General features: G+C 47.7%; 37 protein-coding genes and 8 pseudogenes. 27 read left to right on the top strand and 18 right to left on the bottom strand.

What is annotated here, in order from left to right; translation table 11 throughout:
• The 3 genes from AC6R1O_RS15880 to AC6R1O_RS15890 all read left to right on the top strand — a co-directional run.
• Positions 1-447, top strand: a 447-nt coding sequence (locus AC6R1O_RS15880; RefSeq protein ID WP_500657366.1) for a hypothetical protein, incomplete at its 5' end; no start/stop codon positions are given.
• Positions 448-500: 53 nt separating this feature from the next.
• Positions 501-2,321, top strand: a complete 1,821-nt coding sequence (locus AC6R1O_RS15885; RefSeq protein WP_500657367.1) for a heparinase II/III domain-containing protein — start codon at positions 501-503, stop codon at positions 2,319-2,321.
• A complete protein-coding gene (locus tag AC6R1O_RS15890) occupies positions 2,315-4,141 on the top strand; it encodes a DUF2264 domain-containing protein (RefSeq protein ID WP_500657368.1) in 1,827 nt (608 codons plus the stop codon). The genes AC6R1O_RS15885 and AC6R1O_RS15890 overlap by 7 nt, the downstream gene beginning before the upstream one ends.
• Here AC6R1O_RS15890 and AC6R1O_RS15895 read toward each other — a convergent pair.
• Both AC6R1O_RS15895 and AC6R1O_RS15900 read right to left on the bottom strand, forming a co-directional pair.
• Positions 4,142-4,246, bottom strand: a pseudogene (locus AC6R1O_RS15895) (zinc ribbon domain-containing protein); the annotation flags it as partial.
• Between the two features lie 170 nt (positions 4,247-4,416).
• Positions 4,417-4,761 (bottom strand): hypothetical protein, encoded by a 345-nt coding sequence (locus AC6R1O_RS15900; protein WP_500657369.1) that lies wholly within the window; start codon positions 4,759-4,761, stop codon positions 4,417-4,419.
• Between the two features lie 2 nt (positions 4,762-4,763).
• Here AC6R1O_RS15900 and AC6R1O_RS15905 point away from each other — a divergent pair.
• The 7 genes and pseudogenes from AC6R1O_RS15905 to AC6R1O_RS15935 all read left to right on the top strand — a co-directional run.
• Positions 4,764-5,436: pseudogene (locus AC6R1O_RS15905) on the top strand (Mu transposase domain-containing protein); the annotation flags it as partial.
• A pseudogene (gene istB, locus AC6R1O_RS15910) lies at positions 5,408-6,186 on the top strand (IS21-like element helper ATPase IstB). The pseudogenes AC6R1O_RS15905 and istB, both read left to right, overlap by 29 nt.
• Positions 6,187-6,500: 314 nt before the next feature.
• The gene (locus AC6R1O_RS15915; protein WP_500657370.1) at positions 6,501-8,339 is read left to right on the top strand and encodes a beta-glucoside-specific PTS transporter subunit IIABC; all 1,839 of its coding nucleotides are present in this window, start codon (positions 6,501-6,503) and stop codon (positions 8,337-8,339) included.
• Positions 8,339-9,799: a glycoside hydrolase family 1 protein gene (locus AC6R1O_RS15920; protein ID WP_500657371.1), complete on the top strand. Its 1,461-nt coding sequence runs from the start codon at positions 8,339-8,341 to the stop codon at positions 9,797-9,799. Before AC6R1O_RS15915 ends, AC6R1O_RS15920 begins: the two co-directional genes overlap by 1 nt.
• 18 nt (positions 9,800-9,817) lie before the next feature.
• Complete coding sequence (locus AC6R1O_RS15925) at positions 9,818-10,666, top strand: PRD domain-containing protein (protein WP_500657372.1); 849 nt, start codon at positions 9,818-9,820, stop codon at positions 10,664-10,666.
• 151 nt (positions 10,667-10,817) lie between these two features.
• Positions 10,818-10,982, top strand: a pseudogene (locus AC6R1O_RS15930) (IS630 family transposase); the annotation flags it as partial.
• 64 nt (positions 10,983-11,046) lie between these two features.
• A pseudogene (locus AC6R1O_RS15935) lies at positions 11,047-11,313 on the top strand (transposase); the annotation flags it as partial.
• A gap of 33 nt (positions 11,314-11,346) precedes the next feature.
• Here AC6R1O_RS15935 and AC6R1O_RS15940 read toward each other — a convergent pair.
• The 3 genes and pseudogenes from AC6R1O_RS15940 to AC6R1O_RS15950 all read right to left on the bottom strand — a co-directional run.
• A pseudogene (locus tag AC6R1O_RS15940) lies at positions 11,347-11,655 on the bottom strand (IS66 family transposase); the annotation flags it as partial.
• Between the two features lie 11 nt (positions 11,656-11,666).
• Positions 11,667-11,882 (bottom strand): annotated as a pseudogene (locus tag AC6R1O_RS15945) (IS66 family insertion sequence element accessory protein TnpA); the annotation flags it as partial.
• 224 nt (positions 11,883-12,106) lie between these two features.
• Positions 12,107-12,823: a prolyl oligopeptidase family serine peptidase gene (locus tag AC6R1O_RS15950; protein WP_500657390.1), complete on the bottom strand. Its 717-nt coding sequence runs from the start codon at positions 12,821-12,823 to the stop codon at positions 12,107-12,109.
• Between the two features lie 55 nt (positions 12,824-12,878).
• On the opposite strand from AC6R1O_RS15950, the gene AC6R1O_RS15955 reads away from it, so the two are divergent.
• Both AC6R1O_RS15955 and AC6R1O_RS15960 read left to right on the top strand, forming a co-directional pair.
• Positions 12,879-14,056 (top strand): IS3 family transposase gene (locus AC6R1O_RS15955; RefSeq protein WP_500657373.1). Its coding sequence is split into 2 segments (ribosomal slippage): positions 12,879-13,146 and positions 13,146-14,056, totalling 1,179 coding nucleotides; the frame shifts between segments, so codons are not numbered across the junction.
• Between the two features lie 39 nt (positions 14,057-14,095).
• Positions 14,096-14,842: pseudogene (locus AC6R1O_RS15960) on the top strand (IS3 family transposase); the annotation flags it as partial.
• A gap of 3 nt (positions 14,843-14,845) precedes the next feature.
• Here AC6R1O_RS15960 and AC6R1O_RS15965 read toward each other — a convergent pair.
• Positions 14,846-15,472 (bottom strand): hypothetical protein, encoded by a 627-nt coding sequence (locus tag AC6R1O_RS15965; RefSeq protein WP_500657374.1) that lies wholly within the window; start codon positions 15,470-15,472, stop codon positions 14,846-14,848.
• Positions 15,473-16,348: 876 nt separating this feature from the next.
• Between AC6R1O_RS15965 and AC6R1O_RS15970 the strand changes: the two genes are divergently transcribed.
• Together AC6R1O_RS15970 and AC6R1O_RS15975 are read left to right on the top strand one after the other, a co-directional pair.
• Positions 16,349-17,320 (top strand): IS110 family RNA-guided transposase, encoded by a 972-nt coding sequence (locus AC6R1O_RS15970; RefSeq protein ID WP_500657375.1) that lies wholly within the window; start codon positions 16,349-16,351, stop codon positions 17,318-17,320.
• A gap of 690 nt (positions 17,321-18,010) precedes the next feature.
• A complete protein-coding gene (locus tag AC6R1O_RS15975; protein WP_500657391.1) occupies positions 18,011-18,973 on the top strand; it encodes an integron integrase in 963 nt (320 codons plus the stop codon).
• Here AC6R1O_RS15975 and AC6R1O_RS15980 read toward each other — a convergent pair.
• A complete protein-coding gene (locus AC6R1O_RS15980) occupies positions 18,970-20,007 on the bottom strand; it encodes a lactonase family protein (protein ID WP_500657376.1) in 1,038 nt (345 codons plus the stop codon). The two genes, AC6R1O_RS15975 and AC6R1O_RS15980, sit on opposite strands and share 4 nt — an antisense overlap.
• 383 nt (positions 20,008-20,390) lie before the next feature.
• On the opposite strand from AC6R1O_RS15980, the gene AC6R1O_RS15985 reads away from it, so the two are divergent.
• On the top strand, positions 20,391-21,044 hold the full coding sequence (locus tag AC6R1O_RS15985) for a recombinase family protein (protein WP_500657377.1): 654 nt from the start codon (positions 20,391-20,393) through the stop codon (positions 21,042-21,044).
• A complete protein-coding gene (locus AC6R1O_RS15990; protein ID WP_500657378.1) occupies positions 21,044-22,255 on the top strand; it encodes an MFS transporter in 1,212 nt (403 codons plus the stop codon). The genes AC6R1O_RS15985 and AC6R1O_RS15990 overlap by 1 nt, the downstream gene beginning before the upstream one ends.
• A gap of 7 nt (positions 22,256-22,262) precedes the next feature.
• Here the strand turns inward: AC6R1O_RS15990 and AC6R1O_RS15995 are convergent, their stop codons facing one another.
• Positions 22,263-23,690, bottom strand: coding sequence for an NAD-dependent succinate-semialdehyde dehydrogenase (locus tag AC6R1O_RS15995; protein WP_500657379.1), 1,428 nt, complete (start codon positions 23,688-23,690; stop codon positions 22,263-22,265).
• A gap of 174 nt (positions 23,691-23,864) precedes the next feature.
• Here AC6R1O_RS15995 and AC6R1O_RS16000 point away from each other — a divergent pair, with 174 nt between their 5' ends.
• A complete protein-coding gene (locus tag AC6R1O_RS16000) occupies positions 23,865-25,712 on the top strand; it encodes a cation:proton antiporter (RefSeq protein ID WP_500657380.1) in 1,848 nt (615 codons plus the stop codon).
• A gap of 88 nt (positions 25,713-25,800) precedes the next feature.
• Here the strand turns inward: AC6R1O_RS16000 and AC6R1O_RS16005 are convergent, their stop codons facing one another.
• Both AC6R1O_RS16005 and AC6R1O_RS16010 read right to left on the bottom strand, forming a co-directional pair.
• A complete protein-coding gene (locus AC6R1O_RS16005; RefSeq protein WP_500630608.1) occupies positions 25,801-26,763 on the bottom strand; it encodes a magnesium transporter CorA family protein in 963 nt (320 codons plus the stop codon).
• Positions 26,764-26,877: 114 nt separating this feature from the next.
• The gene (locus tag AC6R1O_RS16010) at positions 26,878-27,720 is read right to left on the bottom strand and encodes a LysR family transcriptional regulator (protein WP_500657381.1); all 843 of its coding nucleotides are present in this window, start codon (positions 27,718-27,720) and stop codon (positions 26,878-26,880) included.
• Positions 27,721-27,823: 103 nt separating this feature from the next.
• On the opposite strand from AC6R1O_RS16010, the gene rimK reads away from it, so the two are divergent.
• From rimK to AC6R1O_RS16030, 4 genes are read left to right on the top strand one after another with little or no spacing between them, the layout of a single operon-like run.
• Complete coding sequence (gene rimK / locus AC6R1O_RS16015) at positions 27,824-28,729, top strand: 30S ribosomal protein S6--L-glutamate ligase (RefSeq protein WP_334552982.1); 906 nt, start codon at positions 27,824-27,826, stop codon at positions 28,727-28,729.
• Positions 28,730-28,734: 5 nt separating this feature from the next.
• Entirely contained in the window at positions 28,735-29,766 is a 1,032-nt protein-coding gene (locus AC6R1O_RS16020; protein WP_334552984.1) for a succinylglutamate desuccinylase/aspartoacylase family protein, read from the top strand.
• Positions 29,766-30,215 (top strand): ATP-dependent zinc protease family protein, encoded by a 450-nt coding sequence (locus AC6R1O_RS16025; RefSeq protein WP_334552986.1) that lies wholly within the window; start codon positions 29,766-29,768, stop codon positions 30,213-30,215. Before AC6R1O_RS16020 ends, AC6R1O_RS16025 begins: the two co-directional genes overlap by 1 nt.
• 6 nt (positions 30,216-30,221) lie before the next feature.
• A complete protein-coding gene (locus AC6R1O_RS16030) occupies positions 30,222-31,085 on the top strand; it encodes a mechanosensitive ion channel family protein (protein WP_500632545.1) in 864 nt (287 codons plus the stop codon).
• A gap of 49 nt (positions 31,086-31,134) precedes the next feature.
• Here the strand turns inward: AC6R1O_RS16030 and AC6R1O_RS16035 are convergent, their stop codons facing one another.
• From AC6R1O_RS16035 to AC6R1O_RS16045, 3 genes are all read right to left on the bottom strand, one after another.
• A complete protein-coding gene (locus AC6R1O_RS16035) occupies positions 31,135-32,271 on the bottom strand; it encodes a glycerate kinase (RefSeq protein ID WP_500657382.1) in 1,137 nt (378 codons plus the stop codon).
• A gap of 113 nt (positions 32,272-32,384) precedes the next feature.
• Complete coding sequence (locus AC6R1O_RS16040; RefSeq protein ID WP_500657383.1) at positions 32,385-33,554, bottom strand: sugar diacid recognition domain-containing protein; 1,170 nt, start codon at positions 33,552-33,554, stop codon at positions 32,385-32,387.
• Positions 33,555-33,580: 26 nt separating this feature from the next.
• The gene (locus tag AC6R1O_RS16045) at positions 33,581-34,066 is read right to left on the bottom strand and encodes a MarR family winged helix-turn-helix transcriptional regulator (RefSeq protein ID WP_500632548.1); all 486 of its coding nucleotides are present in this window, start codon (positions 34,064-34,066) and stop codon (positions 33,581-33,583) included.
• A 115-nt stretch (positions 34,067-34,181) separates the two neighbouring features.
• On the opposite strand from AC6R1O_RS16045, the gene AC6R1O_RS16050 reads away from it, so the two are divergent.
• Both AC6R1O_RS16050 and AC6R1O_RS16055 read left to right on the top strand, forming a co-directional pair.
• On the top strand, positions 34,182-35,066 hold the full coding sequence (locus AC6R1O_RS16050; protein WP_500657384.1) for a DMT family transporter: 885 nt from the start codon (positions 34,182-34,184) through the stop codon (positions 35,064-35,066).
• 87 nt (positions 35,067-35,153) lie between these two features.
• The gene (locus AC6R1O_RS16055; RefSeq protein ID WP_500657385.1) at positions 35,154-35,390 is read left to right on the top strand and encodes a DUF2798 domain-containing protein; all 237 of its coding nucleotides are present in this window, start codon (positions 35,154-35,156) and stop codon (positions 35,388-35,390) included.
• A gap of 51 nt (positions 35,391-35,441) precedes the next feature.
• Here the strand turns inward: AC6R1O_RS16055 and AC6R1O_RS16060 are convergent, their stop codons facing one another.
• From AC6R1O_RS16060 to AC6R1O_RS16080, 5 genes are all read right to left on the bottom strand, one after another.
• Positions 35,442-36,161, bottom strand: coding sequence for a YebC/PmpR family DNA-binding transcriptional regulator (locus tag AC6R1O_RS16060; protein ID WP_334553012.1), 720 nt, complete (start codon positions 36,159-36,161; stop codon positions 35,442-35,444).
• Positions 36,162-36,250: 89 nt separating this feature from the next.
• Complete coding sequence (locus tag AC6R1O_RS16065; protein ID WP_500627348.1) at positions 36,251-36,460, bottom strand: DUF3283 family protein; 210 nt, start codon at positions 36,458-36,460, stop codon at positions 36,251-36,253.
• Positions 36,461-36,627: 167 nt separating this feature from the next.
• The gene (locus AC6R1O_RS16070; RefSeq protein WP_334553016.1) at positions 36,628-36,825 is read right to left on the bottom strand and encodes a PA3496 family putative envelope integrity protein; all 198 of its coding nucleotides are present in this window, start codon (positions 36,823-36,825) and stop codon (positions 36,628-36,630) included.
• 697 nt (positions 36,826-37,522) lie between these two features.
• Positions 37,523-39,493, bottom strand: a complete 1,971-nt coding sequence (locus AC6R1O_RS16075; protein ID WP_487902458.1) for a replication initiator protein RctB domain-containing protein — start codon at positions 39,491-39,493, stop codon at positions 37,523-37,525.
• A 431-nt stretch (positions 39,494-39,924) separates the two neighbouring features.
• The gene (locus AC6R1O_RS16080; protein ID WP_500657386.1) at positions 39,925-40,101 is read right to left on the bottom strand and encodes a hypothetical protein; all 177 of its coding nucleotides are present in this window, start codon (positions 40,099-40,101) and stop codon (positions 39,925-39,927) included.
• An 828-nt stretch (positions 40,102-40,929) separates the two neighbouring features.
• Between AC6R1O_RS16080 and AC6R1O_RS16085 the strand changes: the two genes are divergently transcribed.
• From AC6R1O_RS16085 to AC6R1O_RS16100, 4 genes are all read left to right on the top strand, one after another.
• The gene (locus AC6R1O_RS16085) at positions 40,930-42,147 is read left to right on the top strand and encodes a ParA family protein (RefSeq protein ID WP_500657387.1); all 1,218 of its coding nucleotides are present in this window, start codon (positions 40,930-40,932) and stop codon (positions 42,145-42,147) included.
• 8 nt (positions 42,148-42,155) lie between these two features.
• A complete protein-coding gene (locus AC6R1O_RS16090; RefSeq protein ID WP_334553022.1) occupies positions 42,156-43,127 on the top strand; it encodes a ParB/RepB/Spo0J family partition protein in 972 nt (323 codons plus the stop codon).
• 149 nt (positions 43,128-43,276) lie between these two features.
• Positions 43,277-45,280 (top strand): tRNA(Met) cytidine acetyltransferase TmcA, encoded by a 2,004-nt coding sequence (locus AC6R1O_RS16095; RefSeq protein WP_500657388.1) that lies wholly within the window; start codon positions 43,277-43,279, stop codon positions 45,278-45,280.
• Positions 45,281-45,626: 346 nt separating this feature from the next.
• On the top strand, positions 45,627-45,830 hold a 204-nt coding region (locus AC6R1O_RS16100; protein ID WP_500657389.1), incomplete at its 3' end, for an STAS domain-containing protein.

Consider the following 45,830-nt stretch of genomic DNA (forward strand, 5'->3'; position numbering starts at 1 on the left):
GTGGAAACGGGTGAAAGCTCGGCAACCAACTGGGGACTTGCTAAATACCCTGTGCCTGAAGGCGTTGCTCCGGGTACCACCGCAGCTACATTAACAAGCCTCGCCATTGCAAAAAACTCGAAGTATCAAGAAGCAGTGCTCGACTTCATAAACTTTGCAGCAAGTAGCGAAGGGGCTTTAGCCGTTGCAAAAGCCGGTGGATTCCCTGCAAACCAAACAGCCGAGACCATCGCGATTGCAGGTTCGCGTGCAGGTTTCCCACAGGATGCCCAAAGCCAACAAGCACTTACTCTCGGTACCGCGTACTTAGAAATGCCGGTGGACACCGCGACACCTCGTGTCGAAGTTGTACTTAACCGTGCACATGACGCAATCATGACTGAGAGCGAAGACCTAGATGATGTATTAAGCACCCTTAATACTGACGTCAAGCAAATCCTCAACTAGTAAATCACCATAACAGTATGGCCGCTACTAGGCGGCCGCTTTAGGAATTACGGATGCTTACACTACCGGCTCTACCAGCACAACACAGGATAGCGCCCTTTACGCCATTCGCACATTTTGATGCGTCTTTCTGGGCTCAATTACCTGAGCCCACACAACAAGTATTGAGGCACTTTTCAGACCAGGCACAACACACCGATTGGTCACAGCTATTCGCCACAGATTACTTACGATTTAGCATTGACGGTAACAGGACGGCGTTTGAAGTAAAGTACTTCGCTCGTCGCCATAAGTTACTCGATTTAACACTCGGCTATAAATTGCAACCAACTGAAGAGCTGCTACAGCAAATACTAGACGGTATTGGGTTACTATGCGAAGAGTCCGGTTGGCAATTACCAGCGCACAATAGCTATGTTAGAGACTCTACTATTTTTCCTTACCCTGATGTCGATCGCCCGGTTATTGACCTATTTGCTGCCGAAACTGCCGCGCAACTAGCATTGACCCGCTACCTTCTAAAATGCGCACTGAACACCGCAGCTCCTATGCTGGCCAATAGAATTAACGTTGAAATCAGTAAACGCATTGTTGCTCCCTTTGTACGAGATCACTTTTGGTGGATGGGCGACGGTGATGATGCCATGTGTAACTGGACACCATGGTGCTGCCAAAACGTACTCATTGCTACTCTGCTGACCACAAGCGAAGGAGGTACGGTGAGAGCGGTAATTGATAAAGTCATCATCGCATTGAATGCCTTCTTGAAAGACTATGGCGAAGACGGCGCATGCAATGAGGGAGTCACCTACTACCGACACGCAGCACTCTGTTTTTCTAATTGCATCGACATTCTCAATACTGTCACTCACCAGCATTATGCCTGGGTATTTAAAGTCCCGTCAGTGCAAAATATGATGAATTTCATTGTACACAACAGGATCTCTCCAACTCAATATTTCAATTTTGCAGATAGTTCCGCTACTCAAAAAGCATGCGATGTTCGCGAATTCATTGCTGGTCAAAGAGTAAATTCGCTCCTGTTACCGACTCTTGCAGCCAGTGACCATCGCCTAACTCACCAGTCTTTGCCCTATAATAGACTGGCCAATGAAGCAGCGCTTTATTATCAACTGCAGGCTATTGAGAACTTAGCGGCTATGGACGAGTGTGCTTCAGCATCGAATTTTGAGGACCTACTAACTAAACTCCAAGCGAAATACTACCATAGTATCGGTCAGTTCATCTCACGCGATACGCGTTTTGTAGTAAGCATGAAAGGTGGTAACAACGGAGATAGCCACAATCACAATGACGTAGGAAGCCTGACCTTATATTGCGATCAGAAGCCGATCTTGATTGATTTAGGAGTTGGAACGTATACAAAAAAGACCTTTTCAGCTCTGCGCTATGACATTTGGACTATGCAAAGCGCGTGGCACAACCTCCCAACCATCAATTCAACCATGCAGCGAGATGGCGTTGAGTACTGTGCTCAAAGCCCGAGCTATTTGATATCGGACAATCAATCTGCGTTTGAGATCGATATTGCAAAAGCTTACCCGACATCAGCTAAAGTCTCGCGCTGGATAAGACGTATTGTGCATCGTTACAATAAAGACATCACAGTAACTGAGGAGTTTGAAGGGCAAGGCAGCGCGGTTTTGTCATTTATGACTATAAACAAACCACATATATTTGAAAACCATATTCAAATTGGTGCGTGTTCAATGGCATTCTCAACCAAGGTAAACCCAACGATTGAATTGCATTCCATTGACGATGAACGCCTTCGTCTCGCCTGGCCTGAAACCATCTATCGCTTGCTCATTCAAGTGCCGCCAGGTTCACATTCATGGAGCTTAACATGTTAGATCTTTCATCAAATCCGCTCGCCACCCGTGACGACTTTATAACATGCTGCAAAGCGTTGATTGAGCCGACTCTGCCATATGTAGATTCAAGTAATGCATCGGCCCACATTGGAAATACCACTACGCACTACGGGATGAAGATTGCGGATATGGAAAGCTTTTCACGTTTTCTTTGGGGTGTATTTCCACTTCTTTGTGACGATTCAACCAACGCCCAATATGATGCATTTTGGAGAGGAATCGCTCATGGCACTGACCCCGAGCATCAAGCTTATTGGGGCGAGGTGGGCCAGTATGACCAACGCGTTGTTGAGATGGCTGTTTATGGTTTTGGCATGGTACTCATGGGAGAATCGTTTTGGCATCACTTCACTGACCAAGAGCAACACAATATTTGTCAATGGCTAAACCAATCTGCGACCGCCGTCGTTCCAGACAATAATTGGCACTTTTTTCCGGTACTGGTGCAATTGGGTTTCAAGTTGTCGGGTAAACCCTATCATCATTGGGTATTCGAACAACGCTTGAATGAAATTGAAAACTACTATCTCGGCGACGGATGGTATGCTGATGGCATTGGAAGGCCAAGAGATTACTACATCTCAATGGGATTTCATTTTTACAGTCTCATATATGCCAAACATATGCTCAACGACGACTCCAAACGCTCCCAGCGTTACATTCGCAGAGCTAAACAGTTTAGCCAGGATTTTTTGTGGATGTTTAGTCAGCAAGGTGATGCTATTGCGTTTGGTCGCAGCCTCACTTACCGATTTGCTCAAGGCGCTTTTTGGAGCGCAGTTGCTTATGCAGACCAAGACATCGTTGACCTAGGTGTTGTTAAGGGCCTTCTACTAAGGCATTTGCGATTTTGGTTTCAGCACCCAATTTTTGACAATTCGGGTTTGTTAAGTATTGGCTATCATTATCCAAACCTTATCATGGCAGAAGACTACAACAGTCCAGGTTCCAGTTACTGGGCTGCTAAGATTTTTGTGGCTGCAGCATTGCCAATGAACCATCCATTTTGGCAAGTAGATGAGCAGCCGTTTCCAACCCTAAATGGCTCAAAATGCTTGCCTCATGCCGGACAAGTCATTACCCATAGCGAACAATCTCACCATGCTTGGCTGTTAACCGCAGGGCAATTAGAGCTAAACAATTACGTCAACACCGATGCTAAGTACACCAAGTTTGCCTACTCAAACCGATACGGATTTACGCTGGAAAGAGGTCGTTATGGTTTGGCTCACGCTGGGGGTGATTCGATGCTGCTGTTCGGTGAAGGTGATGGATATTTCAGAGGCAGGCGCGATTGTGAGTTATTATCGATATCTAACCAATCCATTGTTTGCCAATGGAACCCTTGGAACAACGTTGAAGTCACTACATGGCTGATCCCAATGGGTGATTGGCACGTGCGAGTACACTTGATTGACAGTGAGCGAGAACTCATTGCGGTTGAAGGAGGATTTACTCTCCCCCAACACGACAACACCATGAAGAGCACGAGCTCCACCACAGCTCAAGTGTGCAACGATGTGGAATGTTCTCGGGTAAGCATACTTTCCAAACAATCAACACAAGCCAAGGTCATCGCATTGGCGCCAAATTCAAATATCCTGTACCCGCAGCGCCCGTTGTTGCCAATAAGTCAATTTAGTGTCGCCATTGGCTCAACCCTAGTCTGTCATGCTTTTTATGCAGGCAATAATGACAATCAAGGGGATTCACCGCTTTTTACTTCTCATGACGATCATTTTGAACTCAATGCCCATGGCAATTGCTTGCGCTTTTCACTGATTGACATCCTCCCCTAGCTAAAGCAGGGGGATTCCTACTTCTAGACGGCGGTGTCCCGCCGCAAGAATGTTCATGGCCGCATTGGTATCGCGGTCGTGTTCTGCCCCGCATTCAGAACATGTCTGATGCGCTCCTGCCTTGGAACTTCAAACATTAGCAAGATCGCCCCGTGGGTTCATGGGGCGTTTACTATGAGATTGATGAACCCGACAAGCGTGACTGGTTAGCGACTGAAGCAGGATAAGCTTACCAACGATAAAGCTTGAACTGTGTCGAGAGTCAGTCAACGTGCCTATTCCACACTCGATGGCCTGAATACCCGGACAGTATCGAGTTCATTTTGAACATCTTGTGCCAGATTCAGCATTTCAGGCTCTTGATTGCTGCTGTTTGGTTTGAACAATTCAATTGGCTTCAATGGCTTGTCTGATAGCAGCGTGGCGCAGTGCCGGGCGTCAGCGAAAATTTGGAGTAGGGGAGTTAATTCGTGAATACTACGTGCCTCTTGAAGCCCGAGGTAGTAGCTGTCTATTAGCAATTGCAGCTCTCGTATGCGGTATTTGCCCTGTTTAGTGAGCGCTATCCACGTTGCTAGATTGTGTTTGATGCCATCATGGTCAAGTGGTTCTTTGTTCATTGTTGGGGCTCGCCATCCGTGAGTTTATGAATGACTTAAACGAACGTGAGATGAAACAGTATGGTGCGAGCCGCAAAGCGCTGTTCGACAAACTCGATAAGCCAGCGTTAAAGCCGCTACCTAAGCAGCGATACCTCTATACCGAAACCAAGCGAGCCAAGGTTGGGCGTGATTATCACATCGAATATCGCCGCCACTACTACTCGGTGCCACATCAACTTGTTGGTCACCATGTTGAACTGGAAGCCTCCAACCGTCTGGTGCAGATTTACCATCAAGGTAACTTGGTCGCCCAGCATCCACGCAGCCAAAGAGAGCGCGGAAACAGCACCCAACCAGAGCACATGCCGAGTGATCATCAACATCAGAAGTGGTCGCCTGGACGCCTGCTCAACTGGGGAGCCAATATCGGCCCAGCCACACTAGAAGTCGTCAATAAGATGCTCAACTCCAAGCCTCATCCAGAGCTGTCGTATCGCTCCTGTCTTGGGCTGCTCAATCTGAGTAAAGCGCATGGCGAGTCGCGCTTAGAGCAAGCCTGTAAAGATGCGCTGATGCTGACAAAACCGAACTACACCTTCATCAACAATCTGCTGAAGAACAATCGTGAAGGACAACTCGAGCACGCCGAACCTTGTTCACAGCAATGTCCGTGGCCCGAACTGTTATCACTAGGAGAAATACAAATGAACGCACTGAACGACCAACTCAAGACCCTCCGCTTGAGCGATGCAGTGAAAGCGTTAGAGCAGCAACAGAACAACTGAGCACCTACGCAGAGCTGGACTTCGAGGAAAGGCTAAGCCTACTTCTGGAAAGTGAAATCTTGAATCGCAATCAGACAAAAATCCAACGCTTAAAACGACAAGCCAAACTGAGAGTGGATGCTCAGCCGAGCCAACTCACCTACAAGGTGGGACGAAATCTCAATCGTAAGCAGATGAACGAACTTCTAACGGGCAGTTATCTACATAAGCACCAGAATATCTTGATCACAGGCCCAACAGGTACTGACAAAACGTATCTTGGCTGCGCACTTGCAACCAGCGCCTGCGACCAACAACAAACGGTAGATACTACCGATTAACTCGCTTGCTTGATGATCTGAACGCAGGTCGTCTGGATGGTAGCTATCAAAAGCAACTTCAATCGTTGGCTAAGAAAGCTCTACTTATCCTCGACGACTGGAGGATGGAAAAACTGACTCAAGAGCATGCAGGCCACTTGTTAGAAGTGGTTGAGGACCGCTACCAAAACAGCAGCACAATCGTCATCAGTCAACTACCCGTAAAGGAGTGGTACAACATGATCGGCAACGCCACCGTCGCTGACGCTCTAATGGATCGGCTGGTACACAATAGTCATCGAATAGAACTGGGAGGTGAGTCAATGAGAAAACTGGCGCAATCCGAACACTTAGAGTAAAAATAGGGAAAGAGAAAAAGTGCTGGTTCAGGTGTTCGGAATAAACCGAAACAAGCGTTCGCAATCACCGAAATACGCAATATGTGATTTTAAGCATGAATAATTTGAAAACTTGTATTAATTTTTTGATCTTCGTATAACTTCATTATTTTGATATTTGAACTCGCCATTGATATGGAAATAGCATGAATACACAAATTGCTTCGGGCATGTAACTGGTAAAGCAGGCAGGACCCAGAGAACTGAACTTAGAAATGAGTTCAGTTCTCTGGGTCTTTTTTTTTGTTTAAATATATTCACAAAGGTGATGTGTTATGGATTACATAAAAACAGCAGAGGGGATCCTCCAACATGTTGGAGGAAAAGAAAATATCTCTCACCTTACTCATTGTTCCACCAGAGTTAGGCTTACGCTCGTTGATGATTCAAAAGCAGATTATAAGGCTTTGGAATCTGTTCAGGGCGTGATTGGTGTAAGGAAAACAGCGCAGTGCCAAATTATTATTGGCAATGAAGTCATTGAGGTTTATGACGCACTAAAAGAAATTGTAGGGGATGTTAGTGGCACAGAAGTCGTTCAGGAAAACAAAAAATGGTCTGCTGTGCTGATTGATTTCGTGATTAGTATTTTCCAGCCATTAATTCCAGCTGTCGCTGGTGGCGGTGTATTAAAATCTTTGTTGCTTCTGTTAGTCAGTGTCGGATGGATGGAAAAAGGTTCTTCGATATATACGATTTTAGATTCAATTGGTAGTGCACCACTTTATTTCCTACCTGTTCTTGTTGCTATTACCACTGCAACCAAACTGAAAGTGAACATTTTGGTGGCAGTATCTGCGGTGGGTGCGCTGCTTATTCCTAGCATGACCAAAATACTCGCCAGTGGTGCGGTTGTTTTTGAAATTTCTCTCAAGAATATTCCTTATGCTTTTCAGGTTTTCCCTGCGATTTTGACAGTTTTGTTCTATTCGCAAATGGAACGTTGGGTGACACGTTACGCACCAAAATCTATTCGTGTCTTTTTTGTTCCCCTGGTGTGTTTAACTGTTACCGTACCTGTAACCCTATTGGTGCTTGGCCCATTGGGATATAACGTGGGTATGGGTATGTCGACCATCATTCTGGCTATATTTAATACTTTAGGTTTTATTGCTGTGGGTCTGTTAGCCGCAATCCTGCCTTTTATGATTGCAACCGGTATGCACAAAGCGATGATTCCTTATGCAGTTAATTCAATGAGTCAGTTTGGCAAAGAGGTTCTTTATCTTCCAGCTTCTCTTGCTCATAACGTGGCTGAAGCAGGTGCAAGCTTTGCTGTAGCATTAAGAACTAAGAATATCGGATTACGTTCAACAGCGATTTCTGCAGGTATTTCTGCGTTATTTGGTATCACTGAGCCGGCAATTTACGGTGTCACCTTGCTTCATAAACCTGTGTTGTACAGCGTGATGATTGGTGGTGCAATTGGTGGTGCAATTATTGGCTTATTTGCTATCGAAGCCTTTGCTCTGGTTGGTCCCGGCCTTGCAAGTATTTCGATGTTTACTTCACCAGATGACCCAATGAATCTAATTTATGCATTGATTGCTGTTCCGGTTTCCTTCTTCGCTTCTTTCATTCCTGTATTGATTTTATGGCGTGGTGATAATGAAACCGAAAACACACCTATTAAAGCTGAGAAAGAAGCTGAAAAAGCGTTTCCGTTTAAGTCACCAGTATCAGGAAAAGTGATTCCTTTAGAGCAAGTTAATGATGATGTATTTTCATCAAAGCTTATCGGTGATGGGATCGCGGTGATCCCGAGTGAGAATGTGTTGTACGCACCTGTAAACGGAAAAATTACCAGTGTTTATGAAACCGGTCACGCGATTAATATGGTTGCAGATAATGGTGCTGAGATGATCTTCCATATCGGTATCGACACGGTTCAGCTAGAAGGCAAGTTCTTTGAGCCTATGGTGAAGTCAGGAGACAGAGTTGAACTAGGTCAACCTCTTGTGAAATTTGACCGTGAACAGATAGAACAAAGTGGCTATGAGACAGTCGTGGTCTGCGTGATTGCAAATTCAGATGAGTATCAGCTTCAATCCGTTGAACAGAAAGAACAAGTGAAAAATCAAGATGTCATTATGATGGTAGAGGAGTTAGCGTAATGAGTAGTAAGAATGTATTTCCAGAAGGGTTTTTATGGGGTGGCGCAATTGCTGCTAACCAAGTAGAAGGTGGTTGGAATCAGGGTGGTAAAGGTCTTTCTGTAGCTGACATGGCGACCTATAAAAAAAATGTTGATGTCAAAGATTTCGTCGCTCACATGGCAATAAATTCTGAGTTTATCGAGCAGGCGATGAAAGATGAATCGGATATTATTTATCCTAAACGTCGCGGTGTCGATTTTTATCATCGTTATGAAGAAGATATTGCTTTGTTCGGTGAAATGGGGATGAAAGCGTTGCGTATATCTATCGCATGGTCACGCTTATTCCCTACCGGTGAAGAAGAAACGCCAAATATGGAAGGCGTACAGTTCTATATCAATGTGTTTGAAGAGATGAAAAAACACAATATTGAGCCAATTGTTACGCTTTCTCACTATGAAATGCCACTGGCATTAGCGGTTAAGAATAATGGCTGGGCTGATCGTAAAGTGATCGATCATTTTGTCCGTTTCAGTAAAGTTTGTTTTGAACAGTTCAAGTCATATGTGAAGTACTGGCTGACGTTCAATGAGATTGACAGTATTTTCCGTCATCCATTTACTACCGCAGGTATCATTCCTGATAAATGCCCGGAAGGAAAAGAGCGCGAAGTCATTTATCAAGCGCTTCATCACCAGTTCGTTGCATCAGCAATTGTGACTCGTGATTGTCATGAAATCATTCCGGGTAGTCAAATGGGTTGCATGTTGACCAAGCTAACAACATATCCCAATACCTGTCATCCGAAAGATGTAGAAAAAACTCTGCTAAAGAATCTTGAAAATTTATCTTATGCTGATGTGCAAGTGTTTGGTGAATATCCAAGCCTCACCAAAAAACTCTGGGAACTGGAAGGTATTCATATAGAAATTCAGTCTCAAGATCTCGAAGTCATGAAACAACATACGGTAGATTTTGTTTCCTTCAGTTACTATATGTCTCTGACTGAATCGGCTCGTGATGATTTAGAAGTTACGGCAGGGAACACCATTTTAGGTGTGAAAAACCCATATTTGCCATCAACGGATTGGGGATGGCAAATCGATCCGCTAGGTCTGAAAATTTCTCTGCTTGAACTTTATGACCGATACAAAAAACCATTGATGATTGTCGAAAATGGTATGGGTGCAAAAGATGAGGTTGTTGATGGACAAATTCATGACCCTTACCGAATTGAATATTTCAAAGCTCACTTCGAGCAAATGAAAGCAGCAATCGAGCTAGGCGTAGACCTTATCGGGTATACAAGTTGGGGGGCAATAGATTTGATCAGTGCGGGCACTTCTCAAATGTCTAAGCGTTATGGCTTTATTTATGTCGATCAGGATGATGAAGGAAACGGAACCTTAGAGCGTCTGAAAAAGGATTCGTTTTACTGGTATCAGGGCATTATCAAAACCAACGGTTCAACACTTTAAGTTTCAACAAGGGAATCTATGCTAACCATTAAGAAAACATTGAACTCGAGTGTGGTATTGGTTGAGCAAAATGGTCAACCTATGATCTTGCTTGGCAAAGGGATTGGATACGGAAAAAAAGAAGGGGCGAAAATCAAATATGATGACGTCAGCCAGGTCTTTATGCCCGTTGATAATCTCTACGTTAAGCAGATGCTTGATAGCATAGATTCCATACCTGCGGTTTATTTTGAACTCGCACAGGAAACGGTAACTTACGCAGAAAAGGTGACCGGGCAGAAGCTAAATAATGCAGTTTATTTTGCTTTGACTGATCACCTTCATTTTGCGGTGGAACGATTTCAGAAAGAGCTACCAGTTACCAATCGTGTGTTCTGGGAGATCAAGACTTTTTATCGTAGTGAATTTTCAGTGGGTGAATTTGCGCTGTCACTACTGAAAGAGCGCTTATCTCTTGAACTACCTGAGCAAGAGGCGGCAAATGTCGCTTTCCATATCATTAATGCTCGAAGCGGTGATACTACTGATACTAATGGGGCCAAATACGCACATTTAGTGGGGAAAATTGTCAATATTGTTCGTTACACTCTTGGGCGAGATATTGCCAATGACGACATTCATTACACCCGATTTATCACACACGTTAAGTATTTCGTTGAGCGGTTTTTCGCGGACAAGATGTTGCATGACAACGAAGACCCTTTATTTGAACATCTTCAGTTTAAATATCCAAAGGCGATGAATGGAGCATTTAAAGTTCGTGAGTACATGGAAGAAACCTACGAGCAAACCATTTCTAATGAAGAAGTGACCTATCTTGCTGTTCATATTTACCGCTTATTGGCTGTGGTTGAAGCTGATAGCTGACCCTTACTGTCTAACGCATTGAAATTTCGATATTTGAACAAGAAATAAGCGGTGGCTATATGTGGTATGTGGTCGCCAAAACAAGGTGGGGGGGCAGTCATTACTATCCCCGTGATCATTGAAGATGCTGGATTTTCCTTAAAAAAGGATCATGCTACGCAACATGAAAGTGACGCTATCTCCACAGAAGAAACAAGAACTCGAACAGACGCATGACTCCACTCGTGACAGTCACATGTGCGACCCTCTCAAAGCGGTTCTGCTTGCTTCCGAAGGGTGGAGCAATGCAATGATTTCACAGGCGCTTCGTATTCATGGAGAGTGTCCTGAATTCTGTGTAACTGTCTAAACTTAAGCCTTAAAGGCTAAGGATGGACAATATGGATAAGAAAGCACTCGAAGCTTTTGCTCGTGAAGCAGCAAAGTCAATTAAGACTGAATCTGATCTTGATGACTTCCGAAAAATGTTAACCAAGGTGACCGTTGAAACGGCGTTAAACGCTGAACTCGATGAGCACCGTGGGTATCAAAAACACCAACCTAGAACCAGCTCCAACTCCCGCAATGGCTACTCGGGTAAGTCCATTATCACCGATGATGGAGAGGTCGATATCGACGTCCCTCGCGATCGCGAAGCTAGCTTTGAAGTAAACGCCCCATGAACCCACGGGTCGATCTTGCTAATGTCTGAAGTTCCAAGGCAGGAGCGCATCGATATCAGGTTCAGCTTTCGCTAATTCCTGCATACACTTGACCATGTAGTCATAGAGGATGAGTCCATTGGCTTTCGCGGTCTCGACGATGCTGTAAAGCATCGCGCTCGCTTCAGCCCCATTAGGGTTAGTTGAGAAGAGCCAATTTTTTCTACCAATGACCAGCGGTTTTATTGCGCGTTCAGCACGATTACTATCTATCGATAAATGACCATCATCGATATAGCGGATAAGTTTCGGCCATTGGCCGAGCGTGTATTTTATCGCCTTACCCATGAGCATGCGTTTCATGATAACGCACCGATAAGCTCTGCGAGATAGGCTGCTGGCGTGCCTTGCGGAATGCTCAGCTCAACATCATTGCTGAGAAGAGTCATGTTAGCTGTTGCAACCTGAGCTTGATACGTCGTCGTCTTTTCGACGACTTCAGCTCGGACAAAGCCAAGAGATACGTCCGTTTTATTCAGTTGCTGGCGCTTGGCATAGAACGTTGAAGCTATTAAGTCGCTTTAAGTGCAGTTCAGGGCAGAATTGGTAGAGAGAGTCATGTAAAATATCAAGTTCGCACATCTTGTTGTCTGATTATTGATTTTTGGCGAAACCATTTGATCATATAATAAGATGTGCATATACCTTAACCTAATGATTTTTATAAAAATCATTAGGGGATTCCTTAGAACAATGCCGCCCCGTGGGATAATAGGGCGGATTCGCTCTTTTTATATGGTTATTGCAATTCACTATTTAGAAAATCTACAACATAATCAACATTGTCGTTAAATTTTTCACCGCCATGTTTACCACCATTAATATAAACAAGATCGACGAAGTGACTCCCTTTTTGGCGCTTAAATGCTTCATATAAGCGGGTGCTTTGCGCCATGGGTACGGTATGATCGGCGGTTCCATGAACCAAAAGAATAGGGGGAAGTTTTTGACCGACAGGTAAATTGTTGACGTAATGAAGTGGGCTTGCCTCATCTGCCTCGGCTTTGTTTTCTAAAACATTCTTGCCAATTAACTGGCTTTCAGGGGCTTTTTTACCATCACTAATTGAAACTTTGGACCCAGTTTGTTTAGCGCGATCACTGGCAATATGATAGAGATCGGTGGGTGCATACCAGGATACAATCGCATCAACTTGCTTACCATAATCCGCAGAGAGTAATCCAGCCCATATCGCCATGTGAGCACCGGATGATTGCCCCCAGATGGCAACAGAATCATAACTATAACCGAGTTTCGATGCGTTGCTTTGTAGGAACTGCATTGCTGTTTTCACATCATCTCGTTGAGTCGGCCAAACCGCGGTAGTGGAATAAGTCCAGTTGATAGAGGCAATAGCAAATCCAGCATCAGTCAGCTTTTCAACGCGTTGATACAATTCAATTTGTGATTTGTCGTTACGCTTCCATTGTCCCCCATGTGTAGTGGTACGGTGAATTTGGCCACCTGATTAGAGGTGTTAAGATACACCTCATAGCATGACAGGTGAAACTATGACCAAGCGTACCAGACGCACTTTCAGTGCGGAGTTCAAACTCGAAGCAGCGCAACTTGTTCTCGACCAAAACTACACCGTTGTTGAAGCCGCCAAAGCCATGGGGGTGGGTAAATCGACAATGGATAAGTGGGTAAGGCAGCTCAAGCAAGAAAGAAAGGGAGTGGCTCCTCAAGCCTCACCTATGACACCAGAGCAAATTGAGATACGAGAGCTGAAGAAGAAACTTGCTCGCCTTGAAGAGCACAATGAAATATTAAAAAAGGCTACAGCTCTCTTGATGTCGGACTCACTGAACAACTCTCGATAATCGAGAAACTCAGGCAGAGCTTTAGCGTTACCACCTTATGTCATGTGTTCAGTGTCCACCGCAGCAGTTACAAATACTGGCGTTGTCGCCCTAAACATGTTTCTCCAGAGTTGGTGAAACTCAAGAGTCTTATTAAAGAAGTTCATACGGCAAGCAACGGCTCTGCGGGTGCGAGAAGCATTGCCGACATGGTGACGGCTCAAGGTGTAAAACTGACACGTTATCGAGCTTCTAAGATGATGAAATTATTAGGGCTGGTAAGCTGCCAAACACCGAAGCACCGATATCGAAAGGCATCACAAGAACACGTAGAGATCCCAAACCATCTGTCTCGACAATTTGCTGTTACCGCTCCCAACCAAGTCTGGGTCGGTGATGTGACGTATGTCTGGACGGGACAGCGCTGGATGTATGTTGCTGTTGTCATCGACCTGTTCGCGAGAAAGCCAATTGGTTGGGCGATGTCAGTATCGCCTGATAGTACGTTGACAGGTAAGGCACTCTCTATGGCGTTTGAATCTCGAGATAAGCCCAAAGGCGTGATGTTCCACAGCGACCAAGGAAGTCATTACACCAGTCGTTCTTATCGGCAAATGTTGTGGCGTTATCAAATCAAGCAAAGCTTATCCAGGCGAGGTAATTGTTGGGACAATAGCCCGATGGAGCGGTTCTTCAGAAGTCTAAAGATAGAATGGATACCAGTGTCGGGTTATCGGAGTTTTAGCGAAGCAAGACAGCATATAACTCGTTACATCACGGGCTACTACAGCCAACTCAGGCCACATCAATATAATGGTGGCCTAACACCCAATGAGTCAGAGCGACTGTATTGGGAAAACTCTAAAACCGTGGCCAGTTTTAGTTGACCACTACACCCTAAACATGTTTCTCCAGAGTTGGTGAAACTCAAGAGTCTTATTAAAGAAGTTCATACGGCAAGCAACGGCTCTGCGGGTGCGAGAAGCATTGCCGACATGGTGACGGCTCAAGGTGTAAAACTGACACGTTATCGAGCTTCTAAGATGATGAAATTATTAGGGCTGGTAAGCTGCCAAACACCGAAGCACCGATATCGAAAGGCATCACAAGAACACGTAGAGATCCCAAACCATCTGTCTCGACAATTTGCTGTTACCGCTCCCAACCAAGTCTGGGTCGGTGATGTGACGTATGTCTGGACGGGACAGCGCTGGATGTATGTTGCTGTTGTCATCGACCTGTTCGCGAGAAAGCCAATTGGTTGGGCGATGTCAGTATCGCCTGATAGTACGTTGACAGGTAAGGCACTCTCTATGGCGTTTGAATCTCGAGATAAGCCCAAAGGCGTGATGTTCCACAGCGACCAAGGAAGTCATTACACCAGTCGTTCTTATCGGCAAATGTTGTGGCGTTATCAAATCAAGCAAAGCTTATCCAGGCGAGGTAATTGTTGGGACAATAGCCCGATGGAGCGGTTCTTCAGAAGTCTAAAGATAGAATGGATACCAGTGTCGGGTTATCGGAGTTTTAGCGAAGCAAGACAGCATATAACTCGTTACATCACGGGCTACTACAGCCAACTCAGGCCACATCAATATAATGGTGGCCTAACACCCAATGAGTCAGAGCGACTGTATTGGGAAAACTCTAAAACCGTGGCCAGTTTTAGTTGACCACTACAGGTCCACATAAATACGGGTGCCTTTTTCCGAAGAGGTATTCAAAACCTCATTCTGTATTTCAATAGAGGTTGTGCTGTACAAAGGTATAAATATGGATGCTAACAAACCCAAAAAAGTAACCACTAGCGCAGCTCTTGTATAAAACAATTCTTTGCTATGTTTTTTTTCGCTTTCTGTTTTATATCCATTTGCAACAAACTGCTTCAATGTTTCTGTGACAAAGAACCTTCCACGTGCATATACATACAAAGGTCTTTTAAGCTCATCATCAATAAACCCACAAGGAATGTAGTTTTCACCTGAGATTTGTACACCTAAAGATTTAAAGTCATAGTCGCCAAAAAAGTAGATGTAACGCTGAGACTTCAAGTATTCTAGTAGAGAAAACAGTGTTACCAAAAATTCAAATAAGTCACTCTCAACCTTGTTTAGATCAACTGCATCTTCTGCTTGAGAACGGAGCATTAAACTAAGTTGGCTTTCCGAACTAATGTCTATGTAACATTCAGCTGGTAAATACCTAGTAATAATATTTCCAAGAACATTGAGCCCTTTTTTGCTATCTAGCTTAAGTAAACTACTAACTATCTCCTGTTCTAACTTACTAAATTTCTTTGACACATTTCCTCCAAATGAATAGCTAAACTCTAATAGCAACATAACGCCTTGCTAAGTGGCGCCTACGATAAACGCGCAAAGCCCACTGAACTCCAAGCCAAAACCGCCGAGCGTTTGGCGTCCACTTGAGTAACTTGTTGGTTGGCTAGTGCGTTGCTCCGCCAGAAACGCCACCGTACGAAAAAGTAAACCACAGTAGCCAAGCGCACAACACCACACTCGAAGTTACAAACGATTTACTCAAAGGAATGTGAGCCACTGCATTTCAGCAGAGAAAGCAGACTAAACACACCGCCAAAGCCTTTTACGACGACAACGCCAATGAGCGGATTCAAAGCCAACAACGTTGCATCTGAAACACCAAAACTCAACGCAACTATACGCCCACGAGACTCGCCACCAACCTGCACGAAACCGCAATGAGGCAACCCACGAACATTGAAAGAGCTTGGTTCGAGTGATTCAAGAACTGATACCGACAATACCAAATTGCCGATAACACCAGACGAATGGCCAGAGATGACGATGAACTAGCCTTAAAAAATCACCCGCCAACTAACGCTCTGTTAAGGTGTGAGCAACGCAATACCGAAGCTCCCGCATACCACCTTAAACACCAAACACAACGCATAGTAAAAATGCCACGCGTTGCGAATCACTCTTAAACAGTTTGTATGGATAATAACTAAGCCAAAAGGGTAAAGTGAGACCCAGGCTTTAGCTGCAACTAAAGCTTTCTATGTGGCAGTTCGATTGAACGCTGGCTCCTCTGTTGAGAGACCGATAACAAACATGAAAGCCTCATAGGACTCCAAGCATAAACCTCGAATAGTCGACTGGGTCTCGAACCCGCATTTCGCAAGCAAGAGTTAGCTTATTATGAACACAAACACACTTCAAAACATTAATATCGGTGTTGATACTGGTAAATCACAGCTCGACATTTACATCCGTCCACTCGATGTCTTTTTTACCGTCCCAAACAACGAAAAGGGTATCAAACAAGCCTTAACTACCATCAAAAAACATAACCCGCAGCGTATCGTTATCGAAGCGACTGGGCGCCTGGAGATGCCCTTCGTGTTAGCGTGTACCGAAGCCGAGTTACCTATTGTTCGTGCCAATCCTGTTCATATCAAACGCTTTGCCGGCGCTATTGGTCGTAGAGCTAAAAACGACCGCTTGGATGCACAACTTATCGCTCATTATGGCGAAGCCATTAAACCTGATTTGACAGTAATAAAGGCTAAAAACATACGTTTAATGAGTGATTTAGTAATTCGCCGCAATCAGCTGCTCGCGATGCAGACCATGGAAAAAAATCGTATTCAAATTTTGCCAAAGCACTTACATTCGACAATCACACCCATCCTGACAGCGATAAAAAACCAGATTTCAAAGATTGAAAATAAGCTTGTCAAACTCATCGAAGATTGCCCTGAATACCAAACGAAAAACACCCTCTTACAAAGCGTACCTGGTATCGGCAATATCGCCGCTGCGTCTATCATCAGCAATGTGCCTGAGTTAGGCTACATCACCAACAAACAAGCAGCTTCACTCATCGGCGTCGCCCCGATTACACGTGAAAGCGGACGCTACAAAGGGAAACGAGTTATCCAAGGAGGCCGCGCACAGGTGAGAACCGTTCTGTACATGGCCATGATGTCAGCCATGCAATGTAACCCTGTCTTCAAGGACACTTACGCTCGGTTACTCGAAGCTGGAAAACCAAAGAAAGTGGCGATTATCGCTTGCGTTCGCAAGATGGTGGTCATCTTAAACTCCATGCTTCGAGATGGCGTCATGTGGGACCAAAACATCGCCCAAAATAAAGGATTGACGCCATAGTCGTTTGTTATGTTTTACCACAAATGACTGATTTACTTGGCAAAGAACTGCTTTGTTGAGCACATTTCAAGAAGTAAATCACAAGCTCGTTCTCACTTGGCCTACAGATGCACGAAACACCAAGCGAGTAAATCCACTTCCCTTCCCAATGAGGCAACCGACTTAGCTTCAACAAACGCCCTCTCTTTCCAACCAAAGCGCAAACAATGGCAAATTGCCGAGGCAACTGCCAAGCTGACATGTTACTTGGCAAAGCATCTACAAGCGACTAAGAGCCAGTGAGATTTGAAACCAACCCCCACGACCTGCAAATGAAGCAACCCGCGAACATTGACATGTTTTACGGGTTGAGAAATTCACGGATTTAGGCCGACAATGCGGATTTGCTGAGACAACTCGGACGAACTGCTAAAGGGGCAAAGAACAGAGATCGAAAGAAGCTTTAAGCCACTGAAATACAAGTAAACATAACGCTTTATATACAACCCCAAACCACCTAACCCAACCAACTAGCGCCGCCTATTCTGCATCGTTTCTGTGAACGGAGTCTGCTAAATCCTTGCAAAACAACTCGCTAAAGGATGAACCCTTATGATACTGGTCGCAATGTGCGGCAAAGTGCAGTCTAACACCAATAGGGCAGCGTACACTGTTTTATATCCGTTAACCGACACACAAAACGTCATGAAAATCCAATCACCGTTTCTGCAACAAGTGACCGATTATATGCGAGCATCGCACTATGCCAATAAAACGATTGAGGCTTACGTGTCGTGGATCAAACGCTATATTCTCCATCATGATAAACAGCATCCGAGCACGCTTGATGTCCAGCATGTTGAGCAGTTTCTCTCGCACCTATCGCTTGATCGAAATGTCGCGGCGAATACTCAGGCTCAAGCACTAAACGCGCTGGTTTTCCTCTATGAGCATATCTTGAAACAGCCGATTAAAGTCGACATCCGATATCGAAAAGCGACCAAACAGAAAAAACTGCCAGTGGTGTTAACCAAGCAAGAAATCCGTGCATTGCTCAAGCATACCAATCCCAAATGGCGCTTACCTATCCAATTGATGTATGGCTCAGGTTTAAGGGTCAAAGAGTGTGTCAGGCTGCGCTATGGAGACGTCGATTTTGATTTTTACGCGTTGCGTATCCACCTATCTAAAGGGAATAAAAGTCGCGTTGTGACCTTGGCCAAAGAACTGTGTCCAGCACTGCATCAGCAAAGAGAAGCGGTAGCCCGCCTTTGGCAAACCGACCTGCTCGCACCGGAGTATGCCGGTGTAATGATGCCTAGCGCGCTAGACAAAAAGTATCCTGGCGCCAACAAAACGCTCAATTGGCAATTTCTCTTTCCTTCCGACAGGCTTAGTGTCGATCTCGCATCTAATCAAACTCGCAGGCACCACATTGATGTCACCACCATTCAACGAGCGATTAAAGCGGCGGCCAAACGGGCCAAGATTGAAAAACCGGTGACCTCCCATACGCTGCGCCACTCGTTCGCCACGCATCTTCTTGAGAGTGGCGCCGACATTCGAACCGTGCAAGAGCAGCTTGGCCATACGGATGTCAAAACCACTCAAATCTATACCCACGTGATTGAACGTGGAGCAAGCGGCGTTATCAGCCCATTTTCAACGCTTTAAGCTTGGTATTCCACCAAGCAGACAGGCGCATCAATTGAGCACTCATAACCGGTGGGCCTGAACGCATCACTGAGGGTCTCTCGATGAAAACTGACGATGTTATTGGAGTGCTGATTGGCCACCAGCAGCCAATGCTCACACGCGCTCAGGGTAAAATCGCGCGGGAACTGACCTTGTGTATCGACTCTGCCAATATTCTGAGGTGAGGTCACTGAGACATCCAAAATAGAGAGGCAGTTCTGCTTACGACAAGAGACGTACACGTAGCGCTCATCTTGGCTAAGGTAAATCGCACTCGCCGCCTCATAGACTGTCTCTTCTGACAATAGCGGGATCTCAGCGCTCTGAGACCAGCGGCCTTGAGAATAGGTCAGCACTGCAAGCGTTTCAGAGAGCTCACACACCACATAAGCGAGGTTGCTAGCTTGATTGAATACAAGGTGACGCGGTCCACTGCCGGGAGAAAGGGCCACGGAGTAGTCCAGTTCAAACGACGCGAGCGAATCTTGATGACGATAAAAATGGACCCGATCACTGCCTAAATCGACCACCACTAAATGACCATCGATAAAGGTGACTTGATGCGCGTGCGGGCTTGATTGGCGGTGAGTCTTAGGTCCAAACCCGTCAATAAAAAGCGTTGTCGACGTAGAAGAAGGGTGATGATTCTCATCGAGTAAGTGAACACTTACATTGCCACTACCATAGTTAGCAACAGCGACAAACCGTTGAGCGGCATCGATGGCGATATGGCAAGGCGCATCGCCGTGGATCGGCGCACGGTTCATTGCTCCGTTCTTCTCCGCTGGTTGGAGATGGACAACTTGCGCCCCCTCTTGCTCAGAGACCTCCGAGAAGGTGTAGAGCCCAGTCGAGGTGTTCACCAGATAAGAAGGATTACGCAGCTCACACACATCCTCTAAACGTGTGATTTCTCCTGTCTGGGTATCTAGGGCGATGCGCGCAATGCCGCGGCTTTGGCTAGGGGCATCGGTGTAGGTGCCGACGTAAAAGTGTCTCTGCGTTATGGTCATAATGTGTGTCTTGATGGCGTTTGTTCTACCATGCCGCCAGCAGACGCTGGCGGCAATCGTACTGAGCGATCAGTTATCGAAAGTGTGAAGTAACCTCTCAGTCGGCGTGACGATGGCGACAATGATTTCATCCATGATGATGGCGTTCTCATCAATCACATGCTGATAGTTCGTGCGCTTGGATCACCAACCGCTGGATGAATCAAAATGACAAGGCGCCAACAACGGCGCCTTGTCACTTACTCACGTAAACTTCTCACTTGCCCGCGTAAAGAAGTGTAAATGGCTCATTTGGTGTTTGCATAAATTATGAACCCGAGTATAGTGAACTTAATTGTGAGCCAATACATTATTTGGACCTTTACGTTAACTAAGGAGTCACTATGGCGACTTACCTCTATACTCGCTTCTCACCCAAAAACCGAGCGTATCAAGAACACTTGGCCGCACTACAAGCACACACCGACGATGCCAAGCACTTTGAAGACCAAGTACAAGGCTGCGTGCCACCCAATGAAAGGGAGCAATTTCAATCGCTCTTCAACACTCTACAATCTGGCGATACGCTGGTGATTTGGTGGTTCACCGTGTTTGGGCGTGATTTTAGCCAAGCTCTCGCAACAATCGAGGATATTCTCGACAAGGGAGTGACACTGCAAACCCTTTGCCAACCCATGACCTTTGCGCCTAATTCCGCAGAAACACAAACGCTACTGAGTATGCTCAGCGGCTATGCGCAAGTACAAACACAGCATCGCTTGTTTGCCGCCGAGCAAGGACGCCGAGCACTCAAGCGTCACCCAGAACAATGGAAACAGAAGTTTCGTGGTAGACCTGCCGATCGCAGCAAGCACAAGCAGATTGCCGCGCTGCTCTTTGAAGGCCTTACCTTAGCTCAGGTTGCCGAGCAGTGTGATGTCAGTTTATCGACCGTCAAACGCGTTAAGGCCAAGCTCAGTGAGCATGATCACGAAGGTGGATTGCGCCGCCGCGGTCATGGAAAACACGCTAACGTTACGCGCAAAGGGGACCGTTAATGGCCAAGGCGATTCACTTTCGCTCCATCTTACTGGCGTGCCTTATCATCAGTATCGGCCAACTCAGTATGGGGTTGGTCTTTCCAGCGCTGCCTTGGATCGCAAAAGATTTCGCGATCACGCTTGATGAAGCGCAGCTTTTGGTCGGTATTTACCTGCTCGGCTTTGGTCCTTCGCAATTTATCTACGGCCCTATCTCTGATGCCTTGGGTCGCAAAAAGGTGCTGCTGACTGGGCTGCTGATTGCGATGTCAGGTCTTATGCTGATCATTGCGCTTAGCGACTCATTTATGGGCATGGTCGCGGGGCGCTTTCTACAAGGGCTCGGCACTGGCTGCTGCGCAGTATTAGCGCGCGCTTCGACTCGCGACCGATTTAGTGGCCCAGAGCTGCCTGTGGCGATGTCATACATTGCGATGGCGGCGTCCATTACCCCACTCATGGCGCCGGTGCTTGGCGGCTTTATCAACTTTCACTTTGGCTGGACGATGGTGTTCGTCTCACTGCTCGGCTATCTCGGATTAGCCTGGGTGGTGATTGCGCTCCGTTTTGATGAAACGCTGCACAGCACCAGTGCCATCCCCTCGCCAAAGGCGATGGTGAGCCAATACCGTGCTCTGCTGACCTCGCGCTACTTTATGAGCTTTGCTAGCATCGGCTGGCTTAATTTTAGCTTGATGATCACCACGGTGTCGGTGATGCCATTTATTATGCAAGATCACATCGGCATGACCTCCGACGAATACGCGATGTGGGCGCTGATCCCAACACTGGGTATGTTGGCAGGCACGAGCCTGTGCAACCGAGTAAGACCGCTGATTGGCACCAAAAAGATGCTGCTGTTTACCCCCGCCTTACACCTCAGCGCAGCGCTGTGGCTGTTCTTTTGCCCGGTAGAACCACTGTTTTTAATGTTGGGGCAACTGTTGTTGATCTTAGGCAATGGTATTGCGCTGCCCTGCGCGCAAGCGATGGTGATGCTGCCCTACAAAAAGCAAGCGGGCGCGGCGGCGGCGATGTCGGGAGGCGGGCAAATGGTTGTCTCTGCGCTAGTGAGTATGACGCTAGTGCAGATCGGTCTCAGCCAGGCTTGGCATTTATCGTTTGTCATCGCACTGTTTGCGGCGGTGACCCTGAGCAATATTTTGCGCGGGTTTGATGAAGTTGAGCGCTCAGCCGCAGCCGAGCGCTCTGCACTTTCCACCGATTGACTTAGCGCTATACGCCACCAAAGCAGAGGTATTTGATGTCGAGGTACTCATCCAGTCCCTGCTTAGCACCTTCTCTGCCGATACCGGACTGCTTTACGCCGCCAAATGGCGCCACTTCGGTAGAGATAATCCCTTCATTGATGCCAACCATGCCGTATTCCAGCGCCTCGGCGACCCGCCAAGCTCGGCCAATATGCTGAGTGTAAAAGTAGGCGGCGAGACCATATGGCGTGTCGTTGGCCTGCTCAATTAACTGCGCCTCATCGTCAAAGGCGATGATGGGCGCGATGGGGCCGAAAATTTCATCTTGGACCAGTGCCATCGTGTGCTCAACATTTGTCAGCACCACTGGCGCCATAAACTGCCCGTCTAACGTCCGCGCTTTGTTGGCAACGACCGCGCCTTGCGCTGTGGCCTGCTCCACCAGCGATAGGAGATTTTGTTTGGCTTCATGGGTAATGATGGGGCCTATCTCCACGCCTTCGTCGAGGCCATTACCAACCGTTAACGCCTCCACTTTCGCGACAAATTTCGCCACGAATAAGTCGTAAATCTCACGCTGAACATAAAAGCGGTTGGCACACACGCAGGTCTGCCCAGCATTGCGAAACTTAGAGGCGATGGCCCCATCTACCGCCGCGTCTACATCTGCATCGGCAAACACGATAAAGGGTGCGTTACCGCCAAGCTCCATCGATGTGCGTTTAACGTCATGTGCGCTTTGCGCCAGCAAGGCTTTGCCCACTCGGGTAGAGCCAGTAAACGAGAGTTTGCGAATCAACGGAGAAGAGGTAAACCGCTCACCCACCTCTGGGGCGCTGCGCCCAATCACCACCTGAAACACATCAGAGTGGATGCCCGCCTGATACGCCAACTTGGCCAATGCGAACGCGCACAGCGGGGTGAGCTCAGACGGCTTAACGATAAAGCTGCATCCCGCCGCCAACGCCGGCGCCGCTTTGCGGGTGATCATGGCTATCGGAAAGTTCCAAGGCGTAATGGCGCAAGCCACACCCACCGGCTGCTTAATAGTCACAATGCGCTTATCCCCACTCGGTGCGGGGATGGTTTCACCGTAGGCTCGCTGTCCCTCTTCTGCAAACCACTGAATAAAGCTCGCGCCGTAGGCCACCTCACCTCGCGCTTCGGGCAGCGGTTTACCTTGCTCAAGCGTCATCAGGGTTGCCAGTGCTTCTTGGTGTTCAAGCAACAATGCATGCCAGGCAAGCAGGAGATTCGCCCGCGCTTTGGCGCTCAGTACCGCCCACTCAGGCTGTGCCTTATGCGCGCGCCCGATGGCCTGCTCTATCTCTTGCGAAGTGCTAACGGGCACCACGCCCACTGGCTCGCCTGTTGCAGGGTTATGCACGGCAAGCCCAGCGTCGGTGTCTGGTAAAAGCAATGAAATCTCGCTCGGATCAAGCCTATTTTCCATGATGTTCCCCTAACTTGACTATTCTTACTGATTGACAGTTCTTACTGACTGACCGCTCTTGTTCACTGAACGTATGGATTTTCACTCTAAGTGGATAAGAAAAAGGGTGCAAGCGCCCAGTTTCAGTTGTAGCTTGAATTTAAAAGATATCATCCATTTTCAAAAGGAATAACAATGAGTTCAGAGATGATCGCCTTGACCCTAGCCGGTGTCGGGGTTCTAGGATTAGTCTGTCAGTGGGTCGCATGGCAACTTAAACTGCCGGCGATTCTATTTTTGTTGATTGCTGGATTGCTAGTGGGGCCAGTGCTTGGCCTGTTCTCACCCGAGCAAGCCTTGGGCGATCTGTTTTTCCCCATCATTTCACTGGCTGTTGCCGTGATTCTGTTTGAAGGCAGCTTGACCCTGAACTTCAAACAAATAAGGGGGATCAGTAAAAGTGTTTGGAGTATCGTCACCATAGGGGCAGTGATCTCGTGGATCATTACCTCGTTCGCGACCCACTATTTGCTTGGCCTAGACTGGACCATCGCCTTCCTCTTTGGCAGCTTAACCGTGGTGACAGGGCCAACAGTGATCGTTCCGCTGCTACGCACGGTCAGGCCAAGCTCACGCCTGGCCAATATTTTGCGCTGGGAAGGGATCTTAATTGACCCATTAGGCGCGCTGTTCGTGGTGATGGTGTATGAGTTCATCGTCTCGCAAAGCGAAGTGCACAGCTTAGCCGTGTTCGGCACCATTTTGGTGGTCGGTTTTGGCTTGGGCATCGCGGCGGGCGTGTTGGTGGCCGCCATGATGCGCCGCCATTGGTTACCGGAGTATTTACAGCCGTTTGCCGTGCTGACCATTGTGCTGGGGGTATTTTCCGCCTCCAATTACCTTGAACACGAGTCGGGTCTTTTGACCGTAACCGTGATGGGCGTATGGCTTGCCAACGTCAAAGGCGTCAGCATTGCGCACATCCTCCATTTTAAAGAGAACCTCACCATTCTCTTTATCTCTGGTCTATTTATTCTGCTCGCTGCGCGAGTGCAAGTGTCCGACTTTGAGCAGCTTGGTTTCGCGGCGTTGGTGCTGTTTGCCGTCATCCAGTTGGTGTCTCGTCCGGTGTCGATTTTCCTGTCCACGGCGCGCAGCCAGCTGTCGACCAAAGAGAAAGCCTTCCTCGCTTGGGTTGCCCCGCGCGGTATCGTTGCCGCTGCGGTCTCTTCCCTATTTGCCATTAAACTGACCTTTTTGGAGGTCGAAGGTGCAAACTTGCTGGTGCCACTGATCTTTATGGTCATCATCGGCACCGTGGTGCTGCAAAGTGCCACGGCCCGCCCGATCGCGGCTTTGCTGGGTGTCGCAGAACCTTCGCCAAGAGGCTTTTTGATTGTGGGTGCCAATGATGTTGCGCGCAAAATTGGTAAAGCGATTTCAACCTACGATTGCCGAATTCTGATGGCCGATTCCAACTGGGACTACGTACGCAAAGCGCGCATGGACGGGTTTGATAGCTACTACGGCAACCCAACCTCGAGCCATGCCGAAGACAACCTCGACCTGATTGGTATTGGTCAGGTGCTGGCGGTCACCCCCGACCAACACTTCAACTCTATTGCCAGTGTCCAACTCGCGACCGACTTTGGCCATCGCAAGGTGTTTTGTCTGCATGAAAAGAAAAGCGATGAGTCACAAGATAAGCATACTCACAACTCTGAACACGCCTACTCCTTGCTACTCGGTGGCACAGTCAGCTATAAAAAGTTGGCCAGTATGATTGGTCAAGGGGCTGAAATGAAGCACACCAAGATCAGTGATAACTTCACTTTTGAGGATTACAAGACGCAATACAAAGACGCCACCGTGGTGCCGTTGTTTGTGGTCAATGTGAAAAACCGCATCCAGATTGTCAGCCAGCCTGATGAACTCAAGCCCGTGGCGGGCGAAATCATGGTGTCACTGATCCACAGCAAAGAGAACAATCACAAAGAAAGCACTCTCAAAGACAATAACGGCCGAGAGGCGAAAGCCGAATAACGGTACTCGACGAAGCATCACACGCCAAGCCATAAAAAACCATCGCCCACCAATTTGGTGGGCGATGGCGTTTATGAATAACCGCTCGCTACAACCAGCGTTTGCGCCTAAAGACGTACAATAGCGCCGACGCGACACCAATCATCACACCCCACAACACAAAATAGCCGTGCTCAAACCGCAGCTCAGGAATGTATTCGAAGTTCATTCCGTAGATACCGGCAATAAAGGTCAGCGGCACGAAAATCGCTGATACCACCGTCAATAGCTGCATGGTCTTGTTCAGTTGATGCGAGCTCAGCGAGATGTAACCTTCAATCAAGTCGCCGCACAAGTCGTAGTACATAGAAGTTAAACTTTCGAGACGATCGAATTTATCAAACACATCACGGAAGCTGTGTTTCACCTCTGAATCGTTCATATCAATGAAGGCCAGCTCTTCTTCCATCACCTGATCAATCAACTTCACGTGGTAGGACTGCACGCGGTGAATTTTACGCAGATGGGATTTAAGCAAAATCAGTCGCTGCATCAGCTCATCACTGGATTGCGTCAGCATGCCATCTTCCAACTCACTGATTTCATCTTCCGCTTCTAACACCGCATCGGTAAAACGCTGCGCCGAGGCGTTCATGATTTTACTCAACAGCAAGCTTGGTGAACGCAAATACTTCGCCAGCGATTTGTGCGCCGCTAACGCTTCAATACCAAACGAGTGTTCCACACGGCGGGTGATCAGGATTTTTTCACCGACAAAACAGGCAAGCGCCATGGTTTTTAAATCGAGATGTTCTTCAACATGACTAAAACCGCGATAAAGCACGAAAGTATGCTGATCAAACTCTTCCACCTTAGGCGGACGGCGATCGCGCTGCGCATCTTGAATGGCTAATGGGTGGCAGCCTAGCTTAGCGAGAAGCTCGGCTTCCTGCTGAGCGGGCTCTTCATAAAAATCTAACCAAATGTGGCCACCTTGAGTTTGCCACTGAGTGATTAACTCCTCGCCGCCTTCGGACAACTGATTGTCATGTAGATAAAACGCTTTTAGCACTCTGACGCTCCTTAATTTTCACGCCCAACCGTGATTTTTTACGGTTAAAAAGTGAGTTGATAAAAAAAATCGAACAATTAACCGGATAAAACAAACATTATCTAATGCTGAAGGTTATCTAATACTATAGGGAAACAGCATCAGTGAATCCTCAATCAGCTCACGTTTGTGGCTGCTGGCCAAGTAAATCGCATAGATATCACGATGAAACGTCGGCGTATTGGGCACCAAATGCAGTTGCTGACGTCGCAACTGGGCAAAACACATCTGCCGCGGCAAGTACGCCGCCCCGCCCGCATCCAGAATAAATGAGAGGGCAACATTGGGCTGCGTCATATGATGCCTTGGCGCGAGCTCTTCGCCAAAGTGATGGGAAAACATAGAGTTAATCGCATCACCGTAATCCACCATCACAAAGCTCTCTAGCTCCGACGCTCCCCTTACTGGCGTCGTACTGACCAACACCAAAGGGACAGTGCAGAGCTTTTTCGCCACGACTTCATCGGTATGTGGCGGCTCAAACAGAAACGCGATATCTAAGATTCGGTTGAGGACCCGTTTACGCAATTCCACCGATGAGTATGTGTGGGTGTAAAGATGGGCATCATCAATATTACGGTGAATTTTTTGTAACCAGTCATGCAGCACGATATCCCAAATGGACATCATGGCACCTAAAAATAGCTGCGAGCCATCGCTGTCTGTCACGCCGACTTCTTGCTTAATTTTGTGCCACATCGCCATCATGTCGTTGGCGTGCTTGACCATTTTATCGCCTTCTGCGGTCAGTTTTAGGCGCTTGTTAGCGCGATCAAACAACATCACCCCCAACTCATCTTCAAGCTGTTTGATTCGGGAGCTGACCGCCGCCTGCGTCAGGTGTAAGTTCTGAGCAGACATCCGAATATGGAGCGTTTGGCTCACTTCAATAAAGGTCTTTAGTAATTCAATCTTCATCGGTTTTGATAAATTTTTTCAAACAAACTGTAAGAAATATAGAGTTTTGCTTATCGATTTTCAAAGACTACAGTTAAGTCGCACAAACACAAAGGAGTGCCTCATGAAAATCGCTATTCTGTCTCGCAATAAAAAACTCTATTCCACTCAGCGTCTCGTCGAGGCGGGTATCGAACGTGGCCACGAAGTCGATGTGATCGACACTCTACACTGTTACATGGATATAACAAGCAGCCGCCCTACCGTGCGTTATCACGGTGAAGAGCTGCCGCTGTACGATGCGGTGATTCCGCGTATTGGCTCTTCCATCACCTTCTACGGCACTGCTGTGGCAAGACAGTTTGAAATGATGGGCACCTTTAACGTCAATGAGTCGGTGGCGATCAGCCGCTCTCGTGACAAATTGCGCTCGCTACAATTGCTGTCTCGCAAAGGCATTGGTCTACCAAGAACAGGCTTTGCAAGCAAACCGGACAACATCAAAGACTTGATTAAAAACGTCGGTGGCGCACCGCTGGTCATTAAATTGCTTGAAGGTACTCAAGGCATTGGCGTGGTACTTGCGGAAACCTCTAAAGCGGCGGAGAGCATCATCGAAGCCTTCATGGGACTGCAAGCGAACATTTTGATTCAAGAGTACATCAAAGAGTCTGGCGGCGCTGACATTCGCTGTTTGGTGATTGGTGGACGCGTGGTTGCTGCAATGAAGCGTCAAGCGGCCGAAGGGGAGTTTCGCTCCAACCTGCACCGTGGCGGCTCTGCGGAGATCATTCGTTTGACCAAAGAAGAGCGCGAAACTGCGGTCAATGCGGCCAAAGTGATGGGCTTGAATTTCTGTGGCGTTGACTTGCTGCGCTCCAACAGCGGACCAATGGTGATGGAAGTCAACTCCTCTCCAGGTCTAGAAGGCATTGAAAAAGCAACCAACCTCGATGTGGCGGGCAAGCTGTACGAATTTATTGAGAAAAACGCCAAATTTAACGCCAACAAGACGCGTGGCAAGGGTTAATAAGCATGACAGAACTGAAAATTGGCGCTCACACGATTAAGCCGGGCGAGCGTAAAAAGATTGCGCTGCCAGTAGCAAAGCTGTATACAGACGCCGAAGTTTCGCTGCCGGTGTATATCGTGCGTGGAAAACAGGCAGGGCCGACGATTTTCGTCAGTGCCGCGGTGCATGGTGATGAGCTCAATGGCATTGAAATTGTCCATCGCATCATCAACATGAAACGCTTTCGCGTCCTGCGTGGTACGGTGATTTTTGTGCCTATGGTTAACGTGCATGGTGTGATTCATCAAAGCCGTTATTTACCTGATAGACGCGATCTCAACCGCAGCTTTCCGGGCTCGCCTAAAGGGTCACTCGCAGCTCGAGTCGCCAATATTTTTAAAACCGAAATCATCGACAAATGCCAATACGGTATCGATTTGCATACTGGCGCGATTCATCGCACCAACTTGCCACAGATCCGGGCTAACGTCGAAGATGAGGTGACCGCAGAACTGGCCAACGCCTTTGGTGCGCCTGTGGTACTGCACTCGGAAGAAATTGATGGCTCACTGCGCGATTGCGCCGCCAACTCGAATACCAAAGTCTTGGTGTATGAAGGAGGTGAAGCACTGCGCTTTGATGAGACCTCGATTCGTATGGGCACCCGTGGCGTGATTCGCGTCCTGCGCCATCTCAACATGGTCAGCAAAGGCCGCAACCAACGTAAAGGGGTCCCGGAGCCTGTGGTCGCTCGTGGCAGCCAATGGGTTCGCGGCAGTGCCAGTGGCATCGTCAGACACAAGTACCAGTTGGGTGACTACGTCAAGAAGGGCGATGAACTGGCTACCATTAGCAGTGCCTACGGTGAAAAGTTGGCGGTGATTGTCGCGCCTCGCACAGGGGTCATCATCGGTAAGCAAAACATTCCTTTGGTTCAAGAAGGCGAAGCCATGTATCACATCGCCTATTTTGATGAAGATGAAAAAGCGGTCGCCGAACAGATAGACAAACTGTCTGAAGACGTCGCCTCTAGAGAGATAAAAGAAGGTCTGTAATGAAAAGCAGCAACACAGAAAAAGTCATTATTGGTCGCTTAGAGAACATTTCCTTGCCTGAACTGGGCATTGATAATCTCACCGTGCGAGTGGATTCAGGCGCGCAAACCTCGTCCCTACACGTTGATCACATTAAGCTTATCAAAGTGAACGGAAAACCCGGTATTCAGTTTGATATTCACCCAGAAGTGCACGACGTCGACAAAGTGGTGCGATGCAAATCTGAGTTGTATGACCTGCGCAAAATCAAGTCATCCAACGGTATGTCAGAGCAGCGCTACGTGATTGAAACGATGGCCAAATTGGGCGAGTTAGAGTGGCCGATTCAAATCACGCTCACTGACCGCTCAGACATGACTTATCTGATGTTGCTGGGCCGCCAAGCGATGGGCAAACGCTTTTTAATCGACCCTGCGCAGGTATTTTGCGGGTCTAGCATTCAGGAGTAGAACACTATGTTTGAGCAAGCCATTTCATGGTTAGAAATGACGCTCTTTACCTTTAACGAACAACCGATCACCTTGTGGGCCATTTTGATGGTCCCTACTTGGGTGGTGGTGAGCTTGTGGATCGCGAAATTGATGATCAAAGCGGTCTCATCAAGGCTGGCGTCCAATGGCAAAGATCCCAACATCATCCATTTGATTGAGCGGATTTTGTTTGTGATTGCCCTTGGCATGATCTTCCTCACCACCTTGTCGATGCTCAACATTCCGATCACGGCGTTTGCGTTTCTCTCCGGCGCTATTGCGATCGGTTTTGGTTTCGGCGCACAAAACATCATCAACAACTTCATCAGTGGTTGGATTTTGATTGGCGAAAAGCCGATTCGAATCGGCGACTTTCTTGAGGTGGAAGGCGCAAAGGGCAAGGTGGAGCAAATCAACACCCGCTCGACCCGTATTCGCCGTGTCGATGGCGTGCATATGTTGATCCCAAACAGCAAGTTGCTTGAAAATACAGTGATCAACTGGACGCTACGCGATGAACTGGTGCGCGCGTCGGTTGTCGTCGGTGTGGCATACGGCAGTGATGTTCGCTTAGTCGAAAAACTGATGCATGAAATCACCACCAACAATCCAAAGGTGCTTCCTAAACCTGAACCCAAAGTCTTTTTCCAAGACTTTGGCGACAACGCGCTGATCTTTGAATCTTTCTTCTGGATTCACTCGCAAGTTGAAGGGGGCATCCGATCCGTCTCAAGTGAGATTCGCTTCGAGATTGACGCCGCGTTTAACGAGCACGGCATCACCATCGCTTACCCGCAGCGTGATATTCACCTCGACGGGGCCATCAAAATAGTGCGAGAGCCGCGTTAAATGGCAAGGAAGGGAGCGTGCTGCTCCCTTACTAATCTTTTGAAAATGCTCACTTAACACAAAGAGCCAGCGCCGCCGCAACGTTTCTCGCCGTCAGCTCCACATTGAAGGCCGCTTCTTTTAGTGCAGTAGGAAGATCGGTCGCGCCGAGTACGACGCTAAAAACGGCATCAAGCCCATGTTGATGGACAATCGCGCAATCTTTAGCAAGGCTACCGGCAATACCGATCACAGGAATATCGTAGCGTTTGGCGGCTTTAGCTACACCGATGGGGGTTTTACCATGAATGCTTTGGCTATCGATGCGTCCTTCGCCTGTGATCACCAAATCCGCATCTTGGAGGTGAGAATCAAGCGCCAGCGCTTGCATCACAATATCAATGCCGGGTGTCAGCTTCGCATGAAGCACACCCAGTAACGCCGCCCCTAGACCACCAGCGGCGCCCGCTCCGGCCTGATGTTTGACCATAGCCCCAGTGGTGTGCTCAATGATGTCAGCATAATGCGCTAAGTTGTCATCTAGCTGCTTCACCATCGCCGCTGTCGCCCCTTTTTGCGGACCGAACACAGCAGAAGCGCCAAACTCACCACACAGAGGGTTGTCCACATCGCACGCGACATTGAGCTCCACCTGAGTCAAGGCAGGAAGGAGTCCACTAAGATCAAGGCAATCGAGCTCACGCAACGCACCGCCACCGAATGCGATCTCATTGCCTTGTCTGTCCAGACAACGCGCGCCAAGCGCCTGCAACATGCCGACTCCGCCATCGTTGGTCGCACTCCCACCAATACCAATGATGATGGACGTGACGCCCTGTGCGATGGCAGCGAGAATCAACTCTCCCGTTCCATAGCTGGTGGTGGTAAGCGGATTGCGATCCTCTGCGGCAACGAGATGAATGCCCGATGCCGCGGCCATCTCTATCACCGCAGTGCGGCCATCACCCAGCAATCCATAAAACGCCTCAACAGGCTCGCCCATCGGGCCGGTTACCACTGCAGGTACAATACTGCCTCCCGTGGCATCAACCAGCGACGGCACTGTGCCCTCCCCGCCATCGGCCATCGGCAACTTGATGTAATTCGCATCCGGCCAAACGGTGCGGCAGCCTCGCTCAATCGCATCAGCGACCTCCATCGCGGTTAAGCTTTCTTTAAATGAATCTGGTGCAATCACTACTTTCATCGGTTTTCCTATTTCGCCAAGCACAAATGAGTATCACCAGTATAGAATGGCTTGAACGTCATTTAATTGGATGTATTGACAATATTGATGAAAAATAATGCTAGTTTATTGTGTCAATAAACAATTTTTGCTTGCAGCGCGAGGTAAAGCGCCACTTTATCTTCGAGGCAAGAAAGTCGTTTGTCAGTGAGTGCTTCCACTTTCTCTAGACGGTAGCGCAGCGTATTTTTATGAATATCCAACATTTGGCACGTGCTCATCGCATCCTCATTGTGCTCAAAATAGGTGCGTAGCGTATGTAGCAGCACGCCCTTACGATCTTTGGCTATTAGACGCTCAATCGGCTCTACAAGCTGATGCTGATGCCAGGACGATTGTCGTAAACTCGCCACCAATGCCGCCAAGGTGTGTTGATGATAAAACTGGATGGACAGAGACTCAGAAGTGGCGATAAACAGCAGTGATTGAGCACTGAGATACGAGCGCTTGAGACCATCTAGCCCTGGATAGTAGTGCCCAACGGTCAACCGAGCGGAGTAGCCGCTATCACAATGGCGCTGGATGCACTGCTCAATGGTCTGCCATCGCCTCAAACATGCATGTTCCTCACGAGATTTATCCCAGAGCTGAGCCTGAACTTGCGCAGGCACCAACAAGACAATCTCATCCGGTGCATCAGGCATCAGGCCAATTAAGGCGTCACGCTGAGTATGCTCTAAATCCGCAATGAGCGCTTGAATCGCCTCTAGCGACAAAGGCGTTGGCACCGTTGAGCTCACTTTGAGGATCAATGCAAGACGTGGCTGACGTAAATCAATGGTAAGCCGCTCGGCAATCGTCGCCAATTGCCCTTCTTGAACATTTGGCGCTCCTAGTAATTGCTGCAGGAGTTTCTCTCTATGGCGATTATCCCATTGCAGTTCCGCCACCAAAGCGGCTTGCTCAATGACCATTTCCGCCGTCATTTTGACTAACTCAGCGTAATAGCGTACCTCTTGGGGTTCTCCGGATAAGCCGACTACGCCAATCATTTGTCCACGATAACGAATCGGTAAATTGATCCCTTGTCTAACCCCCACTAACGCCTTGGCCATCGAACTATCCACTTCGACCGCACGTTGCTCTTGCAGTACCAATAAGGCGCCTTTATGAGAGCGATGAAGACGACTCTCGTCACTCGAACCAATGACGATGCCACATTCATCCATCACATTGACGGGATAAGGCAAGATGGACGAGGCGCGCTCAACAATATGAAGCGCGATGGCAGGGGTTAATTGCATCAGCATACTCTTTGGTTGTCCGTCATCTAAGATTCCAGTTGCAGCTGCCACTCTTTAAGCAGAGCGGTCAGCGCTTCACGCTGCGAAACGTTCAACCCTTCGACAAGGCGATGCTGAAGGGCCACGTGCTCGTCGAGCAAGGCATCAATCACAGTGCGCCCACGCTCCGTCAACTCAACCGCAACGCTGCGTCTATCTTGCTCACTATGAATACGTACGATCAAACCTTTACTTGTGAGTTTATCAAGACGGTTGGTCATCGCCCCAGAGGTCAGCAGCATCGCGTTGATAAGCTCAGAAGGAGTCAAACGATACGGCGCGCCACTGCGGCGCAGGGTGGCCAAGACGTCAAATTCTCCCAATTTCAAGTCATACTGCTTGTGCAATTGAGCCAGCGCCGCTTCGATCTGCTTCGCAATGCGCAATAGCCGCCCCATCATGGCCATCGGCCCTGTGTCGAGATGCGGTTTTTCTGTCGACCACTGCTGGGTCAAGGTGTCAATGACATCCACCGGGGTGCCTCTCCATTATTCTGACATGCGGATTTACCTTAACATAAAGATACTTTACAAGCACGGTGAATAGGCGTATGGTTCGGACCAATATCTTAACGTAAAGATAAATTAAATGAATATATTGCTTGCCATGATCCCTGCGTTTTTTTGGGGTACCACTTACGCCGTGACACAGTTCGCCCTTACAGACTGGCCGCCTTTGCTGCTTGGCGCATTGCGCGCGCTACCGGCAGGGCTGTTATTGCTTGCAATAAAACCGAGCTGGCCCAAAAGAGGTGAATGGCGAGTACTGGCTCTACTAGGAACGGTCAACATCGGGCTGTTTTTCAGCTTGATTTTTGTCATGGCACTGCGATTGCCGTCTGCAATTGCCGGTGTTGGCATGGTCTCTGTTCCTGTGTTTGCGCTGAGCTACGCGGCGATCGTTCATAAAATCAGACCGACCTTACTGCAATCGGTTTGCGGCGCATCCTTGATCATGCTTGCGTGGTGGTTGTTCGATCCCAGTGCGATTGTCCTTGATCCGGTTGGCTTGCTCGCCATGCTGGGCGCGATTTTATGCATAGTGACAGGCAGCGCGTTGACCAAATCTTTGGGCAGTCGCATCCACTGGTGGAAAGTCCTGACGTGGCAATTACTCATTGGGGGCGGTGTACTCACCGCAGCGGCGCTGCTCCACAGTGTCTCGTCCCCGGAGCAGTACGCCTCCGTCATTGAGCATTTTTCAATGAGCAATGCACTCGGGTTAGTCTGGGTAGTCGGTCTGAATACGGCGTTTAGCTACGCCATGTATGTCTGGCTGCTACAAAGAATGACTGTGGTCGATTTTACTTTTGGCGGCATTGCCAATCCGATCGCAGGCATCGTTTCAGGGATGATACTGCTTGGTGAGTCCTTCACTCCCTTTCAGTACAGCTTAATGCTGGGCATGATCATTATGTCACTGCTGCCTCAAGCGGTTTCGGCGTTAGCGCACGATAGAAAGCGTGTCGCGTAATCGTCGAGGTTTACACTGTAAACCGGTTAGACACATTACTCACTCGCATGCAGAATAGCCAAAACAACCATTTAATGAGGAGCTACAATGAGTCGTAAACAATTTTGGATTTCAGCCCTACTGTCATCCTTCACAATGGCGTTTATCATGTCTGGGCTGCTGTCTGGCTACAATTTGGGCTTTAACGCCACCTGGCCAGCCGCTTGGATGAGAGGCTTTACCTTGGCGTGGCCATGCGCTTTGGTCTTGAACCTCACGGTACTGCCACAAATTCGCCGCTTATCAGCCTGGTTGGCCAGCCCAAAGACCAACTCACAGCCATAAAAAAACCGAGCCAAGCTCGGTTTTTGTTACTCTATTCGTCTTACTCGTCGATTACGACAATTCAGCGTTGTGGTATACCTGCTGAACATCGTCACAATCATCAAGCATATCAAGAAACTTTTGGAATTTCTCCGCATCCTCACCACTGACTGGCGTGTGAGTCTGCGGTACGAAAGTGATTTCCTCAACATCCAAAACTAAGTCTGGGAACGCTGCGCTCAATGCCGTTTTGGTTTTAAAGAACTCAGTATGAGGTGCGAACACTGTGATCACGCCATCTTCCAGTTCTACGTCAGTGACGTCCACATCTTCCATCATCAAGGTCTCTAGGATGACCTCGTCGTCATCACCTTTAAACTGGAACACCGCTTGATGGTCGAACATGTGTGATACTGAGCCTTCCACACCGATTTTCGCGCCTGTTTTCACAAAGCACTGGCGAACATCTTGGAAAGTACGATTGCCGTTATCAGTCAAACAGTCAACGATAACGCTCGTGCCACCCGGACCGAAACCTTCGTAGCGTGCAGGTTGGTAATCTTCACCGCCACCGCCGCTGGCTTTATCTAGCGCTTTATCGATCACGTGCGCAGGAACTTGGTCCTTTTTCGCTTTTGCAATCAGATGCTTAAGCGACAGGTTCATGTCTGGGTCTGAACCGCCGTTTTTTGCACACACGTAAATTTCTTTACCGTATTTGGAATAAACTTTAATTTTTGCGCCTGCAGTTTTCGCCATTGAGGCTTTGCGCACTTCAAAACTTCTTCCCATCGGGATGTTCTCTCTAATTTCAATTTAACGCGAAGGATTTTAGCAAAATGCGAGGGCTTTTCAATTTCTCGCCTTGCTGAGAAATGGGGTCACAACACGCCCATTACTCGCTTATATTTGGCTACAGAGTCTAAGAAGAACGCTTTCTCGTTCTCATCTTTGATTTTGGCCGCTTGCTGATTCACTTCATCTGGGCCAGTTTTAGCCTCACGGAGCTTCCAAACCAAAAATGACGCTTGTTTATCAAGCTCAACCTTGTTTTTTTCTTCGGCAGGAAGGTTCGACAGGTTAATCGACATCAATCACGCTCAGTTTCTGTAAAAATATGGAGTGGGAATATACCACACACCAGCGAGCAAAGTAGAGTCTCAATCACCTCGCTCACCCGCCAAGATCAAAAAAACAGCGCTCTTTTGGAAAAACTAAGGGCGGCACTATGGCCGCCCTTAACTAATTAGGGGATTGCTTAATGAAGTAAGCCAAGTTCTTTCGCTTCTTCAATCGATAAGCCGCTTTCACGTATCTCTCTCAATGCTTCAATACGTCTACGTGCCTCGGCAGATTTGACTGCCTTGGTTGGCTCTTTTGTTTCTACTTCTTCCGTGAAGTCCCACTTACCGGCAATATGAGTCATTTCATCATGGTCAATAGAATTAATGGACATAGTAACCTCCGAACAAACCATGCTAGGGACGCCTAATCTGTAGCAAATACGCCTATCCCTTGTTAAGAATTTTAGCGCCAGAATGTGATTGCGCTAATAGTTCGAACACTCTTACCGATTATTTTATAAATAGCCTTTGCAGGGCAGAAAAACTAGCGATACATTTAAATGATTACCCTTAAGAAAAGTCAGGCGATCCAGCTCTCATTTTTTCTAAGGTGTGCCCTACTCTCTCCCTCTGCCACAGCCAACTCTCCGCACTCCCGAAGCGTAACAACGGGCTGACTCCATCCTGAGACCAAGGTTTATCCAAACAAAAAGATTCAAGCGAAGCGGTATCTGTACCGAGATTTCAATCTTGGGAAAAATGATCAAGGGATGTCGGTGATCTTGCACTGTGATCCGAAAGCATGATCAAGGTGATGAAGGTCGCGCGGGCGCTAAAGAAAAGCAGCGTAAAAGGAGAAATAGAGGATCTACAGGCAAAAAAATAGCGAGTTCATCGAACTCGCCAAATATTCAGAATGAATGTAACAATATGAGCCAATCTATCAGAGATAATCCTATCTCTCATTCATCAGAAAGGACAAAAGGTTGTCTATTCGGGATAAATAATAGCCAAGCTCGGCGCGCTTTATGTCAGTAAAGTGTCAGGGTAATGTAGTGATAGTGTCCAATTGTCAGACAAGGTCGCAAACTACACCGCCACTTCATCTAATGCGCGGAATACGGTCTCATCGAGATGCCCTTCATGGACTTGTTTGCACACTTTTCGGCGCACGGCGAGGCCGGCAATCAAGCGTTCGATCGACAAGTGCTTGTTTTCACTTTGGCTGTTGTACAACTCGACCATTTTACTCAAAGTCTCATATGGGATGACCTCTTCACCGACCCGCAGGTAATCAAGCTTGTCAATGAGCTCCAGACACTCTTCTTGGATGGAGTTATGGGAGTGCCCTGTCATCGCCGCTAACGCCGTTATAGAGCGTTCTAGAGCCTCTGGAGAGGTATATTTGGAGAGAGTAATGGTGATCTCATCGGCGTTGATCTCAACTAAGTGCTTACGCTGTTTTACCCGACGGCCCAATTTGCCTTTTGCCGCGCGCTCTTTACGTTGGATAGGCTCGAATTCTCCATCGATGATTTGTGACATTTCATCAAGCTGTTGGCGTGTGACCATCTCATTACGTAGCGGGTTGGGCAGCGTCGGTGCCATGTTGCGCTTACCTGCGTTGGTGGTACGTGCACGCGAATAACGCAGCACTTCTTCAGCATCGCATTTGATGTCGAATTCGTAATCTTTGATCTTGTCGCCTTCCGCGATCGTGCGGATCGTTAAGTGATAACCCCACAAATTGACCACAAACAGATCGTCACTGCCCTTCCCTTCCGAGAGTTTTTTCAGCTCTCGGATCAAATCCATTGAAAAACGGCGCCACTCAATGTTGCGCGCAAGCTTTTGATTTAGCTCGCTTAAGAGCATTTGATCTGTGTGTCGACGAACCATACGGCTACGGAAATAGCTGTACAGCTGGAAGACCAAGGTATGCTGCTTCAGAATTTCAGGTGGGAACAAGAAGAAATAGTCACGTGTGAGCAGTTCTTCGTAGAACGACGGCTCCCAAACCAAGATGTAGAGGTTCGGTTTAATGCGAATTTCGCCATCAGCGCCCTCTGTAGGTGCCTCTTCCGATGCGGTAATGGTTCGGGCCAAGAAACGAAAACGATCGCTCTTAAAGCCTTCTGGCATGTTCTCGCTCAGCCAACGGCCAGTGAGTTCGTGTAACTGAAAGTCGGTAAACTCGATTCTATCGATGCTGTCACGAATGGAGTCTCGTGCAGGGCCACTGTCTTTTTTGCCACGCAGCGACAAAATGTCGGTGATGTAGAGTGGCGTTTTGTTAGGCACGTGCGTTGCATCGAGTTGATATTGTTGCTGGTGGTGCTCATGGTATTGCACGGTTAAGGTGAACAGCGCGAAGAGCGTCATCAGATCATCCACCGTCATGATGTTCTTTGATGATCGTGTTTCGATCACCGCGCGCGTGCCTGAGATCGACACCATGCTTTTTTGGTACTGTTTGCGCGTTCTGGGCGGCGCTAAGGCTTGATCGATAATGCCCGCCCAGTTGGTAGGCGATACCACAAACTGATCCGCCTCATCTTTCATTGCTGGGGGAATATTCAAGCCATGCTCATTGAGCAAGCGTTTGTTCACTTGAGTTTGAGCCAGTGCCTTAGAGCGTTTTTGTTTCTCACTTTGTTTCACCGATTCCGTGACCAAGCTGGTGGCGCCCAACACGGAAATCAACTGGTTTGGGTTAACAAAGCGATGGAGCATGGTTTTGCCCGCTAGTCCTTCTTCAAAACGGACTGGTACCTGCAAAAAAAGGCCGATGTTGACTGCGGCGCGTAATCGCTGCTGAATGGCTGCTCGTGTGACTTGCCCATCTGTTGCATCGATCAACTCAGTGGTTGAAACCAAACCATCTTTGCTGCTGAATCCTCGCAGTGAGATGAGATTGAGCAGTTCGACAATACTTTTCGTCACCCCTTTGAAGTGTTGGTATTGTTCTATCCAGTGAACAGCCGTTTCAGACACCTCAAATAAATGGCCATCCTTGTGGCTTCTTGGGGCTTTGATCAGTATTTTTTCGTCAGAACTCATGATTAGATCCGTATCACACTAGCCGTAATATCGCTATAGTTCCTGAAGAATAAAGAAAAAAAGATCATAAATAAAGAAAAAATTAGAGGTTTTTAAATAACTGATCTTTTTGATTTATTTGATCTATATTGGTTATATGATCTTATGATCTGGCCGTTAGTTTCCTTCTAAGTCATTGTTTATTGGCGCGTTATTTTTTCTGACTTGGAAAGCATGATCATGTGAAAGACGAAAGCATGATCATTAAGTTATTGAAAGCATGATCAAAATATCCAAGAACCATGATCATGTGGTTGCCGAATCAATGATCATTGGGCTGGCAGAAGCATGATCATCACTCTCTCACACGTTATCCACAGAGCGCATCGTTAAGTGTCAATAAGCGGCAGTTTATTGGTTGTGCTGAGCGCTCTGTGATGCCGAAAACATGATCAAGGAAACGCCATTTCTGCTGATGTTTCTGAGCAGTGTCGCTTATTTCGCTCAGATTTCCACCGTTTATTGTCCATCATCGCATTTGAACGGCAATCTCGGCCAACTTTGCTCTCAACGGCTTCTATGACGATATAGGTCGAAAGCATGATCAAGCGATTCGTGTTTCTTCCCATATTCTGTGCCTGTCAATCTGATTTATTGGCTAAACACCGCTATTTTGGCATGAGTTCTTATTCCATCTGCATTTGTCCGTAAATAAATCTCTATTTTACATGCTTCCGAAGCATCAATTCACTTGATCATTGATCCGATCATTTGCGATGTAAGATCGCGAGGTTCAATTGATGAAATTTAGGGGTTGTTGCCTTGATCATCGTTCCAATTTCATCGATTTGGAGCGAAAGCATGATCAAGTGATGTCCCTTGATCATCGTTTCGAATACTCAACCGCTGGATCGGGTTGAATTATGATTATGTTGCGAGAGTTATTATCACTCATTCTGCTCACGTAAATGGCTTCGTACCGCAACGCGAGTGAGGTTTTGGTTAGATCGGTAAAGGTTGAAATGACACGCTCCGTAAAATAGGAGGAAAACTTAATCGTTCCGATACAGGCGATGGGATTGTCTGTGCAGAGTATGTCAGAAGTGAATAATGCGAACGCTGTGGTGCATTAATGGTTTGAACGCACTCGTTGGATTAAAACACCACACTTCTGCCCTACTTCATCTTTCGGTTTGCTTTTGTAGTTTACAATGTAAATATGTGACGATGTAACACTTTTACGAGAGGTTAGAACGCGAAGCAAAGTGGCTAAGATTTTTAGGCGATTTTTCTCACCTTATTGACGAAAATAACATCAGATTGCAAGAAGTCATCAAATTGTTCCGATTTCTTTTATTTAATGTGATTTTAATCCATAAGTGAATGTTCACCTTTTTATTGTTTGTTTTATTAAATGCTGTACAATTTATTTTAGTCACTTACAACGGATTTTGGCAATGAAAAGAGAACAAACCATAGAGAGTCTCTACCAATTGGCGGAGCAGACGGCTCAAGTTCAAGCGGACCGCATAGAGATCGTATTAGAAGAACGTCGTGACGAACATTTTCCTCCGATGTCGAAAGCGCTGATGGAAACCCGCTCAGGGCTAACGCGTCGCAAACTAGATGATGCGATCAGTAAGCTCGAAGCGGACGGTCACCAATTTACGAAAAACAACGCCAATCACTACTCCATTTCATTGCAAGAAGCGCACATGTTGATGGATGCGGCGGGCATCCCCAAGTTTCATGAACGTAAAAAGAACACAGAGAATAAGCCGTGGATCATTAACGTTCAGAACCAAAAGGGCGGAACCGGTAAGTCGATGACCGCTGTACACTTAGCGGCGTGCTTAGCGCTCAATCTGGACAAACGTTACCGCATTTGTTTGATTGACTTAGATCCACAAGGGTCGTTGCGTCTATTTTTAAATCCACAAATTAGCATCAGTGAACACCAGAGTATCTATTCTGCAGTGGATATCATGCTCGATAACGTACCTGAAGGTACTGAGGTCGATAAGGCATTTTTGCGCAAAAACGTCATGCTACCAACGCAGTACCCGAATTTAAAAACCGTGTCGGCCTTCCCAGAAGATGCGATGTTTAACGCAGAAGCGTGGCAAAGCTTGTCGCAGAATCAGTCGTTGGATATCGTAAAACTACTGAAAGAAAAGCTGATTGATAAGATTGCTGACGATTTTGATGTCATCATGATTGATACCGGTCCGCACGTGGATCCCCTTGTATGGAATGCCATGTACGCGTCAAATGCGTTGCTGATCCCTTGTGCGGCGAAGCGCTTGGATTGGGCGTCGACGGTCAATTTCTTCCAGCACCTGCCGACGGTGTATGAAATGTTCCCAGAAGATTGGAAAGGGCTTGAGTTCGTGCGTCTGATGCCCACCATGTTTGAAGATGACAACAAGAAGCAAGTTTCTGTTTTGACTGAGATGAACTACTTGCTTGGCGATCAGGTGATGATGGCCACCATTCCGCGTAGCCGCGCGTTTGAAACCTGTGCGGACACCTACAGCACGGTGTTTGACCTCACAACCGGCGATTTCGAAGGCGGTAAGAAAACCCTAGCGACCGCGCAAGATGCGGTACAAAAGAGTGCACTGGAGCTTGAGCGCGTGTTGCACGGTCACTGGTCATCACTGAATCAGGGGTAAACTAGAGTATGGCAATTAAAACTTCAGACTTAAATGCAAGATTGTTCGGCAAGGCGAATAAGCGCCAAGTCACGACACCACAAGAAGCCCAGCAAGCAGCGAAAGATAAAGCGCAGTTTATCGAGTTAGCGGTTGCGGGTGAGGAGTTAGTGCAGTTTGAGTTGGTGCGTATTCCGGCCGATCAAGTGGAAGCGCAGACGGTTGTCTTTGCGGATAATGCCCGCGAGCAATCTTTCCTCAATGAGCATGCGTTATCGGATGTATTGGTCACTTTACGTGAGCGCGGCCAGCAGTACCCGGCAGTCGGTCGCAAGCGTGAAGATGGCAAGATTGAAGTCCTCGATGGTAGCCGTCGCCGCATGTCGTGTATTTTGTCCAACAAAGAGTTCTTGATCTATGTTGCCGATGACATCAACACCCAACATGCAAAATTCTTATCCGATGTGGCGAACGCCCACAAGCCTTTGTCTCTGTATGAGAAGGGCAAAGAGATGCAGGCAAAGCTCGCTAGCGGTGAAGCAGAGGATCAGAAAGCGCTGGCGAAGATGTTTCAGTGCAGTGAAGCCTTGGTCAGTGGAGCATTGAAAGCCGCTGATTTGCCACTTGAGCTGCTGCAAGCGTACCCGAATGTGGCGGATTTAGGTCGACCTACCATTGTGAAGTTGCACAAGCAGTTCAATGCACTCAGTGATGAGAACCGTGCAAAGCTGCTTGAAAAGTGTCAGTGTGAAGAGGGATTTGTGTGGCAGCGCAGTGAAGCCCAAGGGGTTGCACGCATTACCAAAGAAGTCTCTGAGACGATAGAGTCTTGGATTGAAGAGATGACGCCAAGCAAATCCAGTGGCAGTGCGAAAACCGAGCTGGTCAAAGGCCGCGCGAGCTACAGCCGTAAAGGTTCCAGTTTGTCGCTGAACCTAAAGAAAGTCGATGATGCTTTGATGCAAGATATTCTGGATTTCTTGCAAGCCAAGCTCCAGTAACTTCTCCATCAACGTCATCTAAAACCGCTCCTTGTTCGAGCGGTTTTTTTATTGCTGGCGCGCGGCGGCGGGCAGAAACGATGAGCGAATGTCGCAGCGCACAGCGAGAGTGATATACTCACTCCATCGTCCACCGTTACCCACGTGTTATGAATCTGATAGAGTCCTTTTTTCGCGATCTTTTTCAACAAGCCCAATTGATGCGTCATCGTTATGGTGTGGTGATTGAAGGCGATGGTCAATGGCAACAAACGCTATTGCCCGCTGCGCTTTCAGCGAGCGGCGCTCAATCGGCGGTTTGTCTCGGTCACACTGTCTTTAATCAAGATGACCGTCTCGTTCGTCATCTAGCGGCTAAGCAAGGCACTCAGCTACTGGGCCAAGAGATAGAGCTCTTAGTGGTCGCGGTGAACGACGATTTCGATGCCAACAGCGTCAGTGCGGCACTCGGTGCGGTCAAAGGGGGCGGGGTAGTGATATTCACGCTTGACGAGTGCATCGATGCTTCTTCATCGAAAACGTGGTTGCTGCGCTCAATGCAATCCTTGTATTGGTTATCATCCGATAAACCACTCCCCAACATCACGCTGACGAGTGGACAAACTCAAGATCCGTTTATCGAGCAAAACTCCGCGATTGAAGCGATTTGTCGCGTGGTGGAAGGCCACAGAAAGCGCCCATTAGTGCTAACGGCAGACCGAGGTCGAGGAAAAAGCAGCGCCTTAGGCATCGCGGCGGCAAGGCTGATGAAGGCTTCTCGAAAACGTCTTCTTGTCTGTGCGCCGAGTTTAGCCGCGACACGCGCAGTGTTTGAGCACACCGCCTCACAACTCGAGGGCGCCACGGTCAGCAAATCATGTATAGACTACCAAGAGAGTCAACTGGCGTTTATTGCGCCAGATGAGTTACTTCGCCAGCGCCCGGATTGTGATGCTTTGTGGGTCGATGAAGCGTCTGCGATTCCTATTTCCATGCTCAAACAGATCACAGAGCGCTATCATCGCGTCGTGTTTTCGACCACCATTCACGGCTATGAGGGATGTGGACGCGGCTTTACGCTCAAGTTTTTAGATTGGCTTAAAGTGGCAAGACCGGGGATGGTACAACTTCATCTCCAACAACCGATTCGTTGGAACGCGGGCGATCCGTTAGAAGCATGGCATTTTTCGACGTTTGCCTTAGACGCCGATTTAGAACCTGCGCCTGTTCAGTTGCCGGAGATAGCGGTCACCTGCATCGACAAAGCGCAGCTGTTGGCAAAACCTGAGTTGCTGCGCCAGTGCTTTGCGCTGTTGGTCAACGCCCATTATCAGACGTCACCCAATGATTTGATGCTTATCCTCGATGAGCCCAGCGTCAACGTTTATGCTCAGTTTGAGTCAGGGACATGCATTGCCTGCGTGTTGACCGTCGATGAGGGCAACATGCCCGCAGAGCTGGTGCAAGACATTGTGCTCGGTAAACGACGCCCCAAAGGTCAATTGGTGCCGAGCACCTTAGCGAATCAATTTGGTATTGAGCGAGCGGCGCAGCAAAAAAGCGTGCGTGTCATGCGAATAGCGGTTCACCCCGATCTACAAAGGCGAGGGGTAGGGCTGGCGGTACTCGCACAGCTTGAAGAGAGCATTGAGTGTGACTTTCTCTCCACCAGCTTTGGCGCCACCGCTGATTTGGTTAAGTTTTGGCGCCAAGCTGGTTTTGCACCGATCAAAGTGAGCAGTCAAAGAGACAGCGCCAGCGGTACACACTCGGTCATTATGATCAAAGGCGATACTGAGTGGCTAGCACAGGTGGCACAACATTACTCCACGCAATTTCACTATTCTCTCTCAGACAGTTTGCGCCAACTTGAAACTGAGGTCGTCCGTAGTTTGGCGCCAAAAACTAATGCTTCCATTGTCCCTACTGGGACGGCTGCGCTTCTGCTGGGTTATGCAAAAGGTGGGGCGAGTTATGACAGTTGTGCGCCACTGCTCGATCGCTTTGCATTCACACATGGTTTTGAGGCGTTCAGCGATGTGATGATAAGAAAGGTGTTGCAAAAACAGAGCTGGAGTGAGTGTGCCTTGGCATTAGGTTTTCCTGGTAAAAAGCAGGTCGAAGCTCAGCTTCGGCTTGATATAGAAACTTGGTTATCTCAATGTTCTGGCTAGTCCAATTTACACTGTAAAATAGACGATAAATTTACAGTGTAAACGGCCACACAATCGAGTCGATTTACACTGTAAAATCTCATTCTATAACACCCTACCTTCAACGCGGTTGCGAACTAGTACTAAAGAACCAGTCAATAAAACACAGTAGAAAATAAGAATTTTTTCCAAATAGCCTCCATCGGCAACCCACTAAATCTTCGATAGTTTTTATTCCAACGACAAAAAATTTAACGGCAACTTGCTGTATCAAAAGTTAAGTCACATTTGCCAAATGACGAACCTTTCCTAAACTCAATATAAAACTTTGTGCGTAGTGTTTTGTGGCTAGGAAATAAGAATAACAATGAAAAAGGATTGTCTACTTCCTGATGCGCTTGATATCTCAAGTGCGCTCAATGTCGCTGCTGAATCTAAGCAGTGGCTTCAAGATCATCGCTCGCTTGTGATTCTCGCCTCGAATGTGGAGCGAGTCGACGCTGCGGGCCTACAGGTCCTTGTTTCTCTTTTTCTTAGTGCAGAGCGCGACTCAGTCGAGATACGACTCGAC

It is taken from the genome of Vibrio sp. R11-SG3-ISO3-SZ (assembly GCF_059834345.1).

Excerpts from the sequence above, each read along its gene's own strand:
- AC6R1O_RS15885 (WP_500657367.1), top strand. The coding sequence starts at position 501 with ATGCTTACACTACCGGCTCTACCAGCACAACACAGGATAGCGCCCTTT.
- AC6R1O_RS15890 (WP_500657368.1), top strand. The coding sequence starts at position 2,315 with ATGTTAGATCTTTCATCAAATCCGCTCGCCACCCGTGACGACTTTATA.
- AC6R1O_RS15900 (WP_500657369.1), bottom strand. The coding sequence starts at position 4,761 with ATGAACAAAGAACCACTTGACCATGATGGCATCAAACACAATCTAGCA.
- AC6R1O_RS15915 (WP_500657370.1), top strand. The coding sequence starts at position 6,501 with ATGGATTACATAAAAACAGCAGAGGGGATCCTCCAACATGTTGGAGGA.
- AC6R1O_RS15920 (WP_500657371.1), top strand. The coding sequence starts at position 8,339 with ATGAGTAGTAAGAATGTATTTCCAGAAGGGTTTTTATGGGGTGGCGCA.
- AC6R1O_RS15925 (WP_500657372.1), top strand. The coding sequence starts at position 9,818 with ATGCTAACCATTAAGAAAACATTGAACTCGAGTGTGGTATTGGTTGAG.
- AC6R1O_RS15970 (WP_500657375.1), top strand. The coding sequence starts at position 16,349 with ATGAACACAAACACACTTCAAAACATTAATATCGGTGTTGATACTGGT.
- AC6R1O_RS15980 (WP_500657376.1), bottom strand. The coding sequence starts at position 20,007 with ATGACCATAACGCAGAGACACTTTTACGTCGGCACCTACACCGATGCC.
- AC6R1O_RS15985 (WP_500657377.1), top strand. The coding sequence starts at position 20,391 with ATGGCGACTTACCTCTATACTCGCTTCTCACCCAAAAACCGAGCGTAT.
- AC6R1O_RS15990 (WP_500657378.1), top strand. The coding sequence starts at position 21,044 with ATGGCCAAGGCGATTCACTTTCGCTCCATCTTACTGGCGTGCCTTATC.
- AC6R1O_RS15995 (WP_500657379.1), bottom strand. The coding sequence starts at position 23,690 with ATGGAAAATAGGCTTGATCCGAGCGAGATTTCATTGCTTTTACCAGAC.
- AC6R1O_RS16000 (WP_500657380.1), top strand. The coding sequence starts at position 23,865 with ATGAGTTCAGAGATGATCGCCTTGACCCTAGCCGGTGTCGGGGTTCTA.
- AC6R1O_RS16010 (WP_500657381.1), bottom strand. The coding sequence starts at position 27,720 with ATGAAGATTGAATTACTAAAGACCTTTATTGAAGTGAGCCAAACGCTC.
- rimK (WP_334552982.1), top strand. The coding sequence starts at position 27,824 with ATGAAAATCGCTATTCTGTCTCGCAATAAAAAACTCTATTCCACTCAG.
- AC6R1O_RS16020 (WP_334552984.1), top strand. The coding sequence starts at position 28,735 with ATGACAGAACTGAAAATTGGCGCTCACACGATTAAGCCGGGCGAGCGT.
- AC6R1O_RS16025 (WP_334552986.1), top strand. The coding sequence starts at position 29,766 with ATGAAAAGCAGCAACACAGAAAAAGTCATTATTGGTCGCTTAGAGAAC.
- AC6R1O_RS16030 (WP_500632545.1), top strand. The coding sequence starts at position 30,222 with ATGTTTGAGCAAGCCATTTCATGGTTAGAAATGACGCTCTTTACCTTT.
- AC6R1O_RS16035 (WP_500657382.1), bottom strand. The coding sequence starts at position 32,271 with ATGAAAGTAGTGATTGCACCAGATTCATTTAAAGAAAGCTTAACCGCG.
- AC6R1O_RS16040 (WP_500657383.1), bottom strand. The coding sequence starts at position 33,554 with ATGCAATTAACCCCTGCCATCGCGCTTCATATTGTTGAGCGCGCCTCG.
- AC6R1O_RS16050 (WP_500657384.1), top strand. The coding sequence starts at position 34,182 with ATGAATATATTGCTTGCCATGATCCCTGCGTTTTTTTGGGGTACCACT.
- AC6R1O_RS16055 (WP_500657385.1), top strand. The coding sequence starts at position 35,154 with ATGAGTCGTAAACAATTTTGGATTTCAGCCCTACTGTCATCCTTCACA.
- AC6R1O_RS16060 (WP_334553012.1), bottom strand. The coding sequence starts at position 36,161 with ATGGGAAGAAGTTTTGAAGTGCGCAAAGCCTCAATGGCGAAAACTGCA.
- AC6R1O_RS16065 (WP_500627348.1), bottom strand. The coding sequence starts at position 36,460 with ATGTCGATTAACCTGTCGAACCTTCCTGCCGAAGAAAAAAACAAGGTT.
- AC6R1O_RS16070 (WP_334553016.1), bottom strand. The coding sequence starts at position 36,825 with ATGTCCATTAATTCTATTGACCATGATGAAATGACTCATATTGCCGGT.
- AC6R1O_RS16075 (WP_487902458.1), bottom strand. The coding sequence starts at position 39,493 with ATGAGTTCTGACGAAAAAATACTGATCAAAGCCCCAAGAAGCCACAAG.
- AC6R1O_RS16080 (WP_500657386.1), bottom strand. The coding sequence starts at position 40,101 with ATGGGAAGAAACACGAATCGCTTGATCATGCTTTCGACCTATATCGTC.
- AC6R1O_RS16085 (WP_500657387.1), top strand. The coding sequence starts at position 40,930 with ATGAAAAGAGAACAAACCATAGAGAGTCTCTACCAATTGGCGGAGCAG.
- AC6R1O_RS16090 (WP_334553022.1), top strand. The coding sequence starts at position 42,156 with ATGGCAATTAAAACTTCAGACTTAAATGCAAGATTGTTCGGCAAGGCG.
- AC6R1O_RS16095 (WP_500657388.1), top strand. The coding sequence starts at position 43,277 with ATGAATCTGATAGAGTCCTTTTTTCGCGATCTTTTTCAACAAGCCCAA.